Below are 57040 nucleotides of genomic sequence, written 5' to 3' on the forward strand. Positions count from 1 at the left end.
CGCCCTCTTCGGCCGGCTGGAAGATCAGGTACACGGTGCCGTCGAAATTGCGGTGCCTGGCGAAATGCTGCGCCGCGGCCAGCAGCATGGCCACATGGCCGTCATGGCCGCAGGCGTGCATCTTGCCCTGGTTCTTGCTGGCGTGGGCAAAGGTGTTGAACTCCTGCATGGGCAGGGCGTCCATGTCGGCGCGCAGGCCGATGGCCCGTCCGCTGGCGCCGCCGTCGCGGCCCTTGACGATGCCGACCACGCCCGTGGTGCCCAGGCCACGGTGGATGGGAATGCCCCATTCGGTGAGCTTTTGCGCCACCACATCGGCGGTGCGCACCTCTTCGAAGCACAGCTCGGGATGCGCGTGAATGTCCCGGCGCACGGCGGCAATACTGGCCGCCTGCGTGACGATGGAATCAATAACGTTCATGATATGTATCCTTACGATCTCACAGTCTAGCCCGCTGGCCTGCCCTGCGCCACCCGGGGTTTATTTGCACTGCAACATGAAGCTCTCCCCACACGCCCTCGAACTCGCGCAAACCCTGGTGCGCATGAACACCGTCAGCCACAACTCCAACCTGGAGCTGATCCATTTCATCCGCGACCACCTCGCCCGGCTGGGCGTGAAAAGCCGGCTGACCTTCAACGAGGACAAGACCAAGGCCAACCTGTTCGCCACCCTGGGCGAGGGCAAGCCGGCCGGCGTGATCCTTTCGGGCCACACGGACACCGTGCCGTGGGATGGGCAGGAATGGACGATGGACCCGCTGAGCGCGCGCGTCCTGGACGGCCCCGAGGGCCCGAGCCTGTATGGCCGGGGCAGCGCCGACATGAAGGCCTTCATCGGCATCGCCGTGTCGCAGGCCGAGCAGTTCCTCCACAGCAACGCGCCCTTCGCCGTGCACCTGGCCTTCAGCTATGAGGAAGAGATCGGCTGCTTCGGCGTCAAGGAACTGATCGCCGACCTGCGCGAAGCGAACATCAAGCCGCTGGCCTGCATCGTGGGCGAACCCACCAGCATGGTGCCCGCCATCGCCCACAAGGGCGTGTACCGCTACAAGTGCTGCGTGCGCGGCAAGGAGGCGCACTCGTCGCTCACGCCCCATTCGGTCAACGCCATCGAGATGGCGGCCCGCGTGGTCGGCCGCCTGCGCGACATGGGCGAGGGTTTCGAGCGCGAGGAGCCCCGCTTCGAGGGCTTCGACGTGCCGTTCTCGACCACCAGCGTGGGCCAGTTCCACGGCGGCATCGCCGACAACGTGGTGCCGCGCGATGCCGAGTTCCGCTATGAATTCCGCGACCTGCCCACGGCCAACGCCGCGCAGATGCAGTCCGAGGTGGTGGCGTATGCGAAATCTCTGGAGCCGCGCATGAAGCAGGTGGCGCCGGCGGCCGGGTTCTCGTTCGAAACCATCTGCGAGATCCCGAGCTTCCTGGGCAGCAAGGACGACCCGGTGACGCGCCTGGCGCAGACCCTGTCGGGCGAGAAGAGCACCACCCTCGTCGCCTTCGGCACCGAGGCCGGCCTGTTCAAGAACGCCGGCATCTCCACCGTGGTCTGCGGCCCCGGCAGCATCCGCCAGGCGCACCAGCCGGACGAGTATGTGAGCCTGGAACAGCTGGCGCGCTGCGAGGCGTTCATGCAGGGGCTGGCGCGCACCACCTCGATCGACTAGCCAAGTCCTGCAAAGCCTCTGGCCAACGCAATCTCCACGCGGGCTGCAACTGGCGCGCCCCAGACCAGTGCCACCGTGGAACTGGCTCCGCCAGGCCACGGGTGGCGTCCCCCTCTGGGGGAAGACGCGAAGCGGCTCAGGGGGATATCAAGTCCTCACGCGTCCGTCCCCCGTCAGCATCGACATCTCGACAAACTTCGACGCCGCGTGGCTGGTGGCGCTGAACGACACCGGAAACCCCGAGATCACCTGGTTGCCGATCGCCTCGATGCCGGCGATGAAGCTCTCGCGCGTGAGCTTGCCGCCGCCTTGCGCCTGCCGCAGGCCCTCGGTGAAGATGCGGGCGGCCAGGTAGCCTTCCATGCTGGAATAGTTGGGCTGCACCTTGTCGCCCCCCTTCTTGATGGCCTCCAGGAATTCGCGCGTGATCTGGCGCGAGGGCTGGTAGGGCGAGGGCACGACCTGCGAGACCACCACGCCCGCGCCGTCCTTGCCCAGCTCATCGGCCAGGGCCTGCGTGCCCACGAACGACACGTTGTAGAACGTGCCGCCGTACCCCGCCTTGCGCGCCGCGCGCACGAAGGCCGCGCTGCCCGCATAGGCGGCGATCTGCACCACGGCGTCGGGCTGGGCCGACACCAGCTTGTCCACGGCGGCCTTCACATCGGTGGAATTGCGCTCCACCGTGGCCGTGGCCACCGCCGCGAGCTTGAGCTCGGCCAGGGCCCGGTTCACGCCGTCGAGCCCGGCCTTGCCGTAGGCGTCGTTCTGGTAGAACACGGCGATCTTCTTGAGCCCGAGGTTGGTGAGCTGGCGCACGATGAGCGCGGTCTCGTCGTAGTAGGACGCGCGCACATGGAAGATGAGCCGGTTGAATGGCTGGCGCAGCGCCTCGGCCCCGGTGAAGGGGCCGAAGAACGGCACCTTCTCCCGGGTGAACAGAGGCAGCGCGGCCAGGCTGGTGGGGGTGCCGATGTAGCCGAACAGGGCGAACACCTCGTCGGCGATGAGTTTTCTGGTGTTTTCGGCGCAGCGGTCGGGCTCGTAGCCATCGTCCATGGTGCGGATCTCCACCATGCGCCGGCCCACGCCGCCCTGGGCGTTGAGCTGGTCGAAAAAGAGCTTGGCCCCCAGGTTGAACTGCACGCCCAGTTGCGCCGCCGGGCCGGTGAAGGCAGCCGACTGGCCCAGCACGATGCGGCCTTCGCCCTGGGCACCCGCCCTCTGGAAGCCCCCCAGCGCGGCCGCACCCAGGCCGATGGAAAACTGTCTGCGCCCCAATGCCATTTGCTTCATGGTGAAATCCCTCTTCCTGTCAACACAACGAGGCTGACCCCTCGATGCTGCCGGTGAGCAGCCTGCTGGGGAAGCGATGCGCAATTTGATAGATGTTGGTTAGATATGCACGCCGTTTCCAACCCTCTGGCAGTTTAACGACCACCCCACATATGTCCACGCCTTCCGCCACCATTTCTCCACCAGCTGTCCCCGTCCAGGTGCGTGGCGCCTGCCCGCACGATTGCCCCGACACCTGCGCCCTGATCACCACCGTGGACGACAACGGCGTGGCCACCCGCGTGCAGGGCAATCCCGACCACCGCCACACCGACGGCGCGCTGTGCGCCAAGGTGAGCAAGTACACCGAGCGCAGCTACCACCCCGAGCGCGTGCTCACTCCGCTCAAGCGCACGGGCCCCAAGGGCAGCGGCCAGTTCGCGCCTGTCAGCTGGGACGAGGCCCTGGACGACATCGCCCATCGCCTGCAGTCCATCGCCGCGCGCGACCCCGAGGCCGTGCTGCCCTACAGCTACGCCGGCACCATGGGCATGGTGCAGGGCGAGAGCATGGACCGCCGCTTCTTCCACAAGCTCGGTGCATCGCTGCTCGACCGCACCATCTGCGCATCCGCCGGGGCCGAAGCGCTGACGCAGACCCTGGGCGGCAAGGTGGGCATGAAGGTGGAGTTCTTCGCCGAATCGCAGCTCATCCTGATCTGGGGCAGCAACTCCATCGGCAGCAACCTGCACTTCTGGCGCTACGCGCAGCAGGCCAAGAGGAATGGCGCCCGGCTGGTGTGCATCGACCCGCGCAAGAGCGAGACGGCCGACAAGTGCCACGAGCACATCGCCCTGCGCCCGGGCACCGATGCCGCGCTGGCCCTGGCGCTGATGCACGAGCTGATCGCCCACGACTGGCTGGACCACGACTACATCGCGCGCCACACGCTGGGCTGGGACCCGCTGCGCGAACGCGCCCTGCAGTGGCCGCCCGAGCGCGCCGCCGAGATCTGCGGCATTCCGGTCGAGCAGATCCGCCAGCTGGCCCGGGACTACGGCACCACGAAGCCCGCCGCCATCCGCCTGAACTACGGCATGCAGCGCGTGCGCGGCGGCGGCAACGCGGTGCGCGCCGTGGCCTGCCTGCCCGCCCTCACCGGCGCCTGGCGCCACCGCGCGGGCGGCGTGCTGCTATCGAGCTCCGGCCAGTTCCCGGCGCAGCGCGCGGTGCTGCAGCGGCCCGACCTGATGCCCCAGGCGGCCTCAGGGCGCGTGCCCCGCACCATCAACATGACAACCATCGGCGACGACCTGCTGCGCGAGGCATCGCCCGCCTTCGGCCCGAAGGTCGAGGCCGTGGTGGTCTACAACAGCAACCCCGTGGCGGTGGCCCCGGACTCGGGCAAGGTGGTGCGCGGCTTTGCGCGCGAAGATTTGTTCACCGTGGTGCTGGAGCACTTCAAGACCGACACCGCCGACTACGCGGACTACATCCTGCCCGCCACCACGCAGCTCGAACACTGGGACGTGCACCTGTCCTACGGCCACACCGACGTGGTGCTCAACCGCCCCGCCATCCAGCCCTTGGGCGAGGCCCGCAGCAACGCCCAGATCTTCCGCGACCTGGCCGCGCGCATGGGCTTTGCCGAGCCCTGCTTTGCCGACACCGACGAGGCGCTGTGCCGCCAGGCGTTTGGGGATGCCGTGGACTACGCGTTGCTCGAATCCCAGGGCTTTGCCACCGTGGCCATCCCGGATGCACTGTTCGCCGAAGGCAACTTTCCGTCACCGTCGGGCAAGTGCGAGTTCTACAGCGCCCGCCTGGCCGCCCAGGGCCTGGACGGCCTGCCCGACCACCTGCCCAACTACGAACTGCAGGGCACGGATGCACGCTACCCGCTGGCGATGATCTCGCCGCCTGCGCGCAACTTTTTGAACTCCACCTTCGTGAACGTGACGAGCCTGCGCAACATCGAAGGCCGCCCGATCCTGGAGATCCACCCCGACGACGCCGAAGCCCGCGGCATCGCCAACGACGCCGTGGTGCGCGTGTTCAACGACCGTGGCAGCTACCAGTGCCACGCCACCGTCTCCCGCCGCGCACGGCCCGGCGTGGTCAACGGCCTGGGCATCTGGTGGCGCAAGCTGGGGCTCGATGGCACGAACGTGAACGAGGTGACGAGCCAAGCACTGACGGATTTGGGGCGCGCGCCGACGTTTTATGACTGTTTGGTGGAGGTGGAGGCTGTGGAGGCAGCGGCAATAGCAGGCTGACCGCGCTCTGCCAGACACGCAGAATGCTCATTTTTTGATAGCTTCTGGCGTTTATTGGACAGGCGCCAGCAGCTATTTTCACTAAAAACCACCTCTCACTGCGCCTGCATGGCATGGGCGCGGCCTGCGTCCCCCGCAGTCAACGCCAGAAAGTGATGCACCACGGGCCGCTCCGCTCCCTGGTGAAACCGCAGCGCCTCTGCCTGCAGGTCCGCATCGGCCTTCGACACGCGGTGGTGCTGGCGCAAGTGTTCGGCCCAGGACTCGACCAGGAACCACTCGATGACCCGGCCCGGCTCGCCGGTGTGTTCGGCCACGCCCCAGGCGTAGGCGCCGTCGCGGCGGCGTTCCTGGGACAGGCGCTGCATGGCCTGCAGGAAGGCGGGCAGGTCGGGCTTGGCGATGCGGTATTCGATCTGCACCATCACCGGGCCCCGGTCGTGCGCGACGGGCTCGGCCAGCAGGGGCTCGGGCCAGTGGTTGGAGGGCTGCAGGTCGGCCTCGCCGGTGGGCAGCTTCACGCGGTGAAAGATGAGCGATGCCACCACCAGCCCGGCCGCGCCCATCAGCAGCGTGACCGGCAAGCCGGCCTGCCCCGCGATGAGGCCCCAGCCCAGGCTGCCGGCGGCCATCGCGCCGTTGAAGACCATGAGGTAGATGGCCAGGCCGCGGCCCCGCACCCAGTTGGGCAGTACGGCCTGGGCCACGCCGTTGAGGGTGGTCAGCGCGATGATCCAGCCCAGGCCCAGCACCAGCATCAGCACCACGGCGGCCCACTGGGGCGGGGCCACGGTCAGCACGCCCATGACGGCAGCGGTGAGCAGGGATGCCAGCAGCACCAGGCCGTCGGTGTCGAGCCGCTGGCGCAAGCGGGGCAGCAGCACGGCGCCCAAAATGGCGCCCGCGCCCACGGCGCCCAGCATCACGCCGTAGAAGCCTGCCGAGCCGCCCAGCATGCGGCGCGCCACCAGCGGCAGCAACGCCCAGACGGAGCTGGCAAACAGAAAGAACACCGCTGCGCGCAGCAGCACCACATGCAGCTCGCGGCTGGCGCGGGCGTAGCGCACGCCGGCACGGAAGGCGCCGAAGAACTGCTCGTTCAGCCCCGAGGCCTCGGCCTTCGGGCGCTTCCACCACAGCAGCGCGGCGATCACGAACACGTAGCTCAACACGTCCAGGCCGTAGGCCATGGCCGCGCCGAAGCTGGCCAGCAGCAGGCCGCCCGCCGCGGGGCCGATGGCGCGTGCGATGTTGATGCCCAGCGAGTTGAGCGCCACGGCGCTCTTGAGCTCGCTGCGCGGCACCAGCTCGGGCACGATGGATTGCCAGGTGGGGCCCATGAGCGCGGCACCGATGCCGCCGACAAAAGTCAGCGCCACCAGCCACTCCACCGTCAGCGTGTGGGTGTTGGCCAGGATGAGCAACGTGCCGCTGACGGCCGCCAGCAGCACCTGCACGCCGATGAGGAAACGGCGGCGGTCCAGGATGTCCGACAGCACGCCCGCGGGAATGGCGAGCAGAAAGACCGGCAGCGTGGCAGCGGTCTGGATCAGCGCAACCGCGGTGGGGCTGGACGAGAGCTCGGTCACCATCCAGGCGCTGGCGACGTCGCGCATGAAGCTGCCGATGTTGCCCAGCACGGTGGCGGCCCAGAGCACCGCGAAGACGGGGATGGCCAGCGGCGCGAAGCTGCCGGAAGCCGCCGGAGCAGCCGATGCCGGCGCGGACGCTGCAGCAGGGGTGTGGTGGTGGTGATGATCGTGTTGGTTATCCGGCATGGTGGCCTCCGAGGTCGTGCTAGGCGACGAGCAGCATGCCGCCCACCAGGCCCCAATGTTCAAAGAATGCGTTGGCGCTGCGCTGCCGATCGGCGGGCGGCGCGGCCCAGAAGCGGTCTGCCAGCAAGGCGGCCAGCACGGTGAAGCCCGCCAGGGCCAGCGCCCCCAGCCAGCGCCCCCAGCCAGCGGTACCAGCCCGACAGGATGAGCGCCGAGGCCGAAAGCTGCAGCACCAGCGTGGCGGCGGCAATGGGCGCGGCGGGCGCCAGGCCGAGCGAGCGCACCTCGGCCACGGCACCCGCAAAGTCGCGGGCCTTGCCGATGCCACCCTGCAGGTACGCGACGCACAGGCACAGCAGCGCCAGCGTCTGCACCCAGGGCGCGGTGGCGGCGGTTTGCAATGCGTGCTGCACCGTCACACCGCCCAGCAGGCGCAGCCGAGCGCACCCCAAAAGCCCTGCAGGTCGGACACGGGGAGCTTGCTGCTCCAGGCCGTGGCATGGGCGTGGCCGTGCAGGTTGCAGTCGCTCGCACAGCCGCAATTCGCCGCCGCGTTGCGCAGCACGGCCTGCAGCGGCGCGCCGTCCGGCCCTCCCTGAGCGCCCCAGGCGCCGTAGCCGCCGAAGGTGCGCACGGGCGACCAGTCGGGCATGGCGGGCGGCGGGGCCGCGTCGTCGAAGCGCGCGAAGTCGCCCACGCCATAGACCACCTTGCCGCCCACCACGGTGAGCAGGGCCGTGGTGTCGGCGATGTCGGACTCGGGGCAGGCAAAGAAGTCGCGGTCGGGCACGACGAGGTCGGCCAGCTGGCCTGCCTCGATGCGGCCCTTCTTGCCCTGCTCGTTGCTGAACCAGGTGACGTTCTCGGTCCACATGCGCAGGGCCTGGTCGCGGGTGAGGCAGTTGCGCTGCGGCGTGAGCTGCAGGCCGCCCACCGTCTTGCCGGTGACGAGCCAGGACAGCGACACCCAGGGGTTGTAGCTGGCCACGCGGGTGGCGTCGGTGCCGGCGGACACGTTGACGCCCTTCTCCAGCATGCGCTTGACCGGGGGCGTGGCCTCGGCCGCCGCAGCGCCGTAGCGCTCCACGAAGTACTCGCCCTGGTAGGCCATGCGGTGCTGCACGGCCACGCCGCCGCCCAGGGCGGCGATGCGGTCGATGGACTTTTCCGAGATGGTTTCGGCGTGGTCGAAGAACCAGTTCAGGCCGGCCAGCGGCGTGTCCTGGTTGACCTTCTCGAACACGTTGAGCGCGCGCTCGATGGTCTCGTCGTAGGTGGCGTGCATGCGCCAGGGCCAGCGGTTCTGCGCCAGGATGCGCACCACCTCTTCCAGCTCGCCTTCCATGCCGGGCGCCAGCTCGGGCTGGGGCTGGCGGAAGTCCTCGAAGTCGGCGGCAGAGAACACCAGCATCTCGCCCGCGCCGTTGTGGCGAAAGTAGTCCGTGCCCTGCTTGTACTGCGAGGTGGCCGTCCAGTTCAAGAAGTCTTCCTTCTCGTGCTGGGGCTTTTGCGTGAACAGGTTGTAGGCCAGGCGGATGGTGAGCTGGTCGGCATCGGCCAGCTCCTGGATCACGTCGTAGTCATCCGGGTAGTTCTGCATGCCGCCGCCTGCGTCGATGGCGCCGGTCACGCCCAGGCGGTTGAGCTCACGCATGAAGTGGCGCGTGGAGTTGACCTGGTAGTCGTGCGGCAGCTTGGGGCCCTTGGCGAGCGTGGCGTACAGGATGGCCGCATTGGGCTTGGCCAGCAGCAGGCCCGTGGAGTTGCCCGCGCTGTCGCGCACGATCTCGCCGCCGGGTGGCGCGGGCGTGTCCTTGCCATAGCCCACGGCGCGCAACGCGGCGCCGTTGAGCAGCGCGCGGTCGTACAAGTGCAGGATGAACACGGGCGTGTCGGGCGCCACGGCGTTCAGCTCGGCCAGCGTGGGCAGGCGCTTTTCCGCAAACTGGTGTTCGGTGAAGCCGCCCACCACGCGCACCCACTGCGGCGCGGGCGTCACCGCCACCTGGGCTTTGAGCATGACCATGGCGTCGGCCAGGCTCTTCACGCCGTCCCAGCGCAGCTCCATGTTGAAGTTGAGCCCGCCGCGAATGATGTGCAGGTGGTTGTCGATGAGCCCCGGCAGCACGCTGCGCCCGCCCAGGTCGATGACCCGCGTGCCCGCACCGGCCAGCGCCATCACTTCGCGGTCGTCACCCACCTTGGTGAAGCGCCCTTGCGCAATGGCGACCGCACTGGCCACGGGGTTGGCGCGGTCCAGCGTGGTGAAGCGGCCGTTGCGCAGGATGAGGTCGGGAGGGGTGGCAGGTTGGTTCATGTCTTGGGGCTCAGAGAATTTCAGCAATGGCAGAGCGCAAAAAGGGTGCAGTGGCCGTAGCGAGCGGCCCTAGCCTGCATCGAGGACCGCAGCCGTACAAGCGTACGGCGAGAACCGCAGGTGCGGGATCGGGTCGCGCAGTAGGCCAATGCACCCTTTTTTTAGGCTTCTTGGGCGTTGAACATGGTCTTGGCGTAGGTGATGCCCAGGCCATAGCCCCCGCCGAACTTCCTGGCGATGCCCGTCGTCATCTCGTACGTCTCGCCCCGCGCCCAGTCGCGCTGCAGCTCCAGCAGGTACTGCAGGGCCGTGATGGGCCGCGCGCCGGCCTGCACCATGCGATCCATGGCGCGGTTGTGGGCTTCGGCCGAGATGTCGCCGCTGGCGTCGGCGATCACATACACCTCGAAGCCCTGGTCCAGCGCCGACAGCGCCGGGCCCACGATGCACACGCTGGTCCACAGGCCGGCCAGCACGATGCGCGGCTTGCCAATGGCGTTGACACGGGCGATCACGGCCTCGTCTTCCCAGGTGTTCATGGAGGTGCGGTCCAGCAGCGCCTGGCCGGGGAACGGTGCGGTCACTTCCTCGAACATGGGGCCGCTGAAGCTCTTCTCAGCCACGGTGGTGAGGATGGTGTCCACGCCAAACCCTGCGGCCGCGCTGGCCACCAGGCCGGCGTTGGAGCGCAGCGTGATCGCATCGATGGAGTGCGTGGCAAAGGCCATCTGCGACTGGAAGTCGATCATGACCAGGGTGTGGTCGTTCGCGTTCAGCAGCGTGGCGCCGGGCTTGGCGTAGGCGACGGGACGGGCGGTGGCGTTGGCTGCGGTGGTCTTGTTGGCGTTGGTCATGGTGAGCTCCCTGGAATTTGAAGAAGATGAAGCAGTACGTGAAGAAGAAAAAGAACAAGCAAAAAATCGAGACAAGGAAATGCGGCGGGCGAGAGGGCGGGCGGCATCGCCCACCCGCTCCTCAAGGCGCCCATTCGCTCAGTGCGGCATCGTGGGCAGCTCGTTCGGCCGCAGGTCGAACACCAGCACCTCGGCACCTTCGCCGTGGGCAAAGCGCAGGGCCCCGGCGTCGCGGATGCGGGCGCCGTCGCCCTCGGCCAGCCGCTCGCCGTTCACCTCCAGGCTGCCCCGGGCCACGTGCACATACACGTTGCGGCCCGGGCCCACGTCGAGCTCGGCGGCCTCTTCGCTGCCGTTGAACAAGCCGGCGTAGACCCGGGCGTCCTGGTGCACGGCCAGCGATCCGTCGGCCCCTTCGGGCGAGATGATCTGGCGCAGGCGGCCGCGCTTGTCGGCCTCGCTGAAGTGCACCTGCTGGTAGCGGGGTGCGGCGCCGCGGGCACCAGGCACGATCCAGATCTGCAGGAAGTGCACGGGCTCTTCGCCCGAGTGGTTGAACTCGCTGTGGCGCACGCCGGTGCCAGCGCTCATCATCTGCACGTCGCCAGGGCGGATGACCGAGCCGGTGCCCATGGAGTCCTTGTGCTCCAGCGCGCCTTCCAGCACGTACGAGAAGATTTCCATGTCGCGGTGCGGGTGGGTGCCGAAGCCCTTGCCCGGGGCCACGCGGTCGTCGTTGATGACCAGCAGGTCGGAAAAGCCTTGCTGGTTGGCGTCGTGGTAGTGGCCGAACGAGAAGGTGTGGCGCGAATGGAGCCAGCCGTGGTTGGCGTTGCCGCGGTGTTGGGCTTTGCGGATGTCGAGCATGGTGTCTTCCTTTCAATGTCTGTCGATGAATTTCACACTGGGTGGCCGGTTTGAAATCTGCTGGATTTCATTGGGCTTCAGTGCTGCGATGGATGAAGTATCCGGCGCATGGCAGGCCATCAGGTTGAAAGGTTTGGTCCGCAATCATCGATAATTTCGATGATTGAAATTCAGGGCCTTTTGCCATGCTGAAACTTTCCCTCGAAGCCATCGAACTGGTGGATGCGATTGCCCGCTACGGCTCGTTCGCGGGCGCCTCGGAGCGGCTGCACAAGGTGCCGTCCACCATCTCCTATGCCGTGGGCAAGCTCGAGGAGCAACTGGGCCTGGCCCTGTTCACGCGCAACGGGCCGCGCGTGGCGCTCACGCCCGCGGGGCACGAGCTGCTCAAGGAGGGCCGCTGGCTGCTGGCCTCGGCCCGGCAGCTCGAATCGCGCCTGCGGCAGATCGCCACCGGGTTCGAGTCCGAGCTGCGGTTGGTGCACGACTCGCTGATACCCACCAGTGCGTTCAACGACGACATCGCGGCCTTTGAGGGGCTGAACTGCGGCACGCGCCTGCGCATCGGCTGCGAGGCGCTGACGGGCACCTGGGAGGCGCTGCGCGACGGGCGCGCCGACATCATCGTGGCGGCGGGCGAAGGCCCCGCCGGCGGCGGCTACAAGGCCGTGGCGGTGGGCAGCCTGGACTTCGTGTTCTGCGTGACCGCGTCGCACCCGCTGGCGCGCCTGGGCCGGCCGCTCACGCGCAGCGACCTGCTGGAGCACACGGCCGTGGTGGTGGGCGACGGGGCGCGCACGCTGTCGGACCGCACGGTGGGCCTGCTGTCGGGCCAGCGGCGCATCACCGTGCCGTCGATGCAGGCCAAGATCGCCTGCCAGGCCGCCGGGCTGGGCCACGGCTTCGTGCCGCGCGCCTGCGTGCGGGTGGAGCTGGAAAACGGCATCCTGGTGGAGGTGCCGGTGGAAGAGCCCCGCGCTGATGAAACCTTCTGGCTGGCCTGGAAGCCCGAGCACCGGGGCGAGGCGCTCAAGTGGTGGTGCCAGCGGCTGGCGCGGCCGCTGCTGCCCGGAATCCTGCCGTATTGAGATGAAACACCCCCTGAGTCGCTTCGCGCCTTCCCCCTCTCTCTGCGCGCTGCGCGCTACGGGAGGGGGACGCTCCCAGCACTGCGGGGCGGCCCTTGTGCGGGAGCACTGGCTTGGGCAGCGCCTGTTTCAAGCATCGCGGGGAACGCGCAGCGCCATGGATAACAACTGAAGCGGCGCTACGTAGCGACTCCCGCCATAGACGATACTTGGCTTTGCCATATTGCTATTATATTTATAGCACAAAAGTATTAGCCAACAAGCGGTAGCGACCATTTTTAGCCAGAACGCCGCCGCCCACGTTCCTCGCTCATTTCAACTGCTGCGCGAAGAACTCCACCACCTGCGCCTCCAGCACCGCGTGGTAGGCCACGCGGTCGAAGCCCGCCGGGTTGGCGGCGGCGTCGCCCGCGTCGGACGGCAGGCTCTGGCTGGGCTGGGCCATGAAGGCGAAGTGGCCGGCACCCGGCACGGTGTCTGCCTGCGCGGTGGCCAGATTCGCGGCCACCAGCCCGCCGTGGTACTTGCCCGTGAGCACGGCATCCTGCTCGGCCACGCGCAGCAGCACCGGCGCGGTCACGGCCTTCAGGCTCTCGGGGGTGAACACCACGGCCATGGGCGCCAGGGCCACGACGGCGCGGATGCGCGGGTCGGGCACGGAGACCAGGGCGCTGTCCGGCACTAGATTGGCGGGTGTTGCAGCGTTGGCAGCGGCCGGCTGCGGCGCCTTGGGGCCCTGGGCCAGGCCGCAGAAACCGGGGTCGTTCTGCACGCTGCGGCAGTGCTGCGCAGCGCGGGCGGGCTCGGCCTGCGCGCCGGCCAGGGCCAGCACGGTGTAGCCGCCGGCCGAGTGGCCCAGTGCGCCGATGCGGCCGGCCGGAATGCGGGGTCCCCACTCAGGGCTGGCCAGCAGCGCGTCGAGCACGCGGCTGACCTGGCGCGGGCGCTCGCCGAAGTAGCGGCCCGAGGTGATCATGGAGCGGTCCTGCCAGTTGTCGCCCGGGTGGCGCACGGCGGCCACGAGGTAGCCCTCCGCCGCCAGGCGCGTGGCCAGGTTGTGGTGCGCGAGTTCATTGCCGCCCGTGCCGTGCGACACCAGGATCAGCCCCTTGAGCGGCTCGGCCGACACGGGCGCGCCCAGGCCGACCAACGGGCGCCAGGGGCCCAGCTGCACCACGCCCGCGCTGCGCACGGTGGGGTAGAACAGCGCGACGTTGATCGGCTCGTCGCCTGGCACGACGAGGGTGCGCAGGCCGGCGTGCTGGGCCGATGCGGCGCCGGACAGCATGGTCAGCGCCACGAAGGCGGCGGCCATGAAGGGGCGGATATGCCGCGCGGCAAAGCGCAGGGCCAGGAGGAGGAGGAGGATGGTCACGGTGCGCCTTTCGTCGGGTCTGCCAGAAGCCGCCACCGTGCGGAAGTGTGGTGGCGGCATGGCGGCACTGTAGGCGCGGCCCCCCTGCACGGGGAGAGGCATGCGACGAAATGCCCGTGGGCGGCGCGAAACGGTGGGCGAAAGGTGCAGGCCGTGCAGCGGGCGTCCCGGTCAGGGCCGCAGCATCACGCCAGCGCCTGCAGCAGGGCCTGCGCCGCAGGCTCGGACGACGCGGGGTTCTGCCCAGTGATCAGCAGCCCGTCGGTGACCACGTGCGGCTTCCAGTCGGCCTGCTTGGTGTACAGCCCGCCGTGGGCCATGAGCATGTCTTCCACCAGGAAGGGCACCACATGCGTCAGGCCGGCGGCGGCTTCCTCGCTGTTGGTAAAACCCGTGACGTTCTTGCCGCGCACCAGGGGCGTGCCGTCGGGCGCCTTGGCATCGCGCAGCACGCCGGGGGCATGGCACACGGCCGCCAGGGGTTTGCCGGCGGCCAGCGTGGATTCGATGAGGGCGATGGAGCGCGCGTCCTGTGCCAGGTCCCACAGCGGGCCGTGGCCGCCGGGGTAGAACACCGCATCGAACTGGGCGGCATCCAGCTCGGACAGCTTCAAGGTGCTGGCCAGTTGCGCCTGGGCCGCTGCGTCGTCCTTGAAGCGGCGCGTGGCATCGGTCTGCGCATCGGGCGCGTCGCTCTTGGGGTCCAGCGGCGGCTGGCCACCCCGGGGGGACGCGAGGGTGACCGAGGCGCCCGCGTCCTGGAACACGTAGTACGGGGCGGCGAATTCTTCGAGCCAGAAGCCTGTCTTCTTGCCCGTGTCGCCCAATTGGTCGTGCGACGTGAGAACCATGAGGATGCGGGGCATAGGCGTTTCTTTCCTGGGTGCGGTTGAAAAATGTCCAGCCCCTCACCGTACCCGCAATCCCCTCGGCTGCGCCCTCGCAGGGCGCAGTTCGCGGCGTTGGCTTACAGCGCCGCTTCGAGAATCCGCCGGCTCACGGCGGGCGTGATCTCGCGCTGCTCGCCCAGCGTGACCATGCCGTGCGCCTCCAGCTGCGCCACCACGGCGCCCACGGTGTCGGCGCCCAGGCCGTAGCCAGACAGGCGCGTGGCGATGCCCATGGCCTCGAAGAAAGCGCGCGTTCGCTCGATGGCGGCGGTGATGCGTTCGTCGTCGGTGCCGGTGGTGATGCCCCACACGCGCTCGCCGTACTGCAGCAGCTTGGCGCGCTTGGGGCCACGGCGCTCGTGCAGCAGCGCGGGCAGCACGATGGCCAGCGTGCGCGCGTGGTCGATGCCGTGCAGCGCGGTGAGCTCGTGGCCGATCATGTGCGTGGCCCAGTCCTGCGGCACACCCGCGCCGATCAGGCCGTTGAGCGCCATGGTGGCCGCCCACATGAGGTTGGCGCGGTCGTCGTACACGGGCTCGGGGGCGGTCAAGAGGCGCGGGCCGATCTCGATCAGCGTCTGCAGGATGCCTTCGGCAAAACGGTCCTGCACGGGCGCGTTGACCGGGTACGTGAGGTACTGCTCCACCGTGTGCACGAAGGCATCGACCACGCCGTTGGCCAGCTGCTGGGGCGGCAGGGTGTAGGTCTTGGTGGGGTCGAGCACCGAGAACACGGGGTAGGTGTGGTGGCTGCCAAAGGCCAGCTTGGCGCCCTTGGCGCGGTGGGTGATCACGCCGCCGTTGTTCATCTCGGAGCCCGTGGCGGGCAGCGTGAGCACGGCGCCGAAGGGCAGCGCGGCGGTGACGTTGCGGCCGTGCTTTTCCAGAATGGCCCAGGGGTCGCCGCCTTCGAACTTGACGGCCGCGGCGATGAACTTCACTGCATCGATCACCGAGCCGCCGCCCACCGCGAGCAGGAAGTCGAACCCGCCTTCGCGGATCTGCGCCACGGCCTTCATCGAGGTTTCATAGCTGGGATTGGGCTCGATGCCGCTGAAGGTGGCGTGCTGGCGGCTGGCGAGCGCCGTGCGCACCTCGGCCAGCGTGCCGGTCTTCTCGGCGCTGGCGCCGCCCACCAGGATCAGCACCTTGGCGGCGGCGGGCACGAGCTTGTCCAGGTCGGCGATGCGGCCCTGGCCGAACGCGATGCGGGTGGGGTTGTGGAAGTCGAAGTTCAGCATGGCAATCCTTGGGTGGGGTGCGGGCATTGTGTCGTGCCCTGGGCCGGGGCGAGCGTCGCCTGCGCAACACGGCGGGCAGGCACACCGGCCCGCCAGCGCGCCATGCCCCTCCCTGCCCCGCCTACCGCAGCACCACCAGCGCCGCAAACCCGAGCAGCAACACCATCGCCAGCGCCACGATGCCGGCGATGCCCACCGTCAGCACCTTGGCCACGGAGAATCCCCCGCTGCGGCGCAGGGTGCCCAGGCCCCGCAGCAGCAGGACCAGCGCGGCACACAGGGTGCACAGCACCGTGCCAAAAGCCGCGGCGATGCAATCGAGCCCGAACGTACCGCATGCCATGGCCTGCCCGAAGCCGGTGAGCAAGGCCAGCGACACGCCAAGGCCCACGGCGAGCACACCAAGCCCCGCCCAGACCGGCACCGGCACGCGCGCCGCCGCCGAAGATGTAGTGGTGGTGGTGGCCATCGATCAGCCCTCGGCCTCTTCTCGTGCCGCCTGCCAGGGCAAGGCCGGGTCGGTGAAGGCGGGTTGCCACAGGTCGGCATAGACCGCAAACGCCTGCCGGCGGGTCTCGTCCGACTCCAGCTCGACCGCGCCATCGTCAAGCCCCCGCACGCTCCAGTCGGCCAGCACGGCGTAGCGCCGCTGCGCCGTGTCGATCAGCACCGAATGCAGGGCGTGGGTCGTGCACGCCACATAGCGCCCACCGGGGCTGACCAGGAAGTAACCCACGTCGCCGGGCCGCAGGGCAGCCAGTGGCAGGGCGCGGCGCAAGGCATCGGCCCATTCGGGCGGGGCGGGTACGGGCATGGAAGAAAGAAACTCCTGGTGGGGCGCGGAACGTGCGCGCCGCGGTGGCGCGTCCTGCGTGGACCGACTGTAGCGGCAACGGCCACGGCCACGCTGGCGCCGCCCCTCAGGTGCTGCGGTCCCCGGGAGGCCCCGATCAATCCGGCGCCCCTGCCGCCCCACCCCTGGTTTCGCCCTGGCGACCGGACTCCGCGCCCGCCAACACCTGCAGCCGCTGCGCCATGAAGTCGCGCAGCGCGCGCACCAGCGGCGTGAGCTGGCGGCGGCTGGGCGCCACGAGGAACAGGGGCACGGCCTCGGTGGTCCAGCCCGGGCACAGCGGCACCAGGCGCCCGGCGGCAAGGTCGTCCGCCACGTCGAAGTACGACTTGTAGGCGATGCCCCGGCCCCGCACGGCCCAGCGGCGCACGGCGTCGCCGTCGTTGGACACATTGCGGCTGCGCACGCGCACCAGCACCTCCTGGCCCGCCGCATCCCAGAAGCGCCAGCGGTCGTGCACGTCCTCGCCGAGCATGAAACACAGGGCGTCATGGCCGGCCAGCGCATGCGGCGTGGCGGGCGCCCCGCGGGCCTGCAGATAGGCGGGCGCGGCGCACAGCACGCGCCGGTGGTCGGCCGCGAGCGGCAGGGCCACCAGGCTCGAATCCTGCGGCTTGCCGTAGCGAAAGGCCGCGTCCACCGGCTCGCTGTAGACATTGGCCATGCGGTCCGACAGCTGCAGGCGGATGTCGATGCCCGGGTGCTCGGCCTGGAAGGCATCCAGCCACGGCAGCAGCACGTTGCGCCCCAGGTCGGAGGGGGCGGCGAGCAGGAGCGTACCGCGAAATCCGCGGGCCTGGCCGCCTTGCAACTGGCCCCGCACCTGCTGCAGCGCGGCCAGCGCGGGGCGGCAGTGCTCCAGGAACAGCTCGCCCTCCTGCGTGAGCCGCAGGCTGCGCGTGGAGCGCACGAAGAGCGCCACGCCCAGCTCGGCCTCCAGCCGCTTGAGGGCCGCACTGGCCGCCGCCGGCGTGAGGTCCAGCGCCCGCGCGGTGGCCGACAGGCTGCCGCTGTCCACGGTGCGCACGAAGATGTCGAGGTCCTGCAGGCTTTTCATGGGGGTTTGGGGAGTTTTAGGGTTTTATTTTCAAATTTTCTTTGAATATTGATTCAACCACCAGCCTATTTAAAACAAAAGACAACAGGATCACCATCACGGCCATGTTCCACACCGCTTGCCAAGGCACAACGCCATGACCTCCACCGCCACCGCGCCCGCTCTCGCGCGCCCCTTGCAACTCGGCCCGCTCACCTTGCCCAACCGCATGGTGATGGCCCCCATGACCCGCGCCCGCAGCAGCCAGCCGGGCGGCGTGCCCAACGCGCTCATGGCCGACTACTACGCCCAGCGCGCCAGCGCCGGGCTCATCGTGAGCGAGGCGAGCCAGGTCTCGCCCCAGGGCCAGGGCTACAGCTTCACGCCCGGCATCCACAGCGACGCGCAGGTGCAGGGCTGGCGCCGGGTGACCGACGCGGTGCATGCCGCCGGCGGCCGTATGGTGCTGCAGCTGTGGCACGTGGGCCGCATGTCGCACGCCAGTTTCCACGCCGACGGCCTGCCCGTGGCGCCCTCGGCCATTGCCCCCGAGGCCCGGGTGTGGGTGGCGGACAGCGACGGCGTGGGCCACATGCTCGACTGCCCGGTGCCGCGCGCGCTGCAAGCGAGCGAAATCGCCGGCGTGGTGGACGACTTCCGCCGCGCCGCCGCCAACGCCATGCGTGCTGGGTTCGACGGCGTGGAGATCCACGGCGCCAACGGCTATCTCATCGACCAATTCCTGCGCACCACTTCCAACCACCGCAGCGATGCCTATGGCGGCCCGGTGGCCCACCGCACCCGCTTCGCCCGCGAGGTGGCCGCCGCCGTGGCCAGCGAGGCCGGGGCCGAGCGCACCGGCATGCGCCTGGCGCCGTTCATCACGCAGCGCGGCATGGACTGCCCGGACATCATCCCCACCATCCTGCACCTGGCACGCGAGCTGGACACCCTGGGCCTGGCCTACCTGCACCTGGCCGAAGCCGACTGGGACGATGCCCCCTCCATTCCCGCCGATTTCCGCCAGGCCCTGCGCGCGGCCTATGGCGGCCGCGTGATCGTGGCGGGCAAGTACACGCCCGAACGCGCGCAGCAGATCCTGGATTCGGGCATGGCCGACCTGGTGGCCTTTGGCCGGCCGTTCATCGCCAACCCCGACCTGCCCGCGCGCTATGCGGCCGGGCTGCCCCTGGCCGGCTACGACCCGGGCACGCTGTTCGGCGGCGCGGCCCAGGGGTATTCCGACTACCGCGCGCACGCGGCCGCGGCGTGACGCCTGGCCGCCACCGCATGGACCGCTCTTTTTCCACCTCACTTTTCTGCAAGGACACACCACCATGAAAGCCATTGGCTACCAGGCCCCCCGCGCCATCGACCACCCCGCATCGCTGCTCGACATCACCCTGCCCGACCCCGTGGCCACCGGCCGCGATCTGCTCGTGGAAGTGCATGCCGTTTCCGTGAACCCCGTGGACACCAAGGTGCGCAAGGGCAGCGGCCCCGCCGAGGGCCAGGCGTACAAGGTGCTGGGCTGGGACGCCAGCGGCATCGTGCGCGCGGTGGGGCCCGACGTGACGCTCTTCGCGCCCGGCGACCGCGTCTGGTACGCGGGCTCCATCGCACGCCCTGGCACCAACAGCGAACTGCACCTGGTGGACGAGCGCATCGTGGGCCACGCCCCCCAATCGCTGGACTTTGCCGAGGCCGCCGCGCTGCCGTTGACCACCATCACCGCGTGGGAGCTGCTGTTCGACCGCCTGGGCGTGGTGCCCGGCAAGCAGCCCACCAACAAGACATTGCTCATCATCGGCGCGAGCGGGGGCGTGGGCTCCATCCTCACGCAGCTGGCGGCGCGGCTCACCAGCCTCACGATCATCGGCACCGCATCGCGCCCCGAAACGCGGCAATGGGTGCGCGACCTGGGCGCCCACCACGTGATCGACCACAGCAAGCCCCTGACGCAGGAGCTGGCCCGCATCGGCCACCCCTCGGTGGACATCATCGTGAGCCTCACGCAGACCGACGCGCACTTCGACCAGATCGTCGAGGCCATCGCGCCGCAGGGCCAGTTCGCGCTGATCGACGACCCGGTGTCGCTCGACGTGACGAAGTTCAAGCGCAAGTCGGTGTCGGTGCACTGGGAGCTGATGTTCACCCGCGCGCTCTTCGGCACCGCCGACATGATCGGCCAGCACCGGCTGCTGACCGAGGTGGCGCAGCTGGTGGATGCGGGGCTGATCCGCACCACGCTGGACCAACGGTTTGGCACCATCAATGCCGAGAATCTGAAGCGCGCGCATGCGCTCATCGAGAGCGGCAAGGCGCGGGGCAAGCTGGTGCTGGAGGGATGGGCCTGAAGAACTGCGGGCCACGCAGGGGGGCGCAGCACCATCCGCGCGGCAGATTGTGTGCCGGGTTGAAAAACACTGTATTTACAAACAGTATTTCAGGTATAAAACAGGGCACCACAACCCGAGGAGACCTCCCATGCTGGACCACATGACCTTCCGCGTCACCGACATCGCCCGCACCAAGGCGTTCTACACCGCAGTCCTCACGCCTTTGGGCTACAGCCTGTGTTTTGAAGGCAACTACGGCTCCAACATGCTGGGCTATGCCTACCCGGCTCCGTCCGAGCCCGACGGCAAGAAGGCGGATGTGTGGTTCATCGACGGCCCCTCGCCCTACGGCGGCCCGCCCGCCAGCACGGGCTGCCACCTGGCGTGGCGGGCCGCCACGCGGGCCCAGGTCGATGCCTTCTACCGCGCCGCCATCGAAGCCGGGGGCCAAGACAACGGAGCCCCCGGCCTGCGGCCCGACTACCACCCCCACTACTACGGCGCGTTTGTCATCGACCCCGAGGGCAACAACATCGAGGCGGTGTGCCACCTGCCTGAATAGTGGATGGGCCTGCTGGGGCCAGCGGCCTGCCAGGCTGAAGGGGTGGAGGGGCCTGCCAAAGTCAGGCCACCCAGTGCACCGTTCCGTGCACCGAGGTGCTGAGGGATCAGTCCAGCTTCACGCCCGCCGCCTTGATGATCTCGCCCCAGCGCTTGGACTCGGCCCGTGCCATGGCGCGGAACTGCTCGGGCGTACCGGGCAGGGCTTCCATGCCGAAGTCGTTCATGCGCTTGACCACGGCGGGGTTGAGCAGGGCCTTGTTCAGGTCGCCGTTCAGGCGCGCCGTGATCGCAGCGGGCAGACCGGCGGGCGCCAGGATGCCCTGGAACGCAAACACCTCGGTGTTGGGCACACCGGCTTCGGCCAGCGTGGGCACGTCGGGCAGCGCGGCCACGCGCTTGGCCGAGCCGATGGCCAGGGCACGCACCTTGCCCGAGGTGATCACGGGCAGGCCGGCGGCCAGGTCCAGGAACATGCAGGGCACCTGCCCGCCCATCACGTCCTGCAGCGCGGGCGCCGCGCCCCGGTAGGGGATGTGCGTGAGGAAGGTCTTGGTGCGGTTCTTGAACATCTCCATCGCCAGGTGGTGCGGCGAGCCGTTGCCGGGCGATGCGTAGTTGAGCTTGCCGGGGTTGGCGCGCGCGTAGGCCAGGAATTCCTTCAACGTCTTCGCTTCGAACGCCGGGTGCACCACCAGCGCCAGCGGAAAGCGGCTGATGCCCCCCACGTAGGTGAAGTCCTTCTCGGGATTGAACGGCAGCTTGGTGAACAGGTGCTCGTTGTAGGCCAGCACGGCGTTGTCGGCCGACATGAAGGTGTTGCCGTCGGGCTTGGCCGTGGCCACCAGCTGCGCGCCGATGTTGGTGGACGCGCCGGGACGGTTGTCCACGATGATCTGCTGGCCCAGGGTCTGGCGCATGGCCTCGGCCACGGTGCGCGCCAGCACGTCGGTGCCGCCGCCGGCCGGGTACGGCACCACCCAGCGCAAGGGCTGGTCGGGCCACGCGGACTGGGCGGCGGCCCAGGGGGCGGCGGAGGTGGCGCCTGCGGCGGCCAGGGCGGTCAAGAGGGTTCTGCGGTGCATGGGGCTGTCTCCTTTTACTATTTAATTGATAGCTGCTTGCGCTTATATATCAAGCGCTAGAGGCCATTTTGGCTTAAAAATCTCTATGCCACACGTTCAGCGCACGGCGCATGAAACGGGCACATCCTCAGGCCAGTGCCACCGTGGAACTGGCTCCGCCAGGCCAATGGTGGCGTCCCCCTGAGGGGGAAGGCGCCGAAGGCGACTCAGGGGGCTGCAATGGTCTGGTCGATCGCGCCGAAGATGCTGGCGCCGTCCTTGCCCTTGATCTCGATGCGGATGGTGTCGCCGAACTTCATGAATTCGGTGCTGGGCTTGCCGTCCTGGATGGTCTCGATGCAGCGCTTTTCAGCGATGCAGCTGTAGCCCTTGGGCCATTCGGTGCGGCCGCTGGCGTCGGTCACGCCCTTGTTGCTCACGGTGCCGCTGCCGATGATGGAACCGGCGCGCAGGTTGCGCGTCTTGGCCACGTGGGCGATCAGCTGGCCGAAGTGGAAGGTCATCTCGGGGCCGGCGTCGCACATGCCGACCTTGCGGCCGTTCCAGGTGGACTGCACCGTGAGGTTCACGCGGCCATGGTCCCAGGCGTCGCCCAGTTCGTCCAGCGTCACGGCCACGGGGCCAAAGGCGGTGGCGGGCTTGCTCTGGAAGAAACCGAAGCCCTTGGCCAGCTCGGCGGGGATCAGGTTGCGCAGGCTCACGTCGTTGGCGATCATCACCAGGCGGATGCCGTCCAGCGCCTGGTCGGCGGTGGCGCCCATCTTCACGTCACCGGTCACCACGGCGATCTCGGCCTCGAAGTCGATGCCCATGGCTTCGCTGGGCACCACCACATCGTCGCAAGGGCCGATGAAGTCGTCGCTGCCGCCCTGGTACATCAGGGGGTCGGTATAGAAGCTCTCGGGCACTTCGGAGTTGCGCGCTTTTCGCACCAGTTCGACGTGGTTGATGTAGGCCGAGCCATCCGCCCACTGGTAGGCGCGGGGTAGCGGGGCCATGCACTGGGCGGGGTCGAAGGGGAACGCGTGGCGCGCGCGGCCGCTGTTGAGCTGGTCGTACAGGTCCTGCAGCTGGGGCGAGATGAAGCCCCAGTCGTCCAGCGCCTGCTGGAGCTTGCTGGCGATGCCGGTCGCATAATGGGCTGTGCCCAGGTCGCGGGAGACGACAACCAGTTGGCCGTCGCGCGAGCCGTCTTTGTAGGTAGCGAGTTTCATGGTGGCAGGACCTTTGTCTCAAGGGGTTGAAAGTCTTCACCCAACACGAATTACGCTTGGGTAAATTGATTTAACTAAACAAAACTCGCAAATTTTAGTGCACATGGACAAAGAACGTGCAGGAATTCAATCGGTCGAGGTGGGTTTTGCCCTGCTGGAGGGGCTGACCCGCTCGCGCGGGCCGCTCATGCTCAAGGATGTGGCGGCCTCGGCGGGCATGAGCGCGGCCAAGGCCCACCGGTATCTGGTGAGCTTTCAGCGCCTGGGCCTGGTCACACAAGACCCGCGCAACGCCCGCTACGACCTGGGCCCCGCCGCCCTCAAGCTGGGGCTGGCGTCGCTGGCCCGGCTCGATGCCGTGCGCCTGGCGCGCGAGCGCATGCCGGAGCTCATGGAAGCCATCGGTCACACGCTGGCGCTGGCCGTGTGGGGCAACCACGGCCCCACCATCGTGCACTGGGAGGAGTCGCCCCAGGCCGTGACCGCCAACCTGCGCCTGGGCGACGTGATGCCGCTGCTCTCGTCCGCCACCGGCCGCTGTTTTGCGGCGCACATGGCGCCTGATGTGGTGGCGCCGCTGCTCAAGGAGGAGCTGGCCCGCGCCGTGAAGATGCGCCGCACCGACCTGCCCTCCACCATGGCCGAGGTGAACGCACTGCTGGCGGAGGTGCGCACGCGCGGCGCGGCCCGCGTGGTGGACACCCTTCTGCCCGGCATCGTGGCGTTCTGCGCACCGGTGTTCGACGCGGACGGCCATCTGGAGCTGGGCATCACCACGCTGGGCTCCATCGCCACCTTCGACCCGGAATGGGACGGCGCCATCGACGTTCCGCTGCGCGCTGCCGCCGCCCAGCTGTCGAGCGACCTGGGCGCCGGCAGCGCCTGACGCCCCCTCCTGCACGCATCGCTGTAGATGCCACGGCGCGCCCTGGTTCTCATCACCGCCCTGGTACTGGCCCTGCACTGGCTGGTGCTGACAGGGGTGCCCCTGGCATGGGACAGCCCCCAGCAGCCAGCGGCGGGCCGCGTCTTCAGCACGCGCAGCGTGGCAGCCCCGCCGCCCGCGCCCGCCCCCACCGCGACTCCAGTGGCCGCGCCCACGCCAACGCCGCCTGCGGCCAAGCCCGTGGTGCGCAGGAAACCTGCGCCGCCCGCCCCCTCCCCGGCCGCGGCAGATCCGCCGGTTGCGGCGCCCGGTGCCTCCGTGCAGGTGGCGGGTGCAGAGGCCAGCGCAAACGCCGCCACCGCCGCGCCAGCCGCCGACGTTGCCACGCCAGACGCGGCCACCCCGGCATCAGCCCCCCAGGCCGAGGCACCGGCACCAGCGGCTTCGGCACCGCCTGCGGAAGAAACCACCACCGCCGCCGGAATCGACATCGCGCCCCCGGGCTCCGGCACAGCACGCAGCGCGGGTGCCCCGCCGCCGCCCGTGCGCATTCCGGCCCCCACGCGGCTGGCGTTCGACGTGAGCGGGCAGGCCAAGAAGTTCGCGTACAACGCCCGCGCCGAGCTGCTCTGGCAGCACGACGGCAGCCGCTACGAAGCACGCCAGGAGGTCAGCGCCTTCCTGGTGGGCAGCCGCATACAGCGCAGCGTGGGCGCCATCACAGCCCAGGGCCTGCTGCCCGAGAAGTTTTCCGACAAATCCCGCAGCGAGCAGGCCGCGCATTTCGACCATGCCAAGGGCCGGGTGACCTTCAGCGCCAACACACCCGAGGCCGCCGTCGGCCCGGGCGCACAGGACAGGCTGAGCCTGTTCATCCAGCTGGGTGCCATGCTGGCGGCCGACCCGGGCCGCTTCGTGCCCGGCACGCAGGTCACCATCACCACCGTGAGCGCCCGTACCGCAGACCGCTGGACCTTCACCGTCGAAGGCCCGGAAACGCTGGACCTGCCCGCCGGCCCCACCCCCGCCCTGAAGCTGCTGCGCCTGCCCCGCAAGGACTACGACCAGAAGGCCGAGCTCTGGGTGGCCCCCGCCCTCAACTACCTGCCCGTGCGCATCAAGCTGACCCAGGCCAACGGCGACTTCGCCGACCTGCTGCTGCGCAGCAGTGGCGCGCCGTGAGGCGTGGTCGCAGCAGGCCGGTTGAAACTGGTCTGCGCAAGAGGGAAGACGGCACAGCAGGCGGCTGCGGCGCCCACTCCTGCATCAAAGTGTTGCGCCCGAGCGCCACCCGAGCTCCGGACCGGTAAAAAACCCCCGGAAGCCCGGCCGCACCGCTTTTTCATGAAATACTGGAACGCAGCAGAGAGCCAAGCCCAGAGCGGGCTTCCCCTGATCACCGATCCGTAGGACAAGGCGTTACGACCTTGCCAGCGTTTCCCGGAAGCTGCCTTGGGCCTTGAACTCTGCGAACCCGCTGTCATCTGACATCTATATCGACAAGGGGAACACGATGCACATGCTCTACGACTCAGAATCCTTCGTGGTGGTCCACATGCTGCCCGACGCCGTGGAGAAAAAGAGCACCCAGGCGCTCAACGACACCGCCCCCGCCGTTCCCCAGCTCGCACGCCATGGCTTTGAAATCGTGGACAAGCGTTCGGGCAAAGAGGTGTACCTGGACGGCTCCTGGGCCGAGATGTTCCAGGAGCAGATCCTGGCCTGGCAGCGCGACACCCCCACGCAGGAAGAAGTGGAAGACGCGCTGGACCGTTATGCGGGGCTGGCGCAGAACCCGGTGGTGGTGCACTGATCCAGAGCGGAAGCCCGCATCAAGATCCCAACATAGCTCGCGCCCAGAAGCGCTGGGCGGCTTTGCCTATACCTCGATCACTTCGGGCGGCAGCCCCTTCCTTTTTCTCTCATACATTGCCACATAGGCAGCCTCGATATCGCGGGCAAATTGCCGAGCATTGAACAGGGAAGAACGGGTTTTTTGCGCGTTCAATTTGTCGCGTAGCGCTTGCAAGCGTGCAAGATCACAGGCAAGCGTGATCGCCAAGGCCTCATATTCGGCCACACTGCGCGTCACTAGTTCTGGCAGGCCCACGGCCTGCAGCAAACTGGCCGCCACGCGCGCAGCAAAGGATTCACCCAGGCGGGTGAGTACCGGCAGTCCCGCCCACAACGCATCGCTCGCGGTCGTATGGGCGTTGTACGGCAAGGTGTCTAGAAAGAGGCCAGCCAGACGGTGGCGCGCCAGATGCAGATCCAGTGGCATACGCTGCGCAAACACCAGCCTTTCTGCGGCAACTCCCCGTGCCTGGGCCTCACGCCGCAGGTTCCCCACCACGGCCGGGTTGTCCTCGTACAGCCAGAGGACGCTGCCCGGCACAGCTTGCAGGATGCGCATCCAGCTGTCAAAGACCGAAGGAAGAATTTTGTAATTGTTGTTGAAGCAACAGAAAACAAACCCCGTAGAGGGCAACCCGACCTCCTCGCGAGTGAATATCCTGTCGCTGATCGTTCGTTTCGAGTCGTTGACCTGGTAGCTGTGCGGCAAGTAGGCCAACTTCTCTGTGAAATACGCCTGAGCTTCGGGAGGGACGACCACCTTGTCTGCAATCACGTAGTCCATATAGCCCGCCCCCGTGGTGCCAGGGTATCCCAGATAGCTGACTTGGATGGGCGCACAACGGTGGGCAAAAATGCCGAACCGGTTGTCCGTGGTGAAGCCCTTGAGATCGATGGCAATGTCAATGCCCAACTCCCTCGACAGGCGGGCAATGTCGATATCTCCCTGATCGCGCACGTCGACAAAGTGGTCAAAGCTTGCCGCCAAGCGCTCGCGCATCGCATCCTGGGAATGAGGTCCAAACGAGAACGCAAACCACTCGAAGCGATCGCGGTCATGGGCCTCAAAAAGCTCCGCCATCAGATACGCAGTGGCGTGGCCATGAAAATCGGCAGAGTAGTAGCCAACGCGAATTTTTGCTTCTCGCCGGCCTGTATGGGTAGGCCCCAGGTCCATGGCTTGCGGAAAGTCGAACTCAACGCGAATCTGCGCCGCACGCTTATGCAATTCCGGAGTGTCAAACAGAGCGAGCGCCACAAAGGGCTGTACGGTCAATTCCCCCGCTCGAAGACTCCGATCACATCGCTCGAGGTCACTGGACAGGTGCGCCCAATCGCAGGTTTTAAGTCTGCTGTTCACTAGGTAGCCCAGCAAATACTTGACGTCTGGTTTTGCGTCGTACACCGCCAGATAGTCGGCAACGGCGTCTTCGTGCTGGCCGAACCGGGTACGCAGGTTCGCACGGTTGTAGTAGAGATCTGGCGCCTCGGCGGCCAACCGGATGGCCTCGTCATAGACGGCCATCGACTCCGCGTACCTCCCGGCGCTTGTCAAGGAAAGTGCCAGCAGCGACAGGATTTCCACATCTTCGGGCTGCAGTTGGGCTGCGGTCTTCAGCGACTGCGCCGCCTTTGAAAACTCGGACGCGGAGTATTGCGCTCGCGCCAGATTCTTGTAGGCCTGGACATATTTTTCGTCCGCGTGGATCGCGGCCTGAAAGTGTGCAATAGCTTGGTCCCGCTGTTCTCTCTGCGCCAGGATGACACCCTTGCCATTGTGGGCTGCGGCATGCCCCGGCTGCAAAGCAATTAGCTTGTCGAAACACCCCAAGGCGTCCTCTGAGCGGCCTGCTTCGGCATGCAAGGTCGCCATGTTCTGACATGCATCAACATGGCGGCCGTCCAACGCAAAGGCCTGCTCATAACATTGCAGCGCTTCTCCCAAGTGCCCCAGATGGCGCAGGGCATTGCCCTTGTTGTTGTAGGCGGCAGCCAGCCTGGGTTGAAGGCCAATGGCCCTGTCGTAGCTTTCGATGGCTTCCTCTGTGCGCGAGAGTTCCGCCAGGATCTTGCCGCGGTTGACATACGCTTCTGCAAAATCAGGACGCAGGGCAATGGCCTTCCCAAAATGAGCCAAAGCTTCTTCACTACGCTTCAGGGCGCTCAGCGCGAGCCCACGGTTGACATAGGGCGCGGGGTCCTGGGGAGAGATGTCAATGGCTTGTCCAATCAGGTCGCAGGCGGCTTCATGGTGACCAGTCTGATATGCCAATACACCGAGCATGTGCAGCGCGCCAGCGTTGCGTGAGTCGGTCTGCAAGATGGTGTTGTATGCCTGATTCGCCTGGGCCAGATGCCCCAGCCGGTGCAGGCGCATGGCTTGCTCCAGCAATGCTGCATGCTGCGCCTTGGTCGTGCGGGGCGGACGGCCACCGAGGTTGTAGTGGATACTCATGGTCGAAGGAAGGCCACCGTTCACGGTGGCGTCAGTACACGGGGGCAAGACACCCAGCCGAAAGACAATGGGGGTGCTGGAGCTGGCATAGCAGATGCGCACGCACCAACAACCGACTGCGGCTATCATAAATCGGTTGGCTCATTGCCCATTCTGATGCTGACCGCCAAGAACCAGCCCCACTCTCACCAGGCAACTGCCGGCCATGGCATGGCCCGACTGAAGTTTTCAATCCTCTTTCAGCTCGCTGCCGGGTATATCCGCCGGTACAGCGGGTCCACCAGCATCAGCACCGCGATCAGCCGGCACACCTGGAACGCCGTGACGACCGGCACGCCCAGCTGCAGCACCTTGGCGGTGATGGCCATCTCGGTGATGCCTCCGGGCGAGGTCCCCAGCAGCAGGGTGACCCAGGGCAGACCTGTCGCCCAGGCCAGCGAGGCCGCGAACAACGCGCACACCCCCATGAGCACCAGGGTGCCCACCGCCACCGACACGAGCCAGCGCGGCGCCGTGTGCAGAAAATCCGCACGAAAGCGGACCCCCAGGCTCACGCCGATGACCAGTTGCGCCGCATTCACCATCGCCTGGGGCACGGCGGACAGGGTGATGCCTGCCATGGTGAGCCCCATGGACACCAGCATCGCGCCCATGAACCACGGGTTCGCCCGGCCCAGCCTGTCCATCAGCAGGGCTCCGGCCCCCGTCAGCAGCGCCATCAGCGCCAGACCGGGTGCGCTCACCACCCGGGCCGTGGGCGGCAGGATATCCAGGCCATGCAGTCCGCTCCATTGCAGCGCGAAAGGGATCGTGACCGTGACGATCAGCAACCGCAGGCTGTGGCTGGCCGCCACGAGGTCGGTGCGGGCGTTCTCGCGTTCGGACAGCAGGGTCATTTCGGATGCCGCACCGATGGCCCCCGAGAAGTAGCTCGTGGCCCGCAGCATCGGCGCAGGCACCCCGTGCATGCGCGGCGCATGCACCCGGTACAGCCAGGCGCCGAACAGCCAGCCCAGGAACAGCGCCCACACGATGCCCAGCGCGATGGCCCACCAGAGCCCGCCAATCAGTCCCACGACCTGGGGCGTGAAGTACAGGCCCAAGGCGGCGCCAATGGTCCACTGCCCCGCATTGCGCAAGGGCCGCCAGCTTTCCGTGGGCCCGCCAGCGATGGACACCACCGAAGTGGCCAGCAGCGGGCCGATCATCCAGGGCAGCGGGGTGTGAAGGGCTGCGCAGCCGATCGCGCAAGCCAGAGCGAGCAACAGGGTCAGGAGGATACGGAGAAACAGATTCATGGCAACGGGGGCTCGGTATCGGCATCGGAAAGGACCAAACCCCGGCGGGCACCATACCCGCACCTCCTGCCCCTCGACATGTTCCAAATGGAACGGGGGGCATCGCGGAATGGCACAGCGGGGGCGGATGCCAGACACGCGCTGGCTCCGCCTCCCGGGGCTCAGCCGGCGTCCGCCTCCTTGAAATAGGCAATGGTCCGGCGCAAGCCCGCGTCAATGTCGACGCGGGGGACCCACCCACCCAGCAGCTGGCGCGCCAGCGAAATGTCGGGCTGCCGCTGCCGGGGATCGTCTCCCGGGAGCGGGTGGTAGGTGATCCGCGCGGACGAGCCCGTCCCTGCGAGGATTTTCTGCGCGAGTTCCAGGACGGTGAACTCCCCTGGATTGCCCAGATTGACCGGTCCCGCCACCTCGTCCGGCGTGGCCATCATGCGCACCAGGGCTTCCACGAGGTCATCCACGTAGCAAAAGCTGCGGGTCTGCGTCCCCGCCCCGTAAACGGTCAGATCCGCCCCATGCAGCGCCTGGACGATGAAGTTGGAGACCACCCGGCCGTCATCCGGACGCATGCGCGGGCCATAGGTATTGAACAACCGCACGACCTTGGTGCGCACGCCATGCTGGCGCCGGTAGTCGAAGAACAGGGTCTCCGCGCAGCGCTTGCCCTCGTCGTAGCAGGCCCGCACCCCGATGGGATTGACGTTGCCCCAATAGGACTCTGGCTGCGGATGCACGCCGGGGTCGCCATACACCTCGCTCGTCGACGCCTGAAGAATCACGGCATGGCACTTGCGGGCCAGCTCCAGCAGATTCATGGCACCCAGCACGCTGGTGCGCAGGGTCCGCAGCGGATCGGACTGGTAGTGCACGGGCGACGCGGGACAGGCCAGGTTGTAGATCTCGTCCACTTCGGCATCCAGGGCCTGGACGACGTCGTGGCAAAGCACACGAAACCGCGGAGAGGCCAGGAGGTGGGCGATGTTCTTTTCCAAGCCGGTGGAGAAGTCGTCCACGCACAGCACCGCATGGCCATCCTTCAGCAGGCGCTCGCACAGATGGGAGCCAAGAAAGCCAGCGCCTCCCGTGACCAGGATTTTCTTTTCCGTCGTCATGCTGCCGTGGCCCCGAGTGCGTCCGCAGCCCTGCGGCCCACGGTCAGATAGTCGAACCCCAGGGCCCGCATGGAGCGCGGCTCGTACAGATTGCGCCCGTCCACAACAAGGGGCTGCCGCAGGGCCGCCCGCAGGGCATCGAAATTGGGACTGCGAAACACCTGCCATTCGGTCACGATCAGCAAGGCGTCTGCACCGCGCGCGGCGTCAATGGGATCCTGGGCATAGCTGATGTGCTCGAGCAGTTCGGGCCGGTCGTGCAGATCCTCCTCCAGGCAACGGCGGGCCTCCTGCATGGCCACCGGATCGAAGACCCGAAGCACCGCCCCGCGCTCCAGCAATTCACGGACCAGCACCCGGCTGGAAGCCTCGCGCATGTCATCGGTATTGGGCTTGAAGGCAAGCCCCCACACCGCCAGCCGACGGCCGGAAAGATCCGGTCCGAGCCGCTGGGCGAGCTTGTCCACCAGCAGCCGCTTCTGTCCATCGTTGACCTGTGCCACCGCCGCGAGCAATCGCAGCGGCAGCCCGACCTCCTCGCCCATGCGCTGCAACGCAGTCACATCCTTGGGAAAGCAGCTGCCGCCATAGCCCACGCCCGGGTAAAGAAAGCTCTCACCAATGCGCGGATCCGCGCCGATACCCACGCGCACGGGTTCGATGTCCACACCCAGCCGGTCGGCCAGGTTGGCCATCTCGTTCATGAAACTGATGCGCGTGGCCAGCATGGCGTTCGCCGCATACTTGGTGAACTCGGCACTGCGCCGGTCCATGCAGATGACGCGGTCGTGGCCATGCCCGAACGGGCGGTACAACTCACGCATGAGGTTGCCGGCCCGCAGCTCCTGCGGCGTGTCGCCGCAGCCGAGAATGATGCGGTCGGGCCGCATGAAGTCCTCGATCGCGCTGCCTTCCTTGAGGAATTCTGGATTGGACACCACGGCGTAGCCAGGGGCCGGGTCCGCGCCTTCCCCGCGTCGCGCCAGCGTGGCGGCGACAGCACGGCGCACCGCTTCGCCCGTGCCGACGGGCACCGTCGACTTGTTGACGATGACCTTGAAGCCCGTCATGTGCGTGGCAATGGCACCAGCCACATCGAATACATGGCGCAGATCCGCACTGCCGTCCTCCGCAGAAGGAGTGCCCACCGCGATGAACTGGACATCCCCGTGGGCCACTCCGCGCGCCATGTCGGTGGAGAACCCCAGCCGGCCCGCGCGGGAGTTGCTGACGACCAGCTCCTGCAGCCCGGGCTCGTAGATGGGCACTTCTCCGCGCTGAAGGGCTGCAATCTTGTCGGCATCCGTGTCGATGCACAGGACATCATTGCCCAGTTCCGCAAGGCACACCCCGGTGACAAGCCCCACATAACCGGTTCCGAACAGGGTGAGATTCATTTTTGGAGTCAGAGCAAAGTTGTGGAATTGGCACGCGCTGCGTACGCACCCGTGACGGCGCCAGCCACCGCTGCTCGGGGCTGCCAAGGAGGGAGCATCACACCTCGATCACATCGGGAGGCAAACCCTGGCACAAGCGGTCGTACATGGTGGTGTACGCCGATTCCACATGGCGTGCGAAGAGCCTGGCATCGAACAGCGGCGACACAGGGCCCTCCCTGCGCAGTTTGCCGCGAATATGCCCAAGCTGCGAGGGGTCACGGGCCAGCTCAATCGCCCGCGCCTCGAAATCGCCCTGGGTCTGCGCGATGAGTTCCGGCAGTCCGACGGCGCACAAGAGACTGGCAGCCACGCGGCTCGCGAATGACTCCCCCATGCATGTCAACACCGGCAACCCCGCCCACAAAGCATCGCTGGCGGTGGTGTGCGCGTTGTAGGGCAGGGTGTCCAGGAACAGGTCCGCCAGCCGCAAGCGCGCCAGATACTGGTCCATGGGCATGCGCGGTGCAAACACCAGGCGCTCCGCGGAAATCCCCCGGGCCTGCGCCTCGCGCCGCAAGTTCCGCGCGGCTGTCGGGTTGTCTTCCAGCAGCCACAGCACGCTGCCTTCGACAGCGTGGAGGATGCGCATCCAGCCGCCGAAAGTGGGTGGCATGATCTTGAAATTGTTGTTGAAGCAGCAAAAGACAAACCCGCTGGCTGGCAGACCCACCTCCTCGCGAGTAAATTCGCGCTCCGCAATCTTGCGCCGCGAATCGTTGACCTGGTAGCTGTGGGGAAGGTAGACCACTTTTTCAGTGAAATGGGCCTGGGATTGAGGCGGGATCACCACCTTGTCGGCAATCACGTAGTCCATGCAGTCGGCCCCGGTGGTACCCGGATAGCCCATATAGCTGGCCTGGACAGGGGCACACCGGTGGGAAAAGCAACCCAACCGGCTCGCCATGGTAAAACCCATCAGGTCAATGGCGATATCGATACCGAGTTCCCGAGAGAGACGGGCGATCTCGATATCACTGCGCTCACGGACATCCAGAAAATGATCAAACGCCGCCGCCACGCGCTGGCGCATCCTATCCTGTACGTCAGGCCCCACGGAGAAGGCGAACCACTCGAACCGCTCGCGGTCATGCACCTCAAAGAGCTCGGCGATCAGGTGCGCCATGGGGTGATCGCGAAAATCTGCCGAGTAGTACCCCACGCGGATTTTTCCGTGCCTTGCACGTGCAGGAATGGCGCCCAGTGCCGGAGCAGGAAGCTCGCGCTCGGCCTGGAGCCGCGCCGTCTCCTTGTGAAGCGCGGGCACATCGAACAATGACAACGCAATGAACGGCTCCAGCGCGTGCTTCTGGTGTGTGACTGCCTGCTGCAGCTGAAGGATCTCCTCCTCCAGACCCTGCCAAATGCAACCATTCACCTTCGCCGTGGCGATTTCGCACTGCAGCACAGGAATCGGGGCAGACAGGCGCTGAGCCAGGTACAACTGCTGCAGTGCTTCGTCATACCGCTTCATCTCCCGCAGAAGCCTGCCCATGAGGAATCTGGACTCCCCTTGCTGGGGCCGAAGCTCGACCGCGCGGCGGACATCCGCCAGCGCGTTTTCCAGGTTTCTCAGTTGCAGTTGCGCCTCGCCCCGGTTGTTGTATGCCTCTGCGTACTGAGGCTGGAGGGCCAGTGCCCGGCTGAAGCTGGCAACTGCTTCGGCATAACGCCCCAACCGAAGCAAGGCCGTGCCCCGATTGTTGTGCGGCTCCGGTATCTCGGGTGCGCGCGCTATCACTTCGTCCATGCATTCCAGGGCTTCTCCAAACTGCTTCATCTGCAGGTGCACGCAGCCCAGGTTGAAACGCGCCTGCGCATTCCCGGGCTCCATCGCCAGCACGCGGCGGTAGCTTTCCATGGCCTCCGGCAACCGGCCCAGCGTTTGCAGGACGGTTCCGCGGTTGTAGTGCGCCAGCACCAACCCCGGCGAAAGCGCGATGGCCTGGTCGAATGAGGCCAAGGCCTCTTCGTTGCGCTGCAGGCGCAGCAGGGCGTTGCCGCGGTTGAAGTACGGATCGACGTAATCGGGCTTGAGTGCGATGGCCCGGTCGTAGGCACGAATGGCGTCGGCAGTCCGGTTGGACAGCAGCCAGTCATTTCCCCGCGTGTTGCAGGATGTCGCGTCATCGGGGAGGGCTGGCTCAGCGGCGACTCTATTGCCCGACACCAGGCCCGTGCCGTAGTTGATTCCGAACTTGAAACCAGGCGGTGTGGAAGATAGGGAGCCCACCTTGAAGGGCTGGCCAAAATGGGGTTTCTTTGCGTCGGTCAAGGTGCGTCCCGGTGCAGATGAGAGAGTGACATCCCGTGATGGTAAACACCTGCACGGCTCCAGTCCCGATCCGCCCTCCACCCGGGTGCCATCGGCCTCTGGACCTGAGAGGCTCCGGGGACAAGGCTCCGCGCGCTCCGTCTAGTCAACCGTTCCGGAACACGGGTACTGCGGCACCCGGCTCAATCACGGCACACGGGGGCGCTGCAGAGGGCACCACCGTGTCAGGCAGCGCCGCGGCGGCGCGCCATCTCCCGCCCCATCCCGTCCAGCGCAGCGGGCTCCAGCAGGTGCAGCGCCGCCGGGTAGGCCTCCTGCTCCTCGCGGCGGATATGGCCTGCATAGCGGTCCGCAAATCGATCAAGGAGCGCCTCCTCCGATTCCGCGAATCCCTGGATGGCTCCTTGTTCCAGCGCCTGCAGCGCAACCCGTGCTGCAGCCCAGTCCGCCACCATGCGGACATGGTCGTCCTGCAGGCTGCGCACCAGCGCCTGGACCCCGGGCGCGGCCTGGGCGAGCAGCAGCGGGAAGACGTGGAGTTCCTCGTCTTCATGGTGCAGCGGTGCGGCGATGTCGAAATACCGCAGCACGTCGCGCGCCGCCTGGCGGGCGCTCTCGTCGGCACCCTGCAGGCGCACATGGGCGCGCAGGCGGCCCAGCAAGGCCAGCGAACGCTGCACGCGCTCATGGCAGGCCTCCAGCATGGCGAAGGGTTGCTCGAACCCGACGGCCGGCGCGCTGAAACCGGGGATATGGCGGGCGGATTGGGCGGGCGAGGCCATCTGCGCCTCAACCGAACCGGACGGGCTGGCCCTGCCGGTCGAAGGGTATATACGCCCCATGGGACCCGCCCTTGATCGCATCGACCATGCGTTGCAAGGGCGCCTGGGCATCCGCACTGGTGGGTGCCTTGTCCAGCGTGCCCGACAGGGCTGCTGCGAACACCATGGCCCAGTCATGGCCCGGGGCGCTGAACTGGCTGGCCTCTTCCACCAGCGCACTGAACGAAGGCAGCTCCTGCGGCGCCTTGTCCACGCACATCAGCGGCACCAGGGCTCCGCCCTGCCCCGCTTCGAAGCGGGCACGCTGGGCCGGGCTGGCGTCGTCCGGCAGCTCCACCGCGGCAAACACGAACAGGAGGCGCTGGGGCTCGGGCTGCAGGCGCGCAGCCTGCAGCAGGTCGTCAAAACTGGAAATGTCCATGAAGGTTTCTATGAAATGAAAGGAAATGAAAGGAAAGGAATCGCCGGGCGCGCCCCGCTTCAGAAGCCGGGCAGCACCACGCCCTGCTGCGCGTCGAGCGTGCTCACATAGCTGTCCGCCGCGGGCCGGGCACGCGCGGCCTTGCGCGACTGCACGGTCCCGATGCTGACAAAACACAGCGCCTGCTCCCAGGGGGCCAGCTGGAACAGCCCCCGCAGCCCGCCCGACGTGAGGGCCTTGCCGCTCGTGAGCGCCGACCCATACCCCTGCGCTGTGGCCATGAGCAGCATGTTCTGCACCGCGCATCCCGCGGAAACCTGGCGCTCGGACAGGTCGATGCCGGGGTCGCCGCATTGCCCGTTCACCACCACCAGCATCAGCACCGGTGCCCGGTAGGCCTTCTCGCGCGCCTGCTCGACCTGCGCCAGCGTGGCTGCGGGATCGCGCTCGCGCAGGGCCTGGGCAAACACATCGGCCAGCGCCGGGCGCGCTGCCTCGGGCACCAGCACGAAGCGCCACGGCACCAGCTGGCCGTGGTCCGGTGCGTGGGACGCGGCGTTGAGGATCTGCGCCAGTTCCAGGGCACTCGGCCCCGGGGCGGCCAGCCGCTTGGGCAGGATGGTCTGGCGCGACTGGATCAGCGCCGCGGCCATGGCGGCGACATCCTCCGGCGCGGCGGCCGCGCGTGCAGCGCCATGCGCCGCAGGGGGCGCGGGCCGGGGCGTGTGGTTCAAAGGCCAGGGAATGACAGCCATGGAATATCCTTGAAAAGGTGCTTCAGCCCGGACGGCCATCGGCCCGCACCCGGCCATACCACCGGCCCAGCCGGAGGCCCCACATGCCCATGGTGACGGCCCACAGGCACGCTGCCAGCGGCAGCAGCCAGGCCCACGCGATACCGAAAACACCCGGCACCGCCGACGCGATGCGCAGCACCGTGGCCGCCTGCAGCAGCCAGAACAGCGACCACGCGATGCGGTCGGCGACCAGCGCCCGGCCACTGTGCCCGCACGACACCCGCGTCACCATGGCCAGCATCAGCGACGCCAGGCAGCCCATGGTCAGCGCGTGCAGCGCGCCCAGGCCCAGCGTTCCCAGGCCAAAGCCCCAGGCCAGCCACTGCGACAGGCCTCCGAGCACGAAAGCCAGCCCCAGCCACAGAAATCCGATGTGCAGCATCGCCAGCAGCCGGTTTCTGAGGCTTTGCACCAGCCCCCATACGCAGGCCAGCCAGACCAGCACGCCCCCCACCACCAGCTGCAGCGTGCCGTGCACCAGCGTCCAGGCGGGCCCCGCCCGGGTGGCGGGCAGCCCGGCCCACTCCAGCCAGGCGGCGAGCACCTGCAGCAGCGCGGCGGCGAGCATGAGCCACAGCACCCAGAAGGGCCGCCACGCCTGCACCATGGGCATGGCGCTGGAGGTGAAGAAGGGGATCATGCGGTGCGCCACCGTGACGTAGACCACGACGACAAACCCCCACAGGCCGGTGAACACCCAGGCGCGGGCGAGCGCATGTGTTCCCACGGCAAGGCTCAGCCACAGGCCCGCGAGGCTGAGGCAGCCCAGCGCGCAGGCGCCCGCGACGACACGCGCATGCAATTGGTCCTGCGCCTGGCTCTGGCGCACACGGCCCCAGAACAGCGCCGACATCCACACCAGGCCAACGGCCGCCAGCGCCAGCCCCGCGAGGGCCGCGCCAATCCGCCAATGCGCGCCCGCCAGCCACAGCAGCCAGCCCGCGGCCTGCGCCACCAGGGGTGCGCGCAACGCCTGCGCCGGCAGGGGCGCCACCCCGAGCCATTTGGGGCCGGCCGTGAACAGGAAACCCGCAAAGAACAGCGGGATGAAGCCGAATGCCATCACGACCGAATGCACGAGCGTGGGGGACAGCGCATAGTAAAGGCCCCACCAGCCGGTGGACCTGGCCACCTGCACCAGCGCCCACCATCCCCCCGACGCCACCAGCACCACCATGGCCAGGAAGAAACCCAGCCGGTGCGGTGCCAGCATGAGGTAGCGCCAGCGCCACCGCGTGTCCAGCGCGGCCAGCACCTCAGGCGAGGGTTTTCCCGCCGCGGGGCGCACGGGAATGACCGGCCGGGAGGTCACCCACAGGTCCCCAGGTGTCCACACTGCGTGCAGTAGTCGCAGCCGTCCTTGCGGATCACGGCGTGGGCGCCGCATTCGCTGCACTTCTTGCCCGCCATGGCCTGCGGCACGGCCACCGGCGGCGGCGCGGGTTCGTCCAGGGGCAGCTGCTGCTGCACGGGGTCGGCCACGCGGCGCGCCAGGATGTTCTGGATGGCATAGGCCATGGCCGCCACTTCGGAGTCGTGCCACATGGGCACCAGGGTGCCATCGTCCTTGCGGTGCTGCCCCAGGCGCACCGGGCCCCGGTCCCAGGCCACCTTGCGCATGTCGGACAGCGCCCGCTCCAGGAAGCCGCCGCGCGCCGCCAGCGACAGCATGCGCATGCTGGAGGTGATCCACTGCTGCGATTCACCGCTCTGGCCCACGGGCATGAAGAACTCGATGGCGCGGTCCACCGTGCCGTTGCCAACCCCCGTGGGCACGGGCAGGAACGACACAATGAGGTACAGCGTCTTGTGGCCTTCCTGCGTCCAGTACTCGAGCTTTTCGGCCACGGCCGAAAGGCCGCCTTGGGGGCGGCTTTCGATCACGGTACGCATGGGGTCCACCGGAGGTGCGGGGGGTGCTACAGATGCTGGTTCAGGCGCGGCGTGGGTTTCCAGCACCGATCCCAGGATGGCATTGGGCCGGTAGGTGGCCAGGCCCTTGAGCCTGGCGCGCCAGGCCTGCAGGTACAGGTCCTTGAAACCTTCGTAGGGATAGTCGGCGGGGATGTTCACCGTCTTGGAAATGGCCGTGTCCACAAAGGGCTGCACGGCTTCCATCATCGCAATGTGGCCTTCAGCCGGCATGGCCAGCGCCGAGACGAAGTAGTCCGGCAAGGCCTCCACATCGCCGCCCAGCTCGCGGTACAGCCGCCAGGCGTGGTCTTCGACGGCGTACTCCGAGGTGCTGCCGTCGGACTCGCGCTTCTTGCGCTTGTACATCCACGAGAAAGGAGGCTCGATGCCGTTGGAGGCGTTGTCGGCAAAGGCCAGGCTCACGGTGCCCGTGGGGGCGATGGACAGCAGGTGGCTGTTGCGGATGCCGTGCTGGCGGATGGCGGCCTTGAGCGAATCGGGCAGGCGGCTGGCGAACGTGCCCTCCGACAGGTAGGGCTCGGCCTGGAACTTGGGGAACACCCCTTTCTCGCGCGCCAGGTCCACCGAGGCGGCATAGGCGGCATCGCGCATGCACTCGGCGATGCGCGCGGCCATGGTGCGGCCCTCGGGCAGGTCGTAGCGCAGGCACAGCATGGCCAGCGTGTTGCCCATGCCGGTGAAGCCCACGCCGATGCGCCGCTTGTCCATGGCCTCGTCGCGCTGCTGCGGAAGCGGCCAGTAGGTCACATCGAGCACGTTGTCCAGCGCGCGCACCTGCAGCGCCACGGCCTTCGTGAACGCATCGAAATCAAACGCGGCCACGCCCCCGAAACCGAAGGGATGGCGCACAAAGCGGGTCAGGATGATGGGGCCGAGGTCGCAGCACCCGTACGACGGCAGCGGCTGCTCGCCACAGGGGTTGGTGGCCGCGATGTCTTCGCAATAGTGCAGGTTGTTGTCTTCGTTGATGCGGCCCAGGAACAGGATGCCGGGCTCGGCGAAGTCATAGGCCGACTTCATGATCGTGTCCCACAGCTCGCGCGCGGGCACCGTGGCGTAGACCCACTGGCCATCGGCGCGCTGGCGGGCTCCCTGGGCCAGCAGGGCAGTGCCGGGGCGTGCCTTGTGCACCAGCTCCCACGGCGCGCTGTTCTGCACGGCATGGATGAACTCGTCGGACACCCCCACCGACACATTGAAGTTGTTCCAGCGCCCCGGCGTGCGCTTGGCCGTGATGAATTCGTGCACATCCGGGTGGTCGATGCGCAGCACACCCATCTGCGCGCCCCGGCGCGCGCCCGCGCTCTCCACGGTGGAGCACGACTGGTCGAACACGTTCATGTAGCTGCACGGCCCCGAGGCCATGGACGCGGTGCCCTTGACCTGCGCGCCCTTGGGCCGGATGCGCGAGAAGTCGTAGCCCACGCCGCCGCCCCGGCGCATGGTTTCCGCTGCCTCGCGCAGCGCCTCGTAGATGCCCGGGAAACCCTCGTCGTCCACACCCTGGATGCAATCGCCCACGGGCTGCACGAAGCAGTTGATGAGCGTCGCCTGGATGTCGGTGCCCGCCGCGCTCATGATGCGGCCCGCCCCGATGGCGCCCGCCTTCAGGTTGGCCAGGAACAGGGTTTCGTACTTTTCGCGGAGTTCTGGTTTTTCGACCGAGGCCAGGGCCCGCGCCACGCGCTGGTACAGCTCGTCGGCGGTGGTTTCCCCGGGTTTGAGGTATTTCTCGCGCAGCACATCCAGGCTGATGGGCTGCAGGGACGAGGTGGGCTTGAGGGGGGGCTGGGGTTCGCGTTTCATGGGGGCCGATGATTTGGGTTTCACGCCAGTGAGGTCTTGCGTTCCATCAAGAGGGACTCATTCCTCGCGGATCTGCCACGAGCATGCCCGACAAGGTCAAAGCTCGTCCAGAAGAACCTGCCCATCATGCTCCACGTACGGATGGTAAGGACCGGTTCCGCTGTTGTCCGCCCGCGAGGCCGGCACAAAACCGCCCGTCTTGACATCAAACACATGGACTTCTCCTTCCTCGATCACATAGTGCCAGCCATGCAGGCTGATCTGCCCTGACTGCACACGGCTGCGCACCATGGGGTACTCCATGAGGCGTTCGAGCTGCAGCACCACCGCGCGCTGCTCGGTGCGGCGCAGCACCTCGGGGCCAGCCTGCATCGGCAGCAGGGCCTCGCGCCCCAGGTCCAGCCAGCGGTTCAGGTTGGGCGCTTCGGGCGAAACCTCACCATACATCGCCTTGATAGCCCCACAGTGACTGTGGCCGCACACCACGATGCGGCGCACCTGCAGGTTGAGCACCGCGAACTCGATGGCCGCCGTGGTGCCATGGTGACCGTGAGATCCGTCATACGGCGGGATGAAGGCACCCACGTTGCGCACCAGGAAAAGCTCCCCCGGGCCCGCGCCCGTGAGCAGATAGGGCACCAGGCGCGAGTCGGAGCAGCCGATGAACAGGGTGGTCGGGTGCTGCCCTTCGTCCACCAGCGCCTGGAACCGCTCGCGGTACTGGGGAAAGGCGTCGTTGTGGAAGCGGCGCAGGCGATCAAGCAGCTCGTCGGGCATGGGCAGGCAATCGGGTGGCGTGCGGTGCAACTACTGTACAAGCGGCGAGTCGGCCGCGTCCAGCGACACGCCGTCCACCACGGCCGCGCCCGCCAGCACCTGCAGGTACTGGCGAAGGGCGTTCACCCAGGCCTGCTGGCGCAACGTGAGGGCGATGGCCCGGCGCACTTCCTCGAACGACGGCTGCTGCCCCGGGTCGCGGGCCACCACCTCCACCACATGCAGGCCAAACCGGCTGTGCACAAGGCGTGCGAGCACACCGATCTCGGCGCTGCCAAACACCTCGCGGGCGAACTCGGGGGCGCAGTCGGCGCGGGTCAGCCAGCCCAGGTCGCCGCCTTGCTGGCCGCTGGGGCAGTTGGACCACTGCGCTGCCGCTTCGGCAAACTTGGCGCCACCGTCGTCCGCGCAGCGCAGGTCAATCAGCATGGCTTCGGCACGCAGCCGCAGCTGCTTCACGTCCACACCCGGCGTCACGGCGAACAGCACGTGGCGCAGCTGGGCCCGCTCGCCATGGGCGTGTGCCGCAGGGTGGGCATCGTGGTAGCGGCGGCAGGCTTCTTCCGACGGGTCGGGGATGGGCAGCTCGCGCTCCAGCAGTTGCTCGATGGCATTCGAGGCCTCGGTGCTGATGGCACCTTCGACACCCGGCACATCGTCCTGCGCCAGCAGGCCGCCTTGCTGGGCAGCCTGTCGCAGCAGCTCGGTGCAGGCACGCTGGCGCAAGGCTTCGTCATCCAGCCACTCGGCTGTTGAATTCAATGCCACGCCGTTGATGCGCGCCACCGGGGCCAGCCCCATGGGCTGAGGGGTTGCCATGGCGGGCGTGTCTGCCATGGCCGTCGCTCCTACCGTGGCGGAGAGCGCCTCGTAGGCGGCCGTCTGCTCCGGGGAGAGCATGCTTTGGGGGGCGCTCTGGCTGGTTGCGCTGGTGCCGCAACCGCAGCTACCGGTTCCACATCCGCTCATGGTGTGCTCCTTTTGTGATGCGAAATCAAGCGCCACGGCGGTCTTGCGACTGCATATGTCCGGGTGGCAGATTCAGGCGGCGCGCACGCACTACCTGATAGGGGCGCAGCACATAGGCCAGCGTGCCAAAGCCGCTCCACACATGCACCAGGCGGGTGAAGGGGAAGATCAGGAAGATACTCATGCCCAAGAACATGTGCGTCTTGAAGATCCAACCCGCACCGGCCAGCAGATCGACCGCGCCACTGCGGAAAGTGACGATGCGTTGCCCCCACTCAGCCAGGCGCATCATCATGGAGCCGTCCAGATGTTGTGCCGACAGCGGGATGGTGGCCAAGCCCAGCGCCAGTTGCACCCACAGCAGCACCAGGATCAGGATGTCGCTGGTCTTGGAGGTGGCGCGGATGCGCGCATCCGACAGGCGGCGGTGCAGCAGGAGGGACAGGCCCACGAAACCCATCAGGCCTGCAATGCCCCCCGACACCATGGCCATGAGCTGCTTGGCGCCTGCGCCGATGAAGTGCTCATACAAGAAGTGCGGCGTGAGCATGCCCACGGTATGGCCAAAGAACAGGAACAACACACCCACATGGAACAGATTGCTGCCCCAGCGCAGGCTGCCGGTGCGCAGCAGCTGGGAGGAATCGCTTTTCCAGGTGTACTGGTCGCGGTCGAACCGCGCCCAGCTGCCGATGAAAAAGACAGCGAGGCAAATATAGGGATAGATGCCAAACAACAGGGTGTCAAGCCAGGCGGTCATACGGAGACTCCTTCTGGTGCCCGCTCGGCGCGGGGGGTACGAACAAAATGCAGAGGCTGCGGCTGGTCGGGCTTGGACTGGCCCTGGGTGCTGCAACCGCCAAACGCTTCGGGCTCGGCCCAGGCCTCGTCCATGGGCGGCTCGGGCGTGAGCGCCACCGACTGCACGCGCTGGCCCGACACTTCGAGCACCGCAGCAATCACGCTGGCATAGGGGCTGTTGCGCGCCACCAGCGCGCTGAACAGCGCGTTCAGGATGTGGGCCATTTCGCCCAGGAACTCCCTGGCCACTTCCACCGGCTGGGTGGAGGCGAACTCCAGCACCACCGGCAGGTGATCGGGCAGCTCTTCGGCTTCGAACTTCAGGCCCGCCTTGTCGTAGGTCTGCAGCAGGTCGATGAGCGCCGGACCCCGGTCGCGCGAGTCGCCGTGCACATGCTCGAACAGGTGCAGCGAGGTCTGGCGGCCCCGGTCGAAGTTGTCCACGTAGCGGGCTTCGGCTTCCAGCGGGTCGATTGCCGCAAGGTGCTGGCACACGGCTTCGAGCTCGGCCATGCGCTCGGGGGTCAGGGCCTGCTCCACCTGCAGCGCGTCGATGAGCTGCGGCATCACGCTGCGCAGTTGCGCATCGGGGTAGCTCAGCAGGTAGCCCAGGGCGCGCAGGGTCAGGCGCACGGAGGTCGGGTTCTTCTTGAACATGGTGATTCCTTTGCCTGTGCTTCAGACCGTGGCTTTGATCGGGATCGTGCGGGGCTTCTTTCCGCCGAACATGCTGGTCTCGGTGGCGCCATCGGAACAGCCGTTGCCAAACGAGAAGCCGCAACCACCCCGGATGTCGAACGCGTTTTCGGCATATTCGCGGTGGGCCGATGGGATGACGAAGCGGTCCTCGTAGTTGGCAATCGCCATCACGTGGTACATCTCCTCCACCTCGGCCATCGACAAGCCCGCCTGCTTGAGCACGGCCAGGTTCTGGCGCTGCTCCACATGCTTGTCGCGCTGGTAGGTGCGCATGGCCAGCATGCGCTCGAGCGCCCGCACCACGGGCCCCGTGTCGCCTGCGGTCAGCAGGTTCGCCAGGTACTGCACAGGGATGCGCAACTGCGACACATCCGGTATGTCGCCATTCACGCCCACATGGCCTGCGTTGGCTGCGGCCGTGATGGGCGAGAGCGGCGGCACATACCAGACCATGGGCAGCGTGCGGTACTCGGGGTGCAGCGGCAGGGCCACCTTCCATTGCACGGCCATCTTGTAGACCGGGCTGTTGCGGGCGGCGTCCATCCAGCTGTCCGGGATGCCGTCGATGCGGGCCTGCTTGATCACGTCCGGATCGTTCGGGTCCAGGAAGATGTCGAGCTGCGCCTGGTACAGGTCGCGGTCGCGCTCCACGCTGGCGGCTTCCTGGATACGGTCTGCGTCATACAGCAGCACGCCCAGGTAGCGGATGCGGCCCACGCAGGTTTCCGAGCACACGGTAGGCTGGCCCGCTTCGATGCGCGGGTAGCAGAAGATGCACTTCTCGGCCTTGCCCGACTGCCAGTTGTAGTAGATCTTCTTGTAGGGGCAGCCCGAGACGCACATGCGCCAGCCACGGCACTTGTCCTGGTCGATCAGCACGATGCCGTCTTCCTCGCGCTTGTAGATCGAGCCGCTGGGGCACGATGCCACGCACGCCGGGTTCAGGCAGTGCTCGCACAGGCGGGGCAGGTACATCATGAAGGTGTTCTCGAACTGGCCGTAGATGTCCTTTTGCACATCGTCGAAGTTCTTGTCCTTGCTGCGCTTGCTGAACTCGCCGCCCAGAATTTCTTCCCAGTTCGGGCCCCACTCGATCTTCTCCATGCGCTTGCCGGTGATCAGGCTGCGCGGGCGGGCCGTGGGCGCGGCCTTGCTCTCGGGCGCGGACTGCAGGTGGTCGTAGTCGAACGTGAAGGGCTCGTAGTAGTCGTCGATCTGCGGCAGGTTGGGGTTGGCGAAGATGCGCATGAGCAGCTTCCACTTGCCGCCCTGGCGGGGGGCGATGGAGCCGTCGGGGCTGCGCACCCAGCCGCCATTCCACTTGTCCTGGTTTTCCCATTCCTTGGGGTAGCCGATGCCGGGCTTGGTTTCGACGTTGTTGAACCAGGCGTATTCCACCCCGGGGCGGCTGGTCCAGACGTTCTTGCAGGTGACGGAACAGGTGTGGCAACCAATGCACTTGTCCAGGTTCAGCACCATGCCGATTTGTGCGCGAATTTTCATCGTGTTTCTCCTTGTCTTCGGCTTCAGGCGTGGGCTGCCGTGCTGGACACGGGCTCATCGTCGAGCCAGTCCACGCGGTCCATCTTGCGCACCAGCACGAACTCGTCGCGGTTGGTGCCGATGGTTCCGTAGTAGTTGAAGCCGTAGCTGTACTGCGCGTAGCCACCAATCATGTGGGTGGGCTTGAGCACGATGCGGGTGACCGAGTTGTGGATGCCGCCACGGGTGCCGGTGATCTCGGAGCCGGGGGTGTTGATGATCTTCTCTTGCGAGTGGTACATCATCACCATGCCGGGGTTCACGCGCTGGCTCACCACCGCGCGGGCGGCGATGGCGCCGTTGGCGTTGAAGAGTTCGACCCAGTCGTTGTCCACGATGCCGGCGACCTTGGCGTCGTCTTCGCTCAGCCACACCACCGAGCCACCCCGGTTCAGCGTGAGCATCATCAGGTTGTCGCTGTACGTGCTGTGGATGCCCCACTTCTGGTGCGGCGTGATGAAATTCAGCGCGATCTCGCGGTTGCCATTGGGCTTCTTGCCCTCCACTTCTTCCAGCGTCTTGAGGTGCACGGGTGGGCGGTAGCTCACGAAGCCTTCGCCGAAGTCACGCATCCACGGGTGGTCCTGGTAGAACTGCTGGCGGCCCGTGAGGGTGCGCCATGGGATGTACTCGTGCACGTTGGTGTAGCCGGCGTTGTAGCTGACCTTTTCGCTCTCCAGCCCCGACCAGGTGGGCGAGCTGATGATCTTGCGCGGCTGCGCCTGGATGTCGCGGAAGCGGATCTTCTCGTCCTCGCGGTGCAGCGCCAGGTGCACGTGGTCGCGCCCGGTCTGCTTGCCCAGGGCCTCCCAGGCCTTGCAGGCCACGTGGCCGTTGGTTTCGGGGGCCAGCATCATCACCACTTCGGTGGCGTCGATGTCGGTCACGATGCGGGGCATGCCCTGCGTCACGCCCTCTTCCTTCACACGGCCATTCAGGTCGCCCAACTGGCCCACCTCGGTCTGCGTGTTCCAGCCGATGCCCTTGCCGCCGTTGCCGGCCTTGTCCATCAAGGGGCCCAGGGCGGTGAAGCGCTTGTAGAGGTTGGGGTAGTCGCGCTCGACCACCGTGACCTGGGGCGCCGTCTTGCCGGGAATGAGTTCGCACTCGCCGTTCTTCCAGTCGCGCACGCCATAGGGCTGCGCCATTTCACCGGGGGTGTCGTGCATGATGGGCGTGAGCACCACGTCCTTTTCGACGCCGAGGTGGCCCACGCTGACCTCGCTCACGGCCTTGGCGAAACCTTTGTAGATCTCCCAGTCGCTCTTGGCCTGCCATGCAGGGTCCACCGCGGTGGACAGCGGATGGATGAAGGGGTGCATGTCGCTGGTGTTGAGGTCGTTCTTCTCATACCAGGTGGCCGTGGGCAGCACGATGTCGGAGTACAGGCAGGTCGTGCTCATGCGGAAATCGAGCGTGACCAGCAGGTCCAGCTTGCCTTCGGGCGCGTGGGTGTGCCACTGCACTTCCTCGGGCTTGGCTTCGTCCTTGCCCAGGTCCTTGCCCTGCACGCCGTGGGTGGTGCCCAGCAGGTGCTTGAGGAAGTATTCGTGCCCCTTGCCCGACGAGCCCAGGATGTTGGAGCGCCACACGAACATGTTGCGCGGCCAGTTGGACGGATGGTCCGGGTCCTCGCAGCTCATCGTGAGCGTGCCGTCCTTCAGAGACTTGACGACGTAATCCTTCGCGTCCATACCCGCGGCAGCGGCATCCTTGGCCACCTGCATGGGATTGGTCTTGAGCTGGGGAGCCGATGGCAGCCAGCCCATGCGCTCGGCGCGCACGTTGTAGTCGATCTGCGCACCGTGGTAGGCCTTCTTGTCGGCCAGGGGCGAGAGGATTTCCTCCATGCCCAGCTTCTCGTAGCGCCACTGGTCGGTGTGGGCGTAGAAGAAGCTCGTGCTGTTCATCTGGCGGGATGGGCGGATCCAGTCCAGCGCAAACGCCAGCGCCGTCCAGCCGGTCTGGGGCCGCAGCTTTTCCTGGCCCACGTAGTGCGCCCAGCCGCCACCGCTCTGGCCGATGCAGCCGCACAGCATCAGCATGTTGATGATGCCGCGGTAGTTCATGTCGCAGTGGTACCAGTGGTTCATCGCCGCGCCGATGATCACCATGGACTTGCCATGCGTCTTGTCGGCGTTGTCGGCGAACTGGCGCGCCACGGTGATGATCTGCTCGCGCGGCACGCCGGTGATGGCCTCTTGCCAGGCAGGGGTGTAGGGGCGATCGGCGTCGTAGCCGCCACCCGGCTCTTCGCCGGGCAGGCCTCGGTCGATGCCGTAGTTGCCCGCCAGCAGGTCGAACACCGTGGCCACCATCACGCGGCCCTGGGCTTCGTGCCCGGCCAGCTCCAGGTGGGACACCGGCACGCGGCGCACCATCACGTCGCCACCTTGTTCGTTGGCCGTGAAGTTGGGCGTTGCCACACCGCCAAAGTACGGGAAGGCGACGTCGGCCACGTCATGGGCCTGCGCGCCGTCCTCGATCACCGACAGCTTGAGCTTGACGGTGTTGCCGGTGCGTGCCTCTTTGTTCTCCAGGTTCCACAGGCCCTGGTCGGGGCGGCCGTCGGCCCCCCAGCGAAAGCCGATGGAACCATTGGGCAGCGTGACCTGGCCCAGCTCGTCGTAGCCCACCGTCTTCCAGTCGGGATTGTTGGACTGGTCGAGCTGGCCGGGGAAGTCGCTGGCGCGCACATAGCGGTCGGGCACCATCACCGTGCGGCCATCGGGCAGCGTCTTTTCCTTGAGCACCACCAAGAGCGGCAGGTCGGTGTAGCGGCGGGCGTAGTCGTCAAAGTACGCCGAGCGGCCCTTGCCGCCGTCCTTGAAGTAGAACTCCTTCAGGATCACATGGCCCATGGCCATGGCCACGGCGGCGTCGGTGCCCTGCTTGGGGTGCATCCAGAGGTCGCCGAGCTTGGCGACTTCGGAATAGTCGGGCGTGATGGACACCACCTTGGTGCCCTTGTAGCGCACCTCGGTCAAGAAGTGGGCATCGGGCGTGCGCGTCTGGGGCACGTTGGAGCCCCAGGCAATGATGTACGAACTGTTGTACCAGTCGGCCGATTCGGGCACGTCGGTCTGCTCGCCCCAGGTCTGCGGGCTGCTGGGTGGCAGGTCGCAGTACCAGTCGTAAAAACTCATGCACACGCCGCCGATCAGGCTCAGGTAGCGTGAGCCAGCGGCGTACGAAATCATCGACATCGCGGGGATGGGCGAGAAGCCGATGATGCGGTCCGGCCCGTGCTTCTTGATCGTGTACACGTTGGCCGCGGCGATCATCTGGTTGACTTCGTCCCAGGTGCTGCGCACGAAGCCGCCCAGGCCCCGCTGCTTTTGCCATTCGCGCTTGGAGGCGTCGTTCTCGACGATGCTGGCCCAGGCGTCCACCGGGCTCTTGGCCAGGGCGATGGCGGCGCGCCAGTGCTTGAGCAGGCGGCCACGCACCATGGGGTATTTCACGCGGTTGGCGCTGTACAGGTACCAGCTGTAGCTGGCGCCGCGCGCGCAGCCACGGGGCTCGTGGTTGGGCAGGTCGGGCCGGGTGCGGGGGTAGTCGGTCTGCTGGGTTTCCCAGGTGACGATGCCGCCCTTGACATAGATCTTCCAGCTGCAGCTGCCCGTGCAGTTCACGCCGTGCGTGCTGCGCACGATCTTGTCGTGCGCCCAGCGGTCGCGGTAGGCGTCTTCCCAGGTGCGGTCTTCACCGTTGGTTTCGCCGTGGCCCTGGGCAAAGGTCTCGCGGGGCTGCGAGAAGTACGAAAGGCGATCGAGGAAATGGCTCATCGGGGGCTCCTTGTTCTGTCTTGTTCAGGTGTGCTCAGCAAGGCATGGCGGCGTTCTTGCGCGCGTAGTGCCACCAGGTGATGACGATGCAGACGATGTAGAACGCGAAGAACGTCCACAGCGCGGCATGGGGGCTGCCGGTCAGGGCAATCGAGCTGCCATAGCTCTTGGGAATGAAGAACCCGCCGTAGGCGGCCATGGCGGCGGTGAAGCCCAGCGTGGCCGCGCCCAGGGTGTTGCCTTCCTTGTTGGCATGCGCGATGGCGGCCGGGTCGTTGCGGTCCACGCCGCGCATGGCTTCGGTCAGGAAGATCACGGGGATCATGCGGAAGGTGGAGCCGTTGCCGATGCCGGTGGTGAGGAACAGCACCAGGAAACACACGAAGAAACCCGCGAACTGGCCTTCGTTGCCGCCGGGGCCGCCGGAGGGCAGGAAGAACGTGACGCCCACCACCGCGATGGCCATGACGATGAAGTTCCACAGCGTGACGCGTGCGCCGCCGAGCTTGTCGGCCAGCCAGCCGCCAAAGGGGCGGATCACGGCGCCCACCAGCGGGCCCAGCCAGGCGTAGGCCAGGGGGTTCACGCCGGGGAACTGGCTCTTGATGAGCAGCGGAAAGCCCGCCGCATAGCCGATGAACGAGCCGAAGGTGCCGAGGTACAGCACGCACATCAGCCAGTTGTGCTTGCGCCTGAAGATCGCGGCCTGCGCGGCGAACGAGGCGCGCGCGTCGGCGATGTCGTTCATGCCGAACCAGGCGGCAAGCGCCGTCAGCGCGATCCATGGCACCCAGATGAAGGCGGCGTTCTGCGTCCACACCTGCACGGTCTGGCCGTTCTTCACGATGGTCTGGCCTTCGCCGCCAAAGATGCCGAAGATGCCGGCCGTGACCACGAGCGGGCTCAGGAACTGCACCACCGACACGCCCAGGTTACCGAGGCCCGCGTTCACCCCCAGCGCCGAGCCCTTGCGCTCCTTCGGAAAGAAGAAGCTGATGTTGGCCATGCTGGAGCTGAAGTTGCCGCCGCCCAGGCCACACAGCAGCGCCAGGATGAGCATGGTGGGGTAGGCCGTGGTGTTGTCCTGCACCGCAAAGCCGATGCCGATGGCGGGGATCAGCAACGAGGCGGTGGAGATCGCCGTCCAGCGGCGTCCGCCCACGAGCGGCACCATGAATGAATAGAAGATGCGCAGCGTGGCACCCGAGAGCGCGGGCGCCGCCGCCAGCCAGAACAGCTGGTTGGTCGAATACTTGAATCCGAGGCCCGGCAGGCTCACGGCGACCACGCTCCAGACCTGCCAGATGGCGAAGGCCAGGAACAGCGCGGGCACCGAGATCCACAGGTTGAGCTTGGCGACGGCCTCGCCTTCGCGCTCCCAGAACGACTTGTCCTCCGGAGCCCAGAGGGTGAGCAGGCGCCCCTGGCGCCCGCTGGTGGTGGTGGCAGACATGGTGAGGTTCCTTGAAAAATCAGCGGACGCCAGCCGGTGCGGCGGCGTTCGGCGAGCCCATGAGACGGGTGTTGCGCACTTCGGTGAAGTACATCCAGATCAGCGAGACCCACACCACGCCGTACATCAGCATGAAAGCGCTGGAGCGGATGCCGGTGATGTCCATCAGCGCGCCGAACAGGATGGGCAGGATGAAGCCGCCCAGGCCGCCGGCCAGGCCCACGATGCCGCTGATGGCGCCGATGTTGTGAGGGTAGTCGTCGCTGATGTACTTGAAGACACTGGCCTTGCCGAAGGCCCAGGCAATGCCCAGCAGGAACATCAGGCCGGTGAACAGGTAGACGTTCAGGCCGATGTGGAAGGTCTTCGGGCCGTTGACGGTGGCGATGGTGAAGTCGGTCTGCGGGTAGCTCAGCAGGAACAGGCAGATCCAGCTCACCCACATCACCCACCAGGTCACGCTGTGGGCGCCGTACTTGTCAGACAGCATGCCGCCGATGGCGCGCAGCACGCCGCCGGGCAGCGAGAAGCAGGCGGCCAGCAACGCCGCCACGCGGATGTCCAGGCCGAACTCGCCCACGTAGTACTGCACCATCCACAGCGACAGCGCCACGTAGCCGCCGAACACGATGCTGTAGTACTGGCAGTACTTGAGCACCTTGGGGTCCTTGAGCGCCTTGAGCTGGTCGGTGAACTTGACGTTGCTCCCCACCAGGTGGGCCGGGTCGCTGTAGCTGAACAGCCAGAACAGCACCAGCGTGCCGAGCATGATGGCCGCGTACACCTGCGGCACCATGGTCCAGCCAAAGGCCACCAGCAGCACCGGGGCCACGAACTTGTTCACAGCCGCGCCCGAGTTGCCCGCGCCGTACACGCCCATGGCCGTGCCCTGGCGGTGCTTGGGGAACCAGCGCGCCACGTAGGGCGTGCCCACCGAGAACGAGCCCCCTGCCAGCCCCACGAACAGGCCGATGGTGAGGAAGTGCCAGTACTCGGTGGCGTAGCCCATCATCCAGATGGCGGGCACGGTGGTCGCCATCACGGCGGCCATCACGATGCGGCCGCCGAACCTGTCGGTCCAGATACCCAGCGGCACGCGCACCAGCGAGCCCGTGAGCACGGGCATGGACATGAGCAGCCCGAACTGCGTGGAGTTCAGGTTGAGCATCTTCTTGATGGGGATGCCGATGACGCCGAACATCATCCAGACCATGAAGCAGACGGTGAATGCGAAGGTGCTGACGATCAGCACCGACCAGGCCTGGCGGGTGCGCTGTGGGCTTTCGCCCGGGGGCAAGGTGGTGTGTGCCATTGCGCGGTTCCTCTTCCTTCTTCTCTTTGGGGTATGGCTGTATGGTCCGTTTTCAGGGCCGCCCTGAACATCCTTCGCAAGCACACCCGCGCCACGGCAGAAGGACTAGGCCGGAGGGCGCCGCGAGGCCCGCGCATCGTCCGAAGGAACTATGGACACCGGGGCCGCCTGGGTGCAGCAAAGTCCCCAGCGCGCACGCGCGGGCCGCCAATGCCGGGCCCACCGGGGTTGGATATCTAAAGAAAACAGGCTTTCGCGCTGGATGGACAAGCGCCAGAAGCTACCAATTCAGTAGCAAATCACCGCATGCGGCCACCGGGGATGGCGGCCGTGGGCACCCTCTACTCCGTGCGCTGGCGGTCCGAGGCGTAGACCGCCGCCTGCACGCGCGAGGTGAGGCCCAGCTTGCGCAGGATGTGCTGCACGTGGATCTTCACCGTGGTCTCGGCGATGTCCAGGGTGCGCGCGATTTCCTTGTTGCTCGCGCCGCGCGCGATCTCGCGCAGCACGTCCTCCTCGCGCGGCGAGAGCGGCGCCACACCGCCCGCGGGATCGGCCTGCAGCGGCGCGGGCGCGGACGCCAGGGCGTGGGCTGGCGGCGCCTCGGGCGCGCCTTGCGACTGGAACGCCGCCACCAGCTTGCCCATGAGCTCGGGGCTCACCACCGGCTCGCCGCGTGCCGCGCGGCGGATGGCCTGGGCGAGCAGGTCGCCGTCGATGGTCTTGAGCAGGTAGCCCTGAGCGCCATTGCGCAGCGCGGCGGCCAGGTCCTGCGAATCCTCGCTCACGGTGAGCATGAGCACGCGCGATGCGGGCGCCACTTCGCGCAGCCCCCGGATGGCGTCCACGCCCATCACGCCGGGCAGGTGGTTGTCCAGCAGGATCACCTGGGGCCGCAGCTGCGGCGCCAGGCGCAGCGCCTCGGCGGCGTCGCCCGCCTCGCCCAGCACCAGGAGGCCCGCGTCCTGCCCCAGCAGGGCGATCAACCCCCGGCGGAACAGCGTGTGGTCGTCCACCACGAGCAGGGTCACCGGCGGCTGCATCGGGGCGTCCGGGTGCGCAGGGGCAGCTGCCGGAAAAGGGGCGGTGGTGGTGGTGTTGTTCATGGTGCGTGCGCCGCCACCGGGCTGGTGGCTGCGGCAGAGGGGGTGTCCGCGCCAGGCGGCGTGCCGCGCGAGGCGCGGGCCACGGATGGCGGGGTGGCGGGCGGGTGCGCCGGCGGCGCAGGCATGGGGGCGGCGGCCGTCACCGTGGGCAGCTCGATGCACACGCGCGTGCCCTGGCCCGGCGCGGATTCGACCTGCAGGGCCGCCCCCACGCGCTGGGCCCGCTCGCGCATGATGCCCAGGCCCACGTGCAGCGAGTCGGGCGGCACGCTGGCCACGTCGAAGCCCTTGCCGTTGTCCTGCACCTCGAAGCGCCAGCGCGGGTGCCGGTGCACCAGCAGTTCCACGCGCGTGGCGCCCGAATGCTTGCGCACGTTCGACAGCGCTTCCTGCACCATGTGCAGCACCTGGATCTGCAGGTCCGGCGGCAGCGGCAGCCCATGGCCCACCATGCTGAGCACGGTGGCCATGCCGGTCTGGTGCTCGAACTTGGACAGCGTGGCGCGCAGGGCGGACTCGATGTCCTCCTCGCTGGTGCGCGTGCGAAAGTGCACCAGCAGCTCGCGCACGTCGGCATAACACTCGCGCACGCCCACGTCCAGCTCGCCGATGCTGCGGTCGCGCTTGGCCTCGTCGCCGCGCGCCACCGCGTCGCGCAGCAGCTGGGTCTGGATCTTGAGGAAGGCCAGCGACTGCGCGATGGAGTCGTGCAGCTCGCGCGCCAGCAGGCTGCGCTCCTCGGCCACCGCCGCCTCGCGCTCGAGCGCCGTCGCGCGCAGGCCCTCCATGGCGCTGGCCAGGTGGCGCGTCATGGCTTCGAGCAGGTCGCGCAGCTCGTCGGTCAGCTCGACCTGGGAGCGGAAGAACAGGTCCACCTCGCCCAGCAGGCGCTGCTGCATCTGCACGGGGATGGTCACCATGGTTTCAAAGCCCGCTTCGCGGCAGTGGGGCAGCGCGACGTGGGTGGACGGCGTGATGGGAATGACCCGCGTGCGCGCCTGGGCCTGGGGCTGGCCGCACAGGCAGCTGCCCGTGTGCAGGCAGTGCTCACCGTCGGCCATGGAGCGCGGCAGGCCGTCACCGGCCAGCAGCACATAGCGTTCGTTGGCCTCGTTGGACCAGCGCACGGCCGCCGCGTCGGCCCCGGCCACGCGGCGGATCTGCTGCACGAAGCCCTGGGCCAGCAGCTCCAGGCTGCCCGCGGTGGACGCCAGCGCGCTCACCTCGTACAGCGCGGCCAGGCGCTGGTTCTTCACGGCGATGCTGGCGGTCTTGTCGCGCACCTTGTGCTCCAGCTCGTCGTGCGAGGCCTGCAGCGCGTGCGCCATGAGGTTGAAGCCCGCCGAGAGCTGGCCGAACTCGTCATCGGTATCGACCGGCAGGCGCGTGCCCAGCTCGCCCTGGCGCAGCCGGGCCTGGGCCTGCTGCAGGCGCGCCACGGGGTTGATGACGAGCAGGTAGCTCACGGCCATGAAGGTCACGGCCGCCACGATGGCCAGCGCCATCATGAACAGCTGGAACAGGTGCAGCGCGGCCGTCCAGCCCGCGATCTGCAGCTCGATCGCGTCGACGAAGCCGTCCACCTGCTGCACGAACGCGTCGGCCTGCGCCAGCGTGCGCGCGCGGTCGGGTGGCTGCGTGGCCACCCAGCCGCTGCGCGCCTGCGTCCACTGCGCGCGGATCGCGTCGAAGCGCGTGCGCGTCTCGGCGCTCCAGGGCACGAACAGCGGCCGCGAAGGATCGCCCGTGCGCAGCAGCTCCAGGCTCGCATCGAAAAGACGGGCGCGCTCCTGCACCGCCTCGGGCGGTTCGGTCTGCAGCACCAGCACCATGCGCAGCATGTTCATGCGCAGCCGGCCCGCCTCATTGACGGCGGCCGCGCCGCCCTCCAGCTTCCAGGTCACCCACAGCGTGAGGCTGATGGAGGCCAGGGCCACGAGCAGAAAGCCTCCACCCATCGCCAGGAGCTTGGTGGTCAGGGTGGGCTTGGAGCGCATCGGCCCAGTGTAGGCAGGGGGTTCGCCCGAAGTCTTGACCTGCGTCAAGTCGCGGCCGCGTAGCATCGCCCCATGCACACACAGCACCCGAGCACCTTTGCACCGTCTTCGGCCCCGGCCCGTGGCCGCTGGCGGGCTTGTACGCTGGCGTGGGCCGCCGCCACGGCGGCGGCGCTGAGCGCCTGCGCCAGCCCTGAATCCAGCGCCCCGGTGTCGCCCGCCGCCTGGCCCGCGCGCCTTGAGGCCCTGCTGCCCGCCGACGTGCTGCTGCTGGGCGAAAAACACGATGCCCCCGAGCACCAGCGCCTGCAGCGCGAGGCCGTGCAGTGGCTGGCGGCGCGCGGACAGCTGGCGGCCCTGGTGCTGGAGATGGCCGAGCGCGGGAACGGCACCACCGGCCTGCCCCGTGACGCCACCCCGGACCAGGTGCAGGCCGCCCTGCAATGGAAGGACGCCGCCTGGCCCTGGCAGGCCTATGGCCCCGTGGTGATGGCCGCCGTGGCCGCCGGCGTGCCGGTGCTGGGCGGCAACCTGCCGCGCGCGGGCATGCGCGCGGCGATGGGCGAATCCGCGTGGGACCGGCACCTGCCCGCCGCCGCGCTGCAGCGCCAGCACGAGGCGCTGCGCGAGGGCCACTGCGGCCTGCTGCCCGAGACGCAGATCGCCCCCATGGCCCGCATCCAGATCGCGCGCGACGCCAGCATGGCCCGCACCGCGCGGGAGGCCCTGCGCCCCGGCCAGACCGTGCTGCTGGTGGCCGGCGGCGGCCATGTGCTGCGCAGCCTGGGCGTGCCCACGCACTGGCCCTCGGATCTCAGGTCAAAGGTGGCCCTGGCCCAAGCAGGAAAAGCGCAGGAAGCTATCAAAAACGAAGCAGATGCGGTGATCGAGACCCCTGCCCCGCCGCCCCGAGACCATTGCGCGGAACTGCGCCAGCAGTGGGGCCAGGGCGCGCGCACGGGCGGCTGACGGGGGCGGGGCGAGCGTTCAGCGCGGCTCGCCACGCTCCCGCAGCAGCGCGGCGAACCCGTCGGCGGGCAGCGGGCGGCTGCACAGGTAGCCCTGGTAGGCGTCGCATCCGCGCGCCTTCAGGAAGGCCAGCTGGCCCTCGTCCTCCACCCCCTCGGCCAGCACCGACAGCCCCATGCTGTGCCCCATGGCGATGATGGCCGCGCTGATGGCCATGTCGTCCGCGCTTTGGGGGATGTCGCGGATGAAGCCCTGGTCGATCTTGAGCACGTCGATGGGAAAGCGCTTGAGCTGCGCGAGCGATGAGTATCCCGTGCCGAAGTCGTCCACCGCGATCCGCACGCCCACGCTGCGCAGCCGCATCAGCACCTGGCGCGCCTCCTCGGTGCGCTCGGCCAGCGCGGACTCGGTGATCTCCAGCTCCAGCAATTCGCTGGGAAAGCCCGAGTCGGCCAGCGCCGCCGAGGTGCACCCCGCCAGGTCGGTCAGGTGGAACTGGCGCGGCGACACGTTGACGGCCAGCGTCAGGTCGGGCAGGCCCTCGGCGCGCCACTGCTGGCCCTGGCGGCAGACCTCGCGCAGCACCCATTCGCCCAGCGGGCCGATCACGCCCGAGGTCTCGGCCACGGGGATGAAGCGCGCGGGCGAGATCAGCCCCTCCTCGGGGTCGTTCCAGCGCACCAGCGCCTCGGCCCCCAGGATGCGCCCGCTGGCGATGTCCACCTGCGGCTGGTAGTGCATCTGCAGATGGCCCTGGGCCAGCGCAAGGCGCAGGCGCGATTCGAGCGCGAGCCGCTCGCGCGCGGCCTGGGTCATGGCTTCGTGGAAGAAGCACCACGCGCCCCGGCCCCGGGCCTTGGCGCCGTACACCGCAGCGTGAGCGCCCTGCAACAGCAGCTCGGTGGTGGCGGCGTGTTCGGGGAACATGCAGATGCCCACGCTCACGCCGGCCACCACCTCGAAGCCGTCGGGCGAGCGCCAGGGCTCGGCCACGGCGGTGATGAGGTGGCGCGCCACGGCCGCAGCGCCATCCGCATGGCGCAGGTGGCGCGCCACCACGGCCAGCTCGTCGCCGGCCAGCCGCCCCAGCACGTCGCCGGGCCGCAGGGCCGACTGCACCTGCCGCGCGATGTGCTTGAGCACCTCGTCGCCCGTGGTGTGGCCGTAGCTGTCGTTCACGTCCTTGAAACGGTCCAGGTTGAGCAGCAGCACGGCGATGTGCTCGCCGCTGGCGCGCGCCTCCTGCACCACCTGCTCCAGCTGGTGGCCGAACCAGGCGCGGTTGGACAGCCCCGTGAGCGCGTCGTTGTGCGCCAGGAATTCCAGCTGCCGCTGGTGCGCCTTCTCCTCGGAGATGTCGGTGAACATGCACACGTAGTGCGTGACCTCGCCCGCCGGGTCGCGCACGGCCGACAGCGACATGTGCTCGGGGAAGACCTCGCCGCTCTTGCGCCGGTTCCAGATCTCGCCCTGCCAGTGGCCCGTGCGCCGCAGCGTGCTCCACAGGGCCTCGTAGAACGCCTTGTCGTGCCGGCCGGACTTGAACACGCGCGGCGTCTTGCCCAGCAGTTCCTCCTCGGTATAGCCCAGGAGCCGTGTCACGGCCGCGTTGGCGGACAGGATGCGGCTGTGCGCATCGGTGACCACCACGCCCTCGATGGTGTTGTCCACCACCGTGGCGGCCAGCCGCTGGCGGGCCTCGCTGGTCTGCAGCGCGGCGCGCGCGGCCTTGATCTCGTCCAGGTCCTGCACCACGCAGACCAGGTGGGCGGGCTCGTCGCCCGCTTCGGGGATCTGCGTCACGGTGCACAGCACCGGCACCCCGCGCGTCCCGCCGGGCCGCCGGCACTC

The 57040-nt window shown here is 67.7% G+C and carries 46 protein-coding genes (2 of these 46 running past the window's edge); 10 read left to right on the top strand and 36 right to left on the bottom strand.

The features are described 5' to 3' along the window. Positions 1-421: the 5' portion of a M20 aminoacylase family protein gene (locus tag AC07PV_RS07910; protein ID WP_494629897.1), read on the bottom strand. Its footprint begins 788 nt before the window's first position; the window shows 421 of its 1209 coding nt (coding positions 1-421); the start codon lies at positions 419-421; the stop codon falls past the left edge of the window. Between the two features lie 76 nt (positions 422-497). Here AC07PV_RS07910 and argE point away from each other — a divergent pair, with 76 nt between their 5' ends. Beyond that, complete coding sequence (gene argE / locus AC07PV_RS07915) at positions 498-1670, top strand: acetylornithine deacetylase (protein WP_218297279.1); 1173 nt, start codon at positions 498-500, stop codon at positions 1668-1670. 147 nt (positions 1671-1817) lie between these two features. Here argE and AC07PV_RS07920 read toward each other — a convergent pair whose 3' ends face one another. Further along, entirely contained in the window at positions 1818-2966 is a 1149-nt protein-coding gene (locus AC07PV_RS07920; protein WP_494629899.1) for an ABC transporter substrate-binding protein, read from the bottom strand. A gap of 152 nt (positions 2967-3118) precedes the next feature. On the opposite strand from AC07PV_RS07920, the gene AC07PV_RS07925 reads away from it, so the two are divergent. After that, positions 3119-5221: a molybdopterin-containing oxidoreductase family protein gene (locus AC07PV_RS07925; protein ID WP_494629900.1), complete on the top strand. Its 2103-nt coding sequence runs from the start codon at positions 3119-3121 to the stop codon at positions 5219-5221. Positions 5222-5316: 95 nt separating this feature from the next. On the opposite strand, the gene AC07PV_RS07930 is transcribed toward AC07PV_RS07925, so the two are convergent. The 5 genes from AC07PV_RS07930 to AC07PV_RS07950 all read right to left on the bottom strand — a co-directional run bounded on the left by AC07PV_RS07930 (position 5317) and on the right by AC07PV_RS07950 (position 11037). Continuing rightward, positions 5317-6999: an MFS transporter gene (locus AC07PV_RS07930; protein WP_494629902.1), complete on the bottom strand. Its 1683-nt coding sequence runs from the start codon at positions 6997-6999 to the stop codon at positions 5317-5319. A gap of 59 nt (positions 7000-7058) precedes the next feature. Then, complete coding sequence (locus tag AC07PV_RS07935) at positions 7059-7400, bottom strand: DoxX family membrane protein (protein ID WP_494629904.1); 342 nt, start codon at positions 7398-7400, stop codon at positions 7059-7061. Between the two features lie 14 nt (positions 7401-7414). Next, positions 7415-9316 carry an amidohydrolase gene (locus AC07PV_RS07940; protein WP_494629905.1) on the bottom strand — a complete coding sequence of 634 codons (1902 nt, stop codon included), beginning with the start codon at positions 9314-9316 and terminating at the stop codon, positions 7415-7417. A 161-nt stretch (positions 9317-9477) separates the two neighbouring features. Continuing rightward, positions 9478-10170, bottom strand: a complete 693-nt coding sequence (locus AC07PV_RS07945) for a hydrolase (protein WP_494629906.1) — start codon at positions 10168-10170, stop codon at positions 9478-9480. 138 nt (positions 10171-10308) lie between these two features. Next, positions 10309-11037 (bottom strand): pirin family protein, encoded by a 729-nt coding sequence (locus AC07PV_RS07950; RefSeq protein ID WP_494629907.1) that lies wholly within the window; start codon positions 11035-11037, stop codon positions 10309-10311. Positions 11038-11222: 185 nt separating this feature from the next. Between AC07PV_RS07950 and AC07PV_RS07955 the strand changes: the two genes are divergently transcribed. Beyond that, positions 11223-12125 carry a LysR family transcriptional regulator gene (locus tag AC07PV_RS07955; RefSeq protein WP_494629909.1) on the top strand — a complete coding sequence of 301 codons (903 nt, stop codon included), beginning with the start codon at positions 11223-11225 and terminating at the stop codon, positions 12123-12125. A 310-nt stretch (positions 12126-12435) separates the two neighbouring features. Here AC07PV_RS07955 and AC07PV_RS07960 read toward each other — a convergent pair whose 3' ends face one another. The 6 genes from AC07PV_RS07960 to AC07PV_RS07985 form a co-directional block, all read right to left on the bottom strand. Then, a complete protein-coding gene (locus tag AC07PV_RS07960) occupies positions 12436-13500 on the bottom strand; it encodes an alpha/beta hydrolase family protein (RefSeq protein ID WP_494629910.1) in 1065 nt (354 codons plus the stop codon). A 185-nt stretch (positions 13501-13685) separates the two neighbouring features. After that, entirely contained in the window at positions 13686-14366 is a 681-nt protein-coding gene (locus tag AC07PV_RS07965) for a type 1 glutamine amidotransferase domain-containing protein (RefSeq protein WP_369641236.1), read from the bottom strand. A 101-nt stretch (positions 14367-14467) separates the two neighbouring features. Beyond that, on the bottom strand, positions 14468-15631 hold the full coding sequence (locus AC07PV_RS07970; RefSeq protein WP_494629911.1) for an iron-containing alcohol dehydrogenase: 1164 nt from the start codon (positions 15629-15631) through the stop codon (positions 14468-14470). 121 nt (positions 15632-15752) lie between these two features. Beyond that, entirely contained in the window at positions 15753-16100 is a 348-nt protein-coding gene (locus AC07PV_RS07975) for a hypothetical protein (RefSeq protein WP_218297288.1), read from the bottom strand. A 3-nt stretch (positions 16101-16103) separates the two neighbouring features. Further along, positions 16104-16445: a hypothetical protein gene (locus tag AC07PV_RS07980; protein WP_492254487.1), complete on the bottom strand. Its 342-nt coding sequence runs from the start codon at positions 16443-16445 to the stop codon at positions 16104-16106. Positions 16446-16581: 136 nt separating this feature from the next. Beyond that, the gene (locus AC07PV_RS07985; protein ID WP_255591693.1) at positions 16582-17541 is read right to left on the bottom strand and encodes a LysR family transcriptional regulator; all 960 of its coding nucleotides are present in this window, start codon (positions 17539-17541) and stop codon (positions 16582-16584) included. Between the two features lie 136 nt (positions 17542-17677). Here AC07PV_RS07985 and AC07PV_RS07990 point away from each other — a divergent pair, with 136 nt between their 5' ends. The 3 genes from AC07PV_RS07990 (at position 17678) to AC07PV_RS08000 (ending at position 20421) form a co-directional block, all read left to right on the top strand. Next, entirely contained in the window at positions 17678-18793 is a 1116-nt protein-coding gene (locus AC07PV_RS07990; protein WP_494629912.1) for an alkene reductase, read from the top strand. 64 nt (positions 18794-18857) lie between these two features. After that, on the top strand, positions 18858-19877 hold the full coding sequence (locus AC07PV_RS07995) for a zinc-binding alcohol dehydrogenase family protein (protein ID WP_494602241.1): 1020 nt from the start codon (positions 18858-18860) through the stop codon (positions 19875-19877). Between the two features lie 130 nt (positions 19878-20007). Beyond that, the gene (locus tag AC07PV_RS08000) at positions 20008-20421 is read left to right on the top strand and encodes a VOC family protein (protein ID WP_218341384.1); all 414 of its coding nucleotides are present in this window, start codon (positions 20008-20010) and stop codon (positions 20419-20421) included. A 106-nt stretch (positions 20422-20527) separates the two neighbouring features. Here the strand turns inward: AC07PV_RS08000 and AC07PV_RS08005 are convergent, their stop codons facing one another. Continuing rightward, positions 20528-21505, bottom strand: coding sequence for a Bug family tripartite tricarboxylate transporter substrate binding protein (locus AC07PV_RS08005; RefSeq protein ID WP_218341383.1), 978 nt, complete (start codon positions 21503-21505; stop codon positions 20528-20530). 206 nt (positions 21506-21711) lie between these two features. Beyond that, on the bottom strand, positions 21712-22719 hold the full coding sequence (locus AC07PV_RS08010) for a fumarylacetoacetate hydrolase family protein (protein ID WP_494629914.1): 1008 nt from the start codon (positions 22717-22719) through the stop codon (positions 21712-21714). A 103-nt stretch (positions 22720-22822) separates the two neighbouring features. Between AC07PV_RS08010 and AC07PV_RS08015 the strand changes: the two genes are divergently transcribed. From AC07PV_RS08015 to AC07PV_RS08025, 3 genes are all read left to right on the top strand, one after another. Beyond that, positions 22823-23605 (top strand): IclR family transcriptional regulator, encoded by a 783-nt coding sequence (locus AC07PV_RS08015; RefSeq protein ID WP_492245682.1) that lies wholly within the window; start codon positions 22823-22825, stop codon positions 23603-23605. Positions 23606-23632: 27 nt separating this feature from the next. Next, complete coding sequence (locus AC07PV_RS08020; RefSeq protein ID WP_494629916.1) at positions 23633-24787, top strand: DUF3108 domain-containing protein; 1155 nt, start codon at positions 23633-23635, stop codon at positions 24785-24787. A gap of 331 nt (positions 24788-25118) precedes the next feature. Beyond that, positions 25119-25418 (top strand): BTH_I0359 family protein, encoded by a 300-nt coding sequence (locus tag AC07PV_RS08025; protein ID WP_010462989.1) that lies wholly within the window; start codon positions 25119-25121, stop codon positions 25416-25418. Between the two features lie 66 nt (positions 25419-25484). Here AC07PV_RS08025 and AC07PV_RS08030 read toward each other — a convergent pair whose 3' ends face one another. The 20 genes from AC07PV_RS08030 to AC07PV_RS08125 all read right to left on the bottom strand — a co-directional run bounded on the left by AC07PV_RS08030 (position 25485) and on the right by AC07PV_RS08125 (position 54220). Then, entirely contained in the window at positions 25485-27914 is a 2430-nt protein-coding gene (locus AC07PV_RS08030) for a tetratricopeptide repeat protein (RefSeq protein WP_494629917.1), read from the bottom strand. A 239-nt stretch (positions 27915-28153) separates the two neighbouring features. Next, the gene (locus AC07PV_RS08035) at positions 28154-29212 is read right to left on the bottom strand and encodes an AbrB family transcriptional regulator (protein ID WP_494629918.1); all 1059 of its coding nucleotides are present in this window, start codon (positions 29210-29212) and stop codon (positions 28154-28156) included. 161 nt (positions 29213-29373) lie between these two features. Next, the gene (locus AC07PV_RS08040) at positions 29374-30324 is read right to left on the bottom strand and encodes a UDP-glucuronic acid decarboxylase family protein (RefSeq protein WP_494629920.1); all 951 of its coding nucleotides are present in this window, start codon (positions 30322-30324) and stop codon (positions 29374-29376) included. After that, complete coding sequence (locus AC07PV_RS08045) at positions 30321-31721, bottom strand: UDP-glucose dehydrogenase family protein (protein WP_494629922.1); 1401 nt, start codon at positions 31719-31721, stop codon at positions 30321-30323. Before AC07PV_RS08045 ends, AC07PV_RS08040 begins: the two co-directional genes overlap by 4 nt. A gap of 97 nt (positions 31722-31818) precedes the next feature. Continuing rightward, the gene (locus AC07PV_RS08050) at positions 31819-34035 is read right to left on the bottom strand and encodes an O-linked N-acetylglucosamine transferase, SPINDLY family protein (RefSeq protein WP_255591689.1); all 2217 of its coding nucleotides are present in this window, start codon (positions 34033-34035) and stop codon (positions 31819-31821) included. A 224-nt stretch (positions 34036-34259) separates the two neighbouring features. Then, the gene (locus AC07PV_RS08055; protein ID WP_494629923.1) at positions 34260-34817 is read right to left on the bottom strand and encodes a hemerythrin domain-containing protein; all 558 of its coding nucleotides are present in this window, start codon (positions 34815-34817) and stop codon (positions 34260-34262) included. A 7-nt stretch (positions 34818-34824) separates the two neighbouring features. Then, positions 34825-35238 (bottom strand): ribonucleotide reductase subunit alpha, encoded by a 414-nt coding sequence (locus AC07PV_RS08060; protein ID WP_492254477.1) that lies wholly within the window; start codon positions 35236-35238, stop codon positions 34825-34827. Between the two features lie 59 nt (positions 35239-35297). Next, a complete protein-coding gene (locus tag AC07PV_RS08065; protein ID WP_492254476.1) occupies positions 35298-35993 on the bottom strand; it encodes a nitroreductase family protein in 696 nt (231 codons plus the stop codon). A 22-nt stretch (positions 35994-36015) separates the two neighbouring features. Continuing rightward, positions 36016-37347: an NnrS family protein gene (locus AC07PV_RS08070; RefSeq protein WP_492254475.1), complete on the bottom strand. Its 1332-nt coding sequence runs from the start codon at positions 37345-37347 to the stop codon at positions 36016-36018. Then, a complete protein-coding gene (locus tag AC07PV_RS08075) occupies positions 37344-39776 on the bottom strand; it encodes an adenosylcobalamin-dependent ribonucleoside-diphosphate reductase (protein WP_494629925.1) in 2433 nt (810 codons plus the stop codon). Before AC07PV_RS08075 ends, AC07PV_RS08070 begins: the two co-directional genes overlap by 4 nt. A gap of 96 nt (positions 39777-39872) precedes the next feature. Next, a complete protein-coding gene (locus AC07PV_RS08080; protein WP_494629927.1) occupies positions 39873-40553 on the bottom strand; it encodes a carbonic anhydrase in 681 nt (226 codons plus the stop codon). Positions 40554-40583: 30 nt separating this feature from the next. Next, the gene (locus AC07PV_RS08085; protein ID WP_494629928.1) at positions 40584-41522 is read right to left on the bottom strand and encodes a peptidylprolyl isomerase; all 939 of its coding nucleotides are present in this window, start codon (positions 41520-41522) and stop codon (positions 40584-40586) included. A gap of 25 nt (positions 41523-41547) precedes the next feature. Further along, positions 41548-42282 carry a respiratory nitrate reductase subunit gamma gene (narI, locus tag AC07PV_RS08090; protein ID WP_218297307.1) on the bottom strand — a complete coding sequence of 245 codons (735 nt, stop codon included), beginning with the start codon at positions 42280-42282 and terminating at the stop codon, positions 41548-41550. After that, positions 42279-42980 (bottom strand): nitrate reductase molybdenum cofactor assembly chaperone, encoded by a 702-nt coding sequence (gene narJ, locus AC07PV_RS08095; RefSeq protein WP_492245693.1) that lies wholly within the window; start codon positions 42978-42980, stop codon positions 42279-42281. The genes narI and narJ overlap by 4 nt, the downstream gene beginning before the upstream one ends. A 21-nt stretch (positions 42981-43001) precedes the next feature. Then, a complete protein-coding gene (narH, locus tag AC07PV_RS08100; RefSeq protein WP_218297309.1) occupies positions 43002-44525 on the bottom strand; it encodes a nitrate reductase subunit beta in 1524 nt (507 codons plus the stop codon). A 23-nt stretch (positions 44526-44548) separates the two neighbouring features. Further along, positions 44549-48352 carry a nitrate reductase subunit alpha gene (locus AC07PV_RS08105; RefSeq protein ID WP_494629930.1) on the bottom strand — a complete coding sequence of 1268 codons (3804 nt, stop codon included), beginning with the start codon at positions 48350-48352 and terminating at the stop codon, positions 44549-44551. A gap of 34 nt (positions 48353-48386) precedes the next feature. Continuing rightward, positions 48387-49805, bottom strand: coding sequence for an MFS transporter (locus AC07PV_RS08110; RefSeq protein ID WP_218297311.1), 1419 nt, complete (start codon positions 49803-49805; stop codon positions 48387-48389). 19 nt (positions 49806-49824) lie between these two features. Then, positions 49825-51117, bottom strand: a complete 1293-nt coding sequence (locus tag AC07PV_RS08115) for an MFS transporter (RefSeq protein WP_494629931.1) — start codon at positions 51115-51117, stop codon at positions 49825-49827. Positions 51118-51458: 341 nt separating this feature from the next. Beyond that, positions 51459-52160, bottom strand: coding sequence for a response regulator (locus tag AC07PV_RS08120; protein WP_218297400.1), 702 nt, complete (start codon positions 52158-52160; stop codon positions 51459-51461). Positions 52161-52219: 59 nt separating this feature from the next. Next, the gene (locus AC07PV_RS08125) at positions 52220-54220 is read right to left on the bottom strand and encodes a type IV pili methyl-accepting chemotaxis transducer N-terminal domain-containing protein (protein ID WP_494629932.1); all 2001 of its coding nucleotides are present in this window, start codon (positions 54218-54220) and stop codon (positions 52220-52222) included. Between the two features lie 72 nt (positions 54221-54292). Here AC07PV_RS08125 and AC07PV_RS08130 point away from each other — a divergent pair, with 72 nt between their 5' ends. Continuing rightward, positions 54293-55189: a ChaN family lipoprotein gene (locus AC07PV_RS08130; RefSeq protein ID WP_494629934.1), complete on the top strand. Its 897-nt coding sequence runs from the start codon at positions 54293-54295 to the stop codon at positions 55187-55189. 18 nt (positions 55190-55207) lie between these two features. Here AC07PV_RS08130 and AC07PV_RS08135 read toward each other — a convergent pair whose 3' ends face one another. Beyond that, positions 55208-57040, bottom strand: the 3' portion of a protein-coding gene (locus tag AC07PV_RS08135) for a putative bifunctional diguanylate cyclase/phosphodiesterase (RefSeq protein WP_218297314.1). 474 nt of this gene lie beyond the right edge of the window; only the last 1833 of its 2307 coding nucleotides appear in the window; the start codon falls outside the window, past its right edge; it ends in the stop codon at positions 55208-55210.

It is taken from the genome of Acidovorax sp. GW821-FHT09A11 (assembly GCF_059418365.1).

What these genes read in the sequence shown, in the direction of transcription:
- AC07PV_RS08030 (WP_494629917.1), bottom strand. Translation starts at nt 27,914, where the DNA reads ATGAGTATCCACTACAACCTCGGTGGCCGTCCGCCCCGCACGACCAAG.
- AC07PV_RS07930 (WP_494629902.1), bottom strand. Translation starts at nt 6,999, where the DNA reads ATGCCGGATAACCAACACGATCATCACCACCACCACACCCCTGCTGCA.
- AC07PV_RS08040 (WP_494629920.1), bottom strand. Translation starts at nt 30,324, where the DNA reads ATGACGACGGAAAAGAAAATCCTGGTCACGGGAGGCGCTGGCTTTCTT.
- AC07PV_RS08080 (WP_494629927.1), bottom strand. Translation starts at nt 40,553, where the DNA reads ATGCCCGACGAGCTGCTTGATCGCCTGCGCCGCTTCCACAACGACGCC.
- AC07PV_RS07985 (WP_255591693.1), bottom strand. Translation starts at nt 17,541, where the DNA reads ATGAAAAGCCTGCAGGACCTCGACATCTTCGTGCGCACCGTGGACAGC.
- AC07PV_RS07995 (WP_494602241.1), top strand. Translation starts at nt 18,858, where the DNA reads ATGAAAGCCATTGGCTACCAGGCCCCCCGCGCCATCGACCACCCCGCA.
- AC07PV_RS08000 (WP_218341384.1), top strand. Translation starts at nt 20,008, where the DNA reads ATGCTGGACCACATGACCTTCCGCGTCACCGACATCGCCCGCACCAAG.
- AC07PV_RS07920 (WP_494629899.1), bottom strand. Translation starts at nt 2,966, where the DNA reads ATGAAGCAAATGGCATTGGGGCGCAGACAGTTTTCCATCGGCCTGGGT.
- AC07PV_RS08115 (WP_494629931.1), bottom strand. Translation starts at nt 51,117, where the DNA reads ATGGCACACACCACCTTGCCCCCGGGCGAAAGCCCACAGCGCACCCGC.
- AC07PV_RS07955 (WP_494629909.1), top strand. Translation starts at nt 11,223, where the DNA reads ATGCTGAAACTTTCCCTCGAAGCCATCGAACTGGTGGATGCGATTGCC.
- AC07PV_RS07990 (WP_494629912.1), top strand. Translation starts at nt 17,678, where the DNA reads ATGACCTCCACCGCCACCGCGCCCGCTCTCGCGCGCCCCTTGCAACTC.
- AC07PV_RS08025 (WP_010462989.1), top strand. Translation starts at nt 25,119, where the DNA reads ATGCACATGCTCTACGACTCAGAATCCTTCGTGGTGGTCCACATGCTG.
- AC07PV_RS08105 (WP_494629930.1), bottom strand. Translation starts at nt 48,352, where the DNA reads ATGAGCCATTTCCTCGATCGCCTTTCGTACTTCTCGCAGCCCCGCGAG.
- narH (WP_218297309.1), bottom strand. Translation starts at nt 44,525, where the DNA reads ATGAAAATTCGCGCACAAATCGGCATGGTGCTGAACCTGGACAAGTGC.
- narJ (WP_492245693.1), bottom strand. Translation starts at nt 42,980, where the DNA reads ATGTTCAAGAAGAACCCGACCTCCGTGCGCCTGACCCTGCGCGCCCTG.
- AC07PV_RS08015 (WP_492245682.1), top strand. Translation starts at nt 22,823, where the DNA reads ATGGACAAAGAACGTGCAGGAATTCAATCGGTCGAGGTGGGTTTTGCC.
- AC07PV_RS07925 (WP_494629900.1), top strand. Translation starts at nt 3,119, where the DNA reads ATGTCCACGCCTTCCGCCACCATTTCTCCACCAGCTGTCCCCGTCCAG.
- AC07PV_RS08020 (WP_494629916.1), top strand. Translation starts at nt 23,633, where the DNA reads ATGCCACGGCGCGCCCTGGTTCTCATCACCGCCCTGGTACTGGCCCTG.
- AC07PV_RS08045 (WP_494629922.1), bottom strand. Translation starts at nt 31,721, where the DNA reads ATGAATCTCACCCTGTTCGGAACCGGTTATGTGGGGCTTGTCACCGGG.
- AC07PV_RS07970 (WP_494629911.1), bottom strand. Translation starts at nt 15,631, where the DNA reads ATGCTGAACTTCGACTTCCACAACCCCACCCGCATCGCGTTCGGCCAG.
- argE (WP_218297279.1), top strand. Translation starts at nt 498, where the DNA reads ATGAAGCTCTCCCCACACGCCCTCGAACTCGCGCAAACCCTGGTGCGC.
- AC07PV_RS07975 (WP_218297288.1), bottom strand. Translation starts at nt 16,100, where the DNA reads ATGGCCACCACCACCACTACATCTTCGGCGGCGGCGCGCGTGCCGGTG.
- AC07PV_RS07940 (WP_494629905.1), bottom strand. Translation starts at nt 9,316, where the DNA reads ATGAACCAACCTGCCACCCCTCCCGACCTCATCCTGCGCAACGGCCGC.
- AC07PV_RS08005 (WP_218341383.1), bottom strand. Translation starts at nt 21,505, where the DNA reads ATGCACCGCAGAACCCTCTTGACCGCCCTGGCCGCCGCAGGCGCCACC.
- AC07PV_RS08085 (WP_494629928.1), bottom strand. Translation starts at nt 41,522, where the DNA reads ATGAGCGGATGTGGAACCGGTAGCTGCGGTTGCGGCACCAGCGCAACC.
- AC07PV_RS08125 (WP_494629932.1), bottom strand. Translation starts at nt 54,220, where the DNA reads ATGCGCTCCAAGCCCACCCTGACCACCAAGCTCCTGGCGATGGGTGGA.
- AC07PV_RS08110 (WP_218297311.1), bottom strand. Translation starts at nt 49,805, where the DNA reads ATGTCTGCCACCACCACCAGCGGGCGCCAGGGGCGCCTGCTCACCCTC.
- AC07PV_RS08075 (WP_494629925.1), bottom strand. Translation starts at nt 39,776, where the DNA reads ATGAAACGCGAACCCCAGCCCCCCCTCAAGCCCACCTCGTCCCTGCAG.
- AC07PV_RS08035 (WP_494629918.1), bottom strand. Translation starts at nt 29,212, where the DNA reads ATGAATCTGTTTCTCCGTATCCTCCTGACCCTGTTGCTCGCTCTGGCT.
- AC07PV_RS08010 (WP_494629914.1), bottom strand. Translation starts at nt 22,719, where the DNA reads ATGAAACTCGCTACCTACAAAGACGGCTCGCGCGACGGCCAACTGGTT.
- AC07PV_RS08120 (WP_218297400.1), bottom strand. Translation starts at nt 52,160, where the DNA reads ATGCAGCCGCCGGTGACCCTGCTCGTGGTGGACGACCACACGCTGTTC.
- AC07PV_RS07945 (WP_494629906.1), bottom strand. Translation starts at nt 10,170, where the DNA reads ATGACCAACGCCAACAAGACCACCGCAGCCAACGCCACCGCCCGTCCC.
- AC07PV_RS07980 (WP_492254487.1), bottom strand. Translation starts at nt 16,445, where the DNA reads ATGCCCGTACCCGCCCCGCCCGAATGGGCCGATGCCTTGCGCCGCGCC.
- narI (WP_218297307.1), bottom strand. Translation starts at nt 42,282, where the DNA reads ATGACCGCCTGGCTTGACACCCTGTTGTTTGGCATCTATCCCTATATT.
- AC07PV_RS07965 (WP_369641236.1), bottom strand. Translation starts at nt 14,366, where the DNA reads ATGCCCCGCATCCTCATGGTTCTCACGTCGCACGACCAATTGGGCGAC.
- AC07PV_RS08130 (WP_494629934.1), top strand. Translation starts at nt 54,293, where the DNA reads ATGCACACACAGCACCCGAGCACCTTTGCACCGTCTTCGGCCCCGGCC.
- AC07PV_RS07950 (WP_494629907.1), bottom strand. Translation starts at nt 11,037, where the DNA reads ATGCTCGACATCCGCAAAGCCCAACACCGCGGCAACGCCAACCACGGC.
- AC07PV_RS08065 (WP_492254476.1), bottom strand. Translation starts at nt 35,993, where the DNA reads ATGGCTGTCATTCCCTGGCCTTTGAACCACACGCCCCGGCCCGCGCCC.
- AC07PV_RS08055 (WP_494629923.1), bottom strand. Translation starts at nt 34,817, where the DNA reads ATGGCCTCGCCCGCCCAATCCGCCCGCCATATCCCCGGTTTCAGCGCG.
- AC07PV_RS08060 (WP_492254477.1), bottom strand. Translation starts at nt 35,238, where the DNA reads ATGGACATTTCCAGTTTTGACGACCTGCTGCAGGCTGCGCGCCTGCAG.